Genomic DNA, 57,671 nt, shown 5'->3' with positions numbered 1-57,671 from the left:
TTGATGTTATTGGTGTTCTCGATAATCGCAATGATTTCCTCCTTGGAAATGACCTTCGGTAGCTTTGATTCTTTTCTAGGCCTTTCGATCTCATAAAAACGGTTGGGCATACCTAAAACTACCTCGTAATAGAATTTAATGGAGTTAATCGCCTGGTTCAGATAAGAATTGGATACCTTCTTCCGTATAAGACACTGTAAAAACGTCCTGATATCACTCTCGTCAATCGTATGTAGCTCTTTTTCCTTATAATAGTTGATGAATATTTCAAAGAAGGATACGTAGGTCTTTACCGTACTAAACGAATATCGTTTTAACTCCAATTTCAATAGATATTCCTCGGGACAAAATCGGTAATCGGGAATCGGTTTTCTATTCCTGAACCAGGCTACATCCACGGTGTCGTTTTTGGTATGTACGGGTCTATTGGTAAAAAACCGATTGTAGTTTATCCAGACGACACCTTTGAAGGTATTGAAAATGATTCCAAGATTGGCTTTGGTATTGGGTATGTAGGCCATGTTGTATTTATCGCTCCATTTAGGGTTTGGAAGACCTTTGATCAAGTTCTGAATAAGTCTATCGGGCAAAAAATTGATACCAATCATTTTACGATCGTCGATCATTAAATGGTACAGTGTTATGGATTTCATTTCGTTCATACAACAAGTTTATCGAAGTTTCGTAATTTGAGCGGTATATTATATCTATAATATGCGTTTGTAAATGACTGATTCAAAAAAATGTCCGGTTTGTGGTGTTTTGGTAAAAGGTAGGTCCGATAAGAAGTTCTGCTCCAAAAAATGTAAGTCCATAGACCAATATGAGCACAGGCAGAAAACGGAGACCTTTTACCTTAAGGTCGATAGACAATTGAAGATAAACAGGAGAATTTTAAAAAAGTACAACAAATCAGGATACACCATAATTAGGCAGGGCGAATTAATAGGGGAGGGATTCGACCCTAAGTATTTCACCCATTATTGGAAGAACAAAAAGGGCGACGTATATTTCTTTGTTTACGAATTTGGTTTTCTAAGGAAAAGCGAAAACGGAAAGGATAAATATGTCCTGGTCACATGGCAGGATTACATGGGAAGGAAATACGAACCCTAAATTTTTTCAGGAATCTTTTTCTGGACAGCAATACACCCAATTTTAGGCAGATCGTTCAAAGCGACATTACGTGGATTTCGACTATTCAATTACAGTTCCAAGAAATAGGATGTTTTGTGGCAAAAGTTTAGGCATTTTGGCAAGCTTCTTGTGGAAAATTCTATTGTTAAGCCGATGTTGTCATGCGATTATCCCGATATTTCAAATTTTTAAGACCCAACAACCCGCCCTTGGTGGAATTGGACGAACTTTATGCCAAGACCATGTTGGAACTGTCCGTTGCTACCCGATTGGATTATTGCCAAAGGTTGCTTAGCAGAAGCAAATTTGAACTCAAACAAATCCGTTGCAGGCAGAAAAGAAAACAGTTGGAAACCTTGATCAAGTCTACCCTCACGGAAATTTCTAAAATGGAAAGTACATCCAACCTACGGAGTACCACAATGGACTAGCAATTATTCCTTAATCAATTCCAATAAGGGCCGTTTTTAATAGGCCAACATGTAGGCAGTTTTAAATATTTAGATTAAGGTTTAAAATTACCCTTCTCAAGTTAATTTTTATTCTATCAATCCGCACCGTCCAACTTGGCGACATCAATAGTGAACTGCGCCACATTTCTACCTTGGTCCGTACCAACGGTGGCATCAAAAGTCCAATGGATGCCTCCATATACCCTGGAAATTGCGGCTTCCTCTGCCCATGCCCGTACAATCTGTGCTTTTTCTGGAAAGATGTATGCCAGTACTTCGGATGCCGCTGCAGAGAATACACTATGCCCAGAAGTATAACTAGGGAAGTTAGGGGTTCCTGCAATGGTCCTAAAACCGGGAATCGTTTGAATGGGTCTCGGATAGTGGTAGTAATATTTAGCATCCCAGCAACTTATACCGGCATCCATAATCGCCATGTTCATATAGGCCATGGTGCGTGCGCTGCGTAATGGGTTCATTTTGCTTTCCACTATAAATTCATTTGCGAAGCGGTTCCAATGTCCCGGTGGGGTATACGTGCCCAGTCCATCCTGCCAAAAATTGGCAATCGCCCGGCGCTCCTCCGTCATGTTATCTGCGTAATTTTTTAATATTTCAACGTCATCACGATACTCTTGGGAATCAAGTGATGGGGGAGGTATGGGACGCACGCTTTCTACATCATCGATACTCCACATTTTGACTTTTCCAAACAAAGGTGTCAATCCTACCGGCCTTACGGGAAGTTCAAGATTTTCCCATTGCCAACCGAATCTTTCAAAGGCGGCTGCTTTAATGGAATCAGAAACGGCCTTTGGTGCCTGGGCATTTTTCATACCGTCGTTTGCCGCTCTTTCCAAGGCTATTTCCGATACCGAATTTGCAATGAAAACTCCGGCATCAATATCGCTTTGTACGTTACCTCCAGATAATAATAGACTTTCCAAATGTTCTTTTTCCATCCTCTCCAGATATGCGACCTCCAATGGGAACATTGTCGAAAGTATATTTTTTGAAACACGTGCCAATACAGCGCCATCGGAAGGGTATGAGGGAATGTCGTTGGGTTCATAAGCGTAACTTATGGATGCGTCATTTTGATAAGGTGCCGGTCTGTTGTATTGATATTTGTAATGCCATGCGGATATCAGGCCATCGAACTGCGCTACTGAAAGATAGGCAAGTGCCCTACTGGCATAAGGTGGATGTGAAAACGGAAATCCGGGAGGACCATCCGGTGTATTTGGATTAGGTAGTGTATAGGTATCATCATCGTTAGGTCCTGGAATCAGGTTGTACTTTGCAATCAGTTCCAATGCAATTTCGTTCCATCGTACCACGGCATTGTTGGTCCAGTATTCAATGGATTTACGTTGATTGTCATTGATGTTATCCATTTTGGATTTTATATCGGCTATCTCGGTCAAATAAGCGGTCGATGTGGTTGTTTCGGGAGGTGCAATATCGACAGCGGTAGCCCCATCCAATAAAACAGGAACCCAATTCCCTCCACTTTCATCATTGTTAGCGTAGGCGTAACTTTTGAACTCTGTATAGCGGGGAATGTCCTTTTCACAGGAATTGGCTAGAATCAACACCATTATTGCCCCGAAGATTATATATTTAGTTTTCATCCTCTATTTCTTTTTTGTCCTTTAAGTAGTTGAATTGATAGGTAAGCCCAAATCCTGTGTTCGCCATTTTTCCTGTGTTTCGCCCATTGACCACCCGGCTATGGTAGGCTACAAGTCCCAGACCTTTAATTGAAGGAATGTAATACTGTAAAAAGGCCCCGATCCTCTCAAATTGCACTTTGTTTGTAGGTTGGGCGGCATTGTAATCCCTTACATCATCGCCACTAGTGGATTTGATGGCCGAATAGCTTAATTCTGCCCTCAACGAATAGTTTAGGAACCATTTGCCCAAAATTCCCTCATAGTTCCAGGCACTGGGAACATCCATGGTCGATGAATAATAACTACCATTATTGTAGTAATAGTCCCGTTCAGCCTCTGTATAACCCCGCCATAGATAACCGCCCATACCGCGTACGTAAAAACCGTTGTTCCAATCATATTGTGCGATACCTCGCAGGGAAAACTCCGGTGCCCCGAAACCTAAACTATAGGGCATATAATCGGAAAGATAGTTGGTGGCCGGGGTTGAGAATCCAACGGTTGACAATAGGCTCAATGTTCCTTTTCCCAATTGTTTTTCCAAAGCCCTATACTTTAGTGCCGCCATAAAATCCTGGAAACCATTGGCACCTTCAAACCTACCCCCATTGGGTTCGGAAGATTCGGTTTTTACATAAGGTAGGCCTATATATAGATTTAAGTCGCCAAGGATGCTGATAGCTGCCATGGGCAAGAAGGTGTTTCTATGTACCGTGGCAATGGTTTCATTACCTCTTAGATAATCCCCTTCCCAATATCGGTCGAACTGGCCCATGTCATAACTAAGTAATACACATGCATTTCTTGATGGCATCATCAATGCATCCGTAGGTGTTTGTGATAACAGATCGTAATGTGTAAAAAAGCTCAATGCCGTGAGCGTGAGTTGTAGAAAAAACCATTTTGGGTTAAAATCCATACAAGAGGATTTCTGCCAAAAACTGGTCCTAGAATTGTTTTCCATATTTTTTAGTTGGTCGTTACAAGTTTAGCGATAGTAGGATTTGAGGTATAGCCCGTTAGGAAGGGCCCACAAAATTACTTCACTATTGTTGGCGAAGATAGATAGGGAATCAATCCCAAAGGATTAATGAAAAATTAAAGAAGATTAAGTAGGCTTAATATAAAGTTAATGGGGCAAGCGGAAGATTAATTTCGCCCCATAAAAGGTCATTAAGAGCTCATGTATTTTTGGATGGGCATGTAGCCCCTACTATAATCTAAAATTTCGTTCATCGATATGGAGTATCGGACCGTGATAACTTAAGTACTCGCCGCGGCTCGGTCAAAACCTACGGTTTCCCTATAAATTTGAGGGGATACCTCCGCGTTTTTCTTAAAAAACCGACTAAAGTAATATTCGTCGTTATAACCTAGTTCAAAGGCAATTTCCTTCACCGATTTATTAGTAAGATAAAGTTCCCTTTTCGCCTCAATGATGATGCGTTCCGATATCAAATCGGTTAAGGTCTTTTTAAAATGTGATTTCGTAAGCTTTGAAAGGGCCTTTGGTGTAATCGCCAACATATCCGCATAATCGCTCGCGGAGTGTTTTGTTCTGTAATGTGACTCTATATAGTTCTTTAGGTTCTGTAGGATAAAAGGTTCTTCTTTGCTGAGAGTGGCTTCTTCCTTTGCAGACTGTTGCTCCCTTTTAAGCCTTGATGCCGTAATCAAAAGAATTTTTAAATAGGACACCAGTAGTTCGTATTGGGCCAATGCAGACTTCTTGATTTCCTCCTTGAGTTGTTCAATGATAATTTCAAAGTTTGTGGCGGTTTTCCCATCCACTAGGACAATGGGCGTGTCATAGATATTATTGAAAAGTACCCCGTGACAGGCAATTTCTTGATGATGCTTGTGTATACAGAAAAAATCGGGATGGAACTGGACAACGATGCCCGTAAGACCCTCAGTAGATTTGAAGGAAAATGGTTGGTAGGGCGAAAAGGACAGTAACATATTCTCATGAAATTCATATTCATGAAACTCAGAGGTAAGTATACCCCTACCTTTTTGAACCCAAATCAGGGAATAATGGTTTAGTCTTTGGGTATCCTCAAAAGGATTTTCCACTTCGAAAGGATGGATTTTAAGCGCTAAGTTCCCGGATTTAGGTTCAATAAGGGTATAGATGATCGTCGGTATCACAATTGGTTGAAGGTTTTATTATAGTTTTCTTTCGTATTCTTCGATTATTAGGTCATTGATACTAGCAAATCTTTTCCGCATAAAACCATTTTCATCAAATTCCCAAAGTTCATTTCCATATGCTCTGTACCATTGGTCGTATTTATCTTGAAATTCATACTCAAATCTAACGGCCATTCTATTTTCCTTAAAAGCCCAAAGCTCTTTTTTTAGCTTATAGTGCTTTTCGGATTTCCATTTTTGGGTCAGGAATTCAACAATCTCTTTTCTTCCATTGATGAATTGTGTTCTATTTCTCCACTCGGAATCAACTGTGTACGCTTTGGAAACTTTTACTGGGTCTTTAGTCTTCCAGGAATCCTCTGCCATTTGAACTTTAAGTTTTGCCGTTTCCTCGTTAAATGGTGGAAGTGGATATTTCTTCGTGATTACAATTTCAGTTGCCATTTTTCTTTAGTGTTTTGTTAAAAAAATATTATTTAATTGGCATGGCTTTGAAAGCATACATTGCATATTTCCTTTGTAATGTTGTATTTAGGATACATTCCTTTTAAATTTTGCTCTGCGTAGGATTTAACCCATCCTTTTCTTCGTTCCATAACTGTGGGATGGTCCGTTTTTTGGGCCATGAAAAATTCGCCCCCATATTCCTGTCTTCCCCAGCAATTTGGACATACAAATTCCGGAGTTATACTTTTGGGAAAGGCAGGATTTTTACTAAAAAATTCTCGTATACTTTTTAACGCTTTCATTTTAATGATTTTGGAAATGTAATGGGAAGTACACCAGGTGAATGCGTACTTCCCAAATGATTTATAATGTTTCGGCCAAGGGGAAATCTACGGGCACCTTGGTTAGATTGTGCAAATAGTTCATGGCCGTTTTATCGCTTATCTGTAAAATGATGTCTACAAGATTTTCCTTGGTGTATCCTTGGGCAAAAAAGTATTCAACGGTTTCGTTATTTGCCTTACCGCGGTTCAAGGTAATATCAGCGGCTAATTTCACTAGGGCATCCAATTTGGGATTGTCGCTTTTTCCCTTTCTGATGTCCAATAATTGAGCATCGTTAAAACCGTTCATCTTGCCCAACACGGTATGTGCACTTTGGCAGTAAACACATTCGTTGACCTGACTTACAACCAGGTTTACGGCTTCTTTTTCTTTGTTGCTCAAGGATGTTTTTGCGTTCTGGTAGTCCAAAAATCGTTTTAGACCATTTTCCGAATAGGCTATGGTAGCATATAGATTTGGCACAAAGCCCAGGGCTTTGTTTAGATTGTCAAAAATCTCTTGATTGATGGGAGCTACATCTTCCCGTGTTGGAACCTTAAATTCCGTTGCAGTTACATTTTCCATGTGATTATAATTAAAATTGTATGTCATTATTGACATTGCAAAGTTTGGGAAGATGGGTATTGTTTAAAATGGACGATTTTCGCCAATGAATGGATGATTTTCCCAGTTTCGTACAAAAGAAGAGTTAGTCGTTCTTTAGTTAAAATTTTAGCCCTCTATCGGTACAATAACTCCTATATTTCTAAAGCCAGTTAAAATCAAAACGACCTTGTGACACAAGGTCGTTTTTAATTTATGATTAATGGATAACTATGTTTCTATATAGAGGATACTTCCTTGGTTTTTTGATTCCAAACTCCGGTTCCTGCAGTTTTAAAAGCAAAGGTTTCAAAATCTATGGCAGGTCTACCGAGTACTTTCGCAACATCATCGGAAACTTCCTGGTTTTCCGGATTTCCTAAAACTTCTTTGAACAAATACCCAAAAAGCCAAACATAGGAATCGGGTAAACCGGCCTTTCGCATACCATCCTTAAATTCCTCGATAGATATGGGCACAAATTGAATCTGTTTTTTGGATGCCTCCGCCATGATGGCAACGACCTCCTTAAAGGTTCTTTTTTGGGGTCCGGTAACGGTTATGGTCCGCCCATTATAGGAATCATCTAACAACACTTTTGTAACCACATCTGCTATATCGTTGACATCTACAAATGGAATCCGCGCCTCTGGCATGGGCAAGGCAACGGTCCCGTTCAAAATAAAATCTAGAAAGGCTCCTTCACTGAAATTTTGGTTAAACCAGGATGCCCTCACAAGTGTATAGTTCAGCCCAGAGTTAGCAACGATTTCTTCACAAGCTTCCGCTTCGGACTCTCCTTTACCCGAGAGTAGGACCACTTTTTCCAATCCAGCTTCTAAAGCTTTTTCAGTAAGTGCTGTTATTGCATCTCTTGATCCTGGAACGGCAAGATCGGGATAGTAAACGATATACGCCCTGTCCATGTCCTTTAGGGCATCATCGTAGGTCTCAGGATTTTCCCAATCAAAGGCCGGGGTTGTTTTTCTTCCGACAATCCTGACATTATGCCCAACTTGCATTAAATTTTCCGCTACGCGACGACCCGTTTTTCCTGACCCCCCAATTACTAAAATGTTCTCTGTTTTCATCTGTGTTTGTTTTAAAAATTGATATTTATTGAGTTTTACTTAATTGAAATTTTCTGTAGTCTTTATTGATAATTTCCGATGGTTCTTTTGCTACGAACGTTGGTATGCCAGTAAACATAGGTGGTCGCTATAAACTCCAGGCCAATGAACCAAAAGCCGAAGTCGATAAAGAAATCAGCATAGGTACCGCCATAGGGCAATACGGTAAACGGCACTGTGATAAGCGCATCCAGAATTGCCGAAACACCAAAGAAAATGAGCCCTGCCCATAGACCCTGAATGGTGGCGTTCTTTTTGAAATATAGTTTGGAACAAAACCAAACCACGGGTATAATGATTATGGATAGCCAAATGTTGGCCTGTTTTTCTGTATCCTCCAGAATGGGGAGATAAAAGGATAGCGCATATAAATTCACTCCAATTATCCAAATCAATACTCCAAAGCCAATAGTTCTAATTAGTTTCATGATTGTTCGTTTTTTGATTGATGATTTTTTGATATGATATTTATTTATTGACTATAATTCCTGTAAGCAATAAGATGAAAGAGAGCGTAGAACAAACTGTCCTGACCGCATGCCACTTGTTCCAAGGCCCTTCGAAGGTTTTTCGTAAATCTGCCAACTCCAGTTGGGTTGCTTTTTCCAGGACGGTTGTATCCAAGAGTTCATTTAGTGGCACATTTTTGAAAACCGTGACAAGACCTATTCCAACGAAGAACAGCATGGCCGCTAAAATAAAAGACCAAAATGTTCCCGGATGAGCGTTACGGTGCAAGAACGCATTGAGGATCAAAAGAATCACCGGGCCAAAAAAGACGATTAGAAAACTACGGTTGATAATGGCTCGGTTCATGGCTTGGAACGATTGTAAGAAGCCGTAGTCATCCAATCTGCCAATACCCGGTGTTATGGCATTGGACCAGGTGAAACATAGACCCGCCGTTAATCCGGTAAATAAGATGCCCAGCATCCATACGATGATTTTAAAGTTTACTTCCATTTTGATTTGTTTTAGGAGATGATATCCAGGTTAATAAATCTTGATACTCGGTGGAGGTGAGTTTTATTTTCTTACCCTTGGGCATTCTTTTTTTTATATAAACTTGCGTATAAATGTCATTGGCCCAAGTATTCATGTTTTCGGGTGTGAACACACGTCTTTTGTTTCGTACGTTGTGGCACACATTACATTTGTTCTCCAATATTTGAAAAGCCGCTTTTTTTGGGTCTTTTGGAACAGCTACAACCATGGGATTTTCGTTTACACCGATGAGTGCGCCTTTATGGTTTGAACCGACCAGGAGCGTCAGAAAAGTTATGATTGCATGTTTTACGAGTGTTGTCATCAATGTATCAGGTAGTTAATTTGATGATACAAAGGTGCGTAGCGTTCAAAAGTTTTTTTTGACACTTCAAGACAACAATTTGACAGTTTACGCCAAAAGGGGAATGTTAGCTATTTTTGCGGAACTCTGTAGGAGTAAGGTCAGTCCATTTCTTAAATGCCCGATTAAATGCACTCTGCTCTGAGAAACCTGTTAAAAATGCAATTTCTCCAATGTTATAGGCATTATCGCGTAACATTTCCTTTGCGAGATGTTCCTGGGTTTTTTTCACCAAATCACGATAGGTAACACCTGCTTCGGATAGTCTTCTGGTAAGGGTCCTGTTGCTCATGGCCGTAAGATCACTGATGTGATGAATGCTTGGGATACCAGTTGGGAGTGCATCTTTAATAAGTGCTTCAACATCCCTTACAAACTTATTGCCCGAAATCTTGATACCTTTAGTCTCCTCATCAACTTGTTTTAACAGATATGCATTAATACTGGCGTCCGCCTTGGCGGTTCTTAGATTTAGATCAGCCGTTCTATAGCTAATTGAGTATTTGGGTTGGTTAAAGTGTATTTTACACTTAAATGCTTCATTGAAGCTACTCAAATCTTTGGGAGGGTCATGTTTAAAGCATACTTCTATGGGCGACAACACTTTTTCGGACATCGCCTGTGTCACGACTACTGTAGCCGCTAAACTAGCTTCGGAGGACAGTTGCATACCTCTTCTTGTTGCATCCCTATTGAGAATTATATGGGAAATCTCCACGCCATTCTGGACTTCCCAATTATAGGTATTGGAGAGTAACTTAAAATATCGCTCGCTTCGATCAAAAATCTCGCTCACCTTTGAACAGGTTCTCCATGATAATCCTAAGACACCATAATCATCCATTTTCATTTGCGCCCCAACCCTTATGGCAAAACCTGGCCTTAGTTTTTTATCAAGTATCTCATGAGCCCTTAAATGTTCATCAGCGGATACAAATTTTAAATCATCGACATCCTCAATGGAAATGGGTAAATCTTCCATATCGGCCTCTGTCAAACCTTCTCCAATGGCGCAGTTAAGTATTTTTTTATAAAGGTTGACGGAGAAGTATTTCATCAGTATCGTTCAGTAACTCCTATAGAATGTCATTATTTATTTTATTTACCGATGTTATCGGCATGAATAACTACTATTTTGAAAGGCCGATGCGAGGTACTTCCGTAAATTGCCTTTTCGTCAATCTTCGGTAAACAAGTCCACATTGGGCCATGTTGTTCTGGTATCGATTTCATTATTGATGACGGATTGAACTGCGTTCAATATCGTTTCATAATTGGAGCTCCGTTTGTTCATTATTACGCTGTAGTTAAAAGTATCGTTATGTCTGCTCAGAACAGAGGAAGTTCCAGGAAGTGATCCTGTATGGACCCAATTGAAGTAATTAAAATAAGGCCGATTTAATCTGTTAGTTGGTAGAATATCCGGAACATTGGATCTACGGTCAATGTGGACAATAAACCTTGCCAAATCCTTGGCCGATGCAATCCAACCCCCATGGGCATCCATTCGGGTCACGTTCATATCATAGGGACTAAAGGAACCCTCCGTACTTGGATAATACACCACTTCATTTTCAATTCTTTCCTCCAACGTGTTGCCGCCAATTTTCATTTCCGTAATGCCCATGGGGGCAAGAATGTTCTCCTGAACATAGGCTTCATAGGTTTCATTGCTCATTTTTTCAATAACCCTACCCAAAACACAGTATCCAAAATTTAGGTAGTAGTAGTTTGGTGTCTCGTCGATCCTTCGGTTATCGATCATTTCAGAAAAAAGTTCCTGGTGGGATAGGCTGGGGTCGTCGAACATAATGTCGTACGGGTCGTTGGTCCAACCGGACCTATGCTCAATGAGGTCGTTTACTGAAATATCCAGTATGCCCGGGGAGTAGGGGAGTGTCCCGTATTCCGTACCCAATACGCCATCTTCCCCAAATACCTTGCTGCCCAAGGATACTTGCCCATCCTCACTGAGTTTTAGCATGCTGATAAAGGTGATGGGTTTTGAAATACTCGCAATCCTGAACAGGGAATTGTCTGTAACGGGAATTTGATTCTCCACATCCGCATACCCAAAGGACTTTACGTACACCAGTTGTTCGTCCTTGGTGATGGCGACCTGGAGCCCTGGCACTTGATAGGTTTCCATGAAGGAAGTGATTTGGGCTTCAAAATTTTCAAAACTGATGGGTTCTTCCCCTTCCGTTTCTTCTTCAGTTACTGGTTCTCCCTCAGGTTCCTCGGTAACGGTATCCGTGGTGGTATCGGGGTTTTCTATTTGGGTAGTAGGGGTGTCCTTGGTTTCTGAAGTTTTACTACAGCTTACTAATAAAATTAAACACCCTACTAAGACAAGATTCTTCATATCCTCTTTTTAATTGATTAGGTCTTCGTAGTTCCAGTGTAAACAAGCTGGATTGGAATAATAATAATAATGGGGGAAGCATAAAAATAGGGAAAAAATATTTTTTGGGTCATCATTGTTCAATTGGTTGGTATTTGGGTTATCTGTAACCTAGGGATAAAGCTGTATTTGCATTTTTGGAAGAAAAATAAGCATACCATCTTTTAACCAATGCCTTCCGTTATGCACTTTTGGACAAACAGAACCACTTGAAAAAACAGTTCTGCAGGATAGATTTTGACTCAGAAAAAGAGACTTACGTGAAAAACGTTTGCCTTTTCGTATTCCTTTTGTAAAAGTAGGGAAATCATGGACATAAAAAAACGGTTTGTGAGCACACAAACCGTTGATTTATAAAGGTTTTCACCTTGTAGCGAGAGAGGGACTTGAACCCTCGGCCTCCGTATTATGAACTTTAACCCTTTATTTTTATTTTTCAACCTATTGAAAAACAAGTAGTTAGTAAATCAATTCTTTAAACTTCTAAGATAAACCGTATACGGTAGCGTATGCGGTTTACTTTTTAAAGTTACTGAAAGTAATCGGTCTATTTTTTAATTATTTTTTCCACTTTTCGAAAAGTAAAGCTTTTTAGGTAGCTTCTATGCTGCAAACGTTTTCAATAATTTCATTATGAAATAGTATGGAGATTTTTGTCTAGCTATAATCGTTGATTTTAAAATAGAACACTATCCTAATTTTTGTCGAACCTGGTAATGTTGTCCTTGTCCTGAGAATAAGGAACATGCCTTATCACATAACCTTTAAATTTCCTTAGAGTCGACACGTGAAAAGACGATACAGTGCCAGAAGATTCATTTAAACAAAGAGCAAGGTACGCTCAGATAAAGTTTTTTTAGAATTAATTATAGAATTTTTAATTCATAATATGCTCATTTTGTATATATTAATAAAAACCAAGATAAAATTGCTAGCTTATCTCCCATCTGAACCTTGTCCTAATTAAACACCTATACACGTTCAATAGTTTATTATGTTATTAGAACCTTAGTCTAGATGATACGCCCTCGGTAAACAGGTCAATTATGTCAAAAATCTAAACATAAGGGTATTGACGAAGTATCTTTAAAAATATTTGGCAAACCATTGGATGCCATCCAAACCTTCTTTAATATTTTTGACCGTGACCTTACTGGGTTTAAAAGAGGTTACCTTAGGGTCGGTCTCATAGATTTCTTCAATATGATAGGCAATAAAGTTCAGTCCGGCTTCCAACTCCAATTGGTAATCATAGGTGGACTTCACGACATCCCCTGAAAATTGATACGTGGTCGTACATTGCATGTTCAATGTAGTGGCCTGGGCCACATAAATGAGTTTGTAGAAAGTACCCTTTTCAGGATTGTTGTAGGCCTCGTCTTCCAGCCAAGGAATCATGGCCTCACTTGTCACCGGAAAAAGTACACCTGAGTACCTTCCTTTATACCACAATGTAATGGGTTCGATCTGTAAGGCCATTATTTCAGGATATAACGATTCCTCCTGTCCCAAGCAATTGAAGTAAAGGGCATACTTAAGCTCGTTGACGACCATTTGTTGTGCTTCATTGTCGGATAGGAAGCTTTCTATAGGGGGAAAAGTAAATTCCAGTGTCCCATCGGCTTTCAGTTTCCCAATGGTAATGGATCTGTCCAGTCCCAAGGGCAAAATTTCAATATCCATCTGCTTCATCCCCTTCAATGGATTGACAAGTTTTCCCGTTAAGGTCTGGGCACTGCCCAAAACACTTAGCAGTAGGGTAAGGAGTGTAAATAACTTTTTCATATCTATAGATGTTTTGGTTTTTCCGTTGCCCACGGCCATCGGCCAAGCAAACACTTTGTTCATGGGCTTTATCCAGTAGGCTTTTCAGAGTATCTTCAAAGTAAACATCGTTTTTATGGGTTCCGCTTCCCTTTGGGACGGTTGCATTTCCAAACATATTTCATAGGTTCCTGGCATCAGCTTTACTTTATTGCCATTGGCCGTTCTCTTAAGGAGCTGGCTAAATCAAAAGCTTCCACGGGAACATACAAGTCCCCCGGTAGCCAGGGCCGATCGTAACGTTGGCCGCTACCTACGGTTCTTCCATTATGGGCAAGGGTCGTTTTCATCTGGAACAGTACAATGTCCTTGTCCCCCGAGCTTTTCTTGAACCGGAACAGGACTTTGTGTTTGCCATTCCCAAAGTTTTTGAAAAGGGATATCGGCTCCTATACCTTCCAATCGGTGACCCTGTTCCATCTTTCCACTTTCAATTTTCCCTAAAGGGATTGGCCCAAAACGTTAGGAACAAAAAGACTGCGCATAGGTAAAAATATAACTAAAAGATTTTATGTGGAATTCTATTTTTAGGATTATTGAAAGCTTCTTCCCATATAACAGACCATTTCATGTCGAGATTAACCAAAAAAACATCTGCAAAACCAAAAACAAAGGGTCTATAACTTAGTTTTCAAATATGCAGATGCTTTCGTTCCATTTTACTCAACTGGGGTCACGGTGAAGGTATATGGCGTGGACCAAGTGTCAGGCAAAGGTTCCCCAAGATTAAGGTCCGCTGTTTTGCCATCGTTCATAAAAGTACGTGCCCGTACATAGTATGTGCCCACATCAAGTGTGGCATTGGTGGTCTTAATGTACAATGACCCATCTTCTTTGTCGCCAGGCATACCTGAAATGGGTGTCAACGTGGTCACTATTTCCCCTCTGTTTTCCCTGTATAAGTTAAGGTCGACAAAATCATCGGAAGGGCTTTGTAACAATTGTACCTGCAACCTGGCCGGTTGGAACAGGACCACTTTGTAATAATCATCCTGGTCTTCCTGAATCCCATATCCCTCATTGTTCTTGTTCGCATAGGCCTCAATGACTTCATCCTTTGGGATGAACTTGGCCTCATCAAAATTGTCATTGGGTTCATAGCAGTCCATGATGCCCATATATTCCCATGATATTTTATACGGTTCCGGATAAACATCCGATGATGGTGATGCATTGAAAAAAGGTCTTGCCATGACGTCATAGGCAATGCCAGGATGCGCCGAAAAGGCCACTTTTCTGGTAAGGGGGGTATCGGTTCCAGCAGACGTTCCGTTGATGACGGGAACCTCATCGCCAGAAACCGAAATATCTATCCACGGTTGGGATGGGAGGGGTCCTGTTGATTCCAAGGTAACGATATAATACCCCCCTGCGGGATCCGTTGATGCCGGTAGTAATCCGGGAAACTCATCCTCTTCACCGGCCTCCACCCATATGTCATCCTTTGCCATTGAAAAAGCATCTGGTTCATAAGGTTCACATTCGTGCAGTTCAGCAATGGGAGCGATAAATGTCCTGACCCATTTTTGAACATTGCCCGCACCGGGGCTATTGATGCTGATCCTCAAGGTATCGTCCGTGCCCATTTCCATGAACCCGTTGTAATAATTCTGGTCAGAGCCCAACTCACCGTGTTCATAATTGGTTTCCCCGGTGGCCTCAATGTCCTTCCATTTGATGTTGTCCACCTGTAGGCTGGTATTTGCCGGGTCGGTCAGCACCCCTTGGTTGTTAGTGACAGTGACTTCCATACCATTGGCATCTGGGTTGTTGCCACCTACCCTGTACCATTTTCCCTGCAGCGCATCGAGGTTATATTGTGGGTCGTTATCCCCATCGGAGGAACAACTGCCCAGTATCAGGGCCAAGGTGAACAAATACATGATTTTTGTTGTCGTTTTCATAGATATAATTATTAGTGATGTTTTCGTTGTATTAAAAATTGGGTATAAAATAGTGTGGTTTTCATGTTGAGGTTTTTTGAAATATCCAATGAAAACAAACCTAGTCGATCACACTTCCCCATAAAACCATGATTTAGAATTTGACCTGTCCAACTTAGAATTCGGGATTGGTGTAATTACGTACCAAATTCTAGTTCACAATGGCCAAACCCTAATTTGTGGTGCGGGGGACGAATTCATTTTATATATTGGGGGAGTATTGAAGAGCCCAGCAATCGGGTCTTTTGTACCGATGCGATTTCAAACATGGAAAAATGAAAAAAATAGCCCCTGTCATTGTTTTTCTCCTAGTGGGGCTGTGTTCCCTTTCTGCACAGATCAAGGCCGATTCCCTTCCTTCCCGAGTGGACCTTGTGGGCCATCCGGAAGTAAAGGCTTTGCGGAGCACCCGGGAGGAATCCCTTGAGAAAATCTTGAAAACCGACGGTTGGAAAGCGTATGATTCCTCTTTTGCCACCACCCCGGAAACGGCGATCTGGATCAAGTTCCCGCTTGAAAACACCACACCGGACACGCTTACCACCTACCTCTTTCAAAGCGGTTTCCACATGGATTTGTACCTGCAAAATGATGGGGAATTCGAGCATTTCAAAAATGGTTACTTAATCCCCTTGGGGGAACGTTCCGAGCCCAAATGGTATTTTTTTACAACATTGGAACTATTGCCCTTGCAACAGTACCAATGTTATATCCGTATTACCAATGATTACAAAACAGCCCGTTCCAACATGCCAATCTTGTATTCCAGGCCCGACTATTTGGATTTTATGGACAAGGTCAGGACAAAGGAAGCCCCTTCCATTGCCTTTATCTATACCTATATCATTTCGCTCTGTTGTATCCTTGTATTTGCTTTGGCCTTTTGGTTTCGCCTGCGCAAACGGGTCTATTTCTATTATCTCGGCTATCTGTTCTTTCAAATCTTATATGCCTTTGCGATATTGCAGGCTACTCTGGCAACAATAGGAAACCTCGGCATGTATGTTCCACAACTTTCCATCACCGCCATAGAAACGGCCCAGTTTATCTTTATAGGCTTTTACATTTTCTTTATCCTGCATTTATTGGAAATCAAAACCTTTGGCCAAAATCTATCAAAGGCTTTGGTAGGTTTGGGCATACTCTGTTTTATATATGCCCTGCTCAATATATTTCTCATCCATTATCAAGGTTTGTTCAGTGAAACTAGATCAATGGTATCCTTAATTGTCCGCCTCATTGTCCTTCCGCTTAATGTTGCCTTGTTCATTTGGATTATACTAAAAGTGAGGCATCCCCTCATGAAATACTTTGTGATGGGTCAAAGCCTGTTTTTTATCGGGGCTTTTGTTTCCTCTTTTGTTTACTACAACAAATTGCATTTGGTGCCGGATGGTATGTTCAATTTTCCGCACTCACAGCACATCATCTTCCAAGCAGGGCTTCTGGGCGAAGTGTTCTGCTTCTCCATAGCGCTTGGGGAAAAGGTGTTCCTCATCCAAAAGGAAAAGGACAGGGCCAGCCAAAAATTGATCGAGCAACTGCAACAGAACCAGATCATGGAGGAAAAGATGCGCAAGGAACTGGACCAGCAGGTACAGCAAAAAACCGAAGAGTTGATCCAGCTCTATTCGGAAATGGAAAAGCAAAAGGAAGAACAGATCAAGAAATCCTTTGCCGAACGTATCCGCGACATGAAAATGCTGGCCCTCCGTTCGCAGATGAACCCCCATTTCATTTTCAACAGCCTCAATGCCCTCAAAAATCTAGTGATGTTGTCACGGGAGGAGGATGCCATCCAATACCTGGACAATTTTTCGGTGCTGCTCCGTACCATATTGCAGAACAGCAGCAAAAACACCATCACGGTGGAAGAGGAACTGGAGATGCTGGAACTCTACCTCTCGTTGGAGAAAAGTCGTTTGGGCGAGGATTTCTCCTATACCATCCGTTGTGACTCGCGTGAAGCGCTCTCACAATTTACCATTCCGCCACTATTGTTGCAGCCCTTCGTGGAAAATGCTATATGGCACGGGCTGCATCCCAGTGGCAAACCAGAAAAAAAACTTTCGGTCACTTTCGACACCTCACAGCAACTTCAGATCACCATCGAGGACAATGGCGTTGGGCGAAAGGAAAGTGGCAAAACCAAAAAAACACATCCGTCTGCGGGGACGCGGATCACCCAGGAGCGATTGTCCCTTTACAACCATATCAGCGAAGCCAAAATGCACCTGAACATTTTGGACCTTGAAAACGACCAGGGCATGCCAGAGGGCACCCGCATAACCATAACCTATAACGGATAACCATGGCCAAAATCATTATCATCGATGACGAAATGCACTGCGTGAACGTACTGAAAAACCTGATCACCAAGGTGCACCCCGACTACAAGATCGCGGGGACGTTCTGCAACTCCACCCAAGGTTTGGAGTATCTTCATGCCCATTCGCCCGATCTTTTGTTCCTAGACATTGAGATGCCCAACTTGAATGGTTTTGCATTATTGGACAAAATACTACCTATCGACTTTGATATTATTTTTACAACGGCTTATAACCAATATGCCATTCGGGCTTTCCAGTATAGTGCCATCAATTATCTATTGAAGCCCATTACCGAAAAAAGTATAGTGCAAGCATTGTCCAATTGGGAGAAACGTCGTAAAAAAACCTATCCTGAACAGTGGGAACTATTGCAGCATAATTTGAAGGGCACAGTGAAGGACCTGTCCAAGATTGCACTGCCCACGGGTGCCGGATACCATATTGTCGAGATCAAGGACATTGTGCGCTGCGAATCGGACAACAATTACACGAACTTTTTCTTTGATGACGGAAGCAAGCTGCTCATTTGCCGAACACTGAAGGAAATTGAAGAAATGTTGCAGGACTATGGTTTCCTGCGTGTGCACCAGTCCCATTTGATCAACCCCCAATTTGTCAAGGGTATCCTGAAAAGGGACGGGGGCACCGTGATTATGAAAGACGACAGGGAAATTCCCGTCTCAAGGCAAAAAAGGAATGAAATAAACGGCATCCTGGAGTCTATGTTGCGGTTTAAATAAATCGAATAGGATAAGTTACTCATGATTCTTATAAAATTAATTCGTTCTATAAGCTTTGACCTCTTCACATTTTTAGGTGCCCGTCATAACAAGAGAATTCGAGCTATTTTCATTCATTTTGATTTCATGAACTCCTTAGGGATGGTTTCTCTCATGAACTACAAGGTATAGTCTTAATTAACAAATGTTTATCCCGTATTACCGTTAATTCAAAATTAGGGTAGTCATGGTAAATTTATATTTAACATAAATATTACAAACCCGACGGTTTTAGATTTGTAAAGTACAGAATAACAGTATTTTATTTATTTAGTAACCGCATCAACTACAGTATACGGTAATCACCAAAAAAAGAAACCGTTGAAAATGAATGGAAGTAATTCATTGTCAACGGTCTATTATGTAGCGAGAGAGGGACTTGAACCCTCGGCCTCCGGGTTATGAATTTGGATTTTATCCCTATTTACGGGGCTTTCCAGAGGTTTATGTTCAATTTTTCGCCAAAATCGTATGCGGCAGCGTGTGCTCTGATTTTATAATTAAACCCCAAGTTAAAATTTTTAAAATTATTTTTTGAATCTTTTATAAAATTTAATTCTTTTTGGGTATCCCATATTTAATCCAAGATTTCATTTTAGCAACGTTGTCTTAAAGTTTATAATTATATCTAAACCAAAAAACTATCAATATTATATTATTTGAATATTGTCAATTTTTAATTTTCCAATTCCATTTATACAATAATAGTAACAACAAGTAAAAATTTCATGGTAAGACTATATCATTCAAAGTACTTTAATTGAAGATTTAAAAATTTTTAATTTAAATACTTATATCGTGTCCAAAGAACCAAAACCCATTGTTACAGATTTATTTCGTTTTATTACGCTAAGAACTCCACAGCTAATTGACCCTCAAAAAAAGGAATTAGGTTTTGTTTACCATCCTAATCCATCTAAAAGCAAATTTTTGTCTTCTGACACAAATGATTCTCTTAAAAAATCTAGAGAACAAATGAAGAAGGTATCCGAATCCTATATACCAAAATCAAGATATTCTGAAATTCGTAATCTAAGTACAGAGATATATGATTTTGGGCTTTGGTTGAATAAAAGAAAATCCAATCTCGGGGCTGAGGAATTAGTTAATAGGGCAAATCAATTAAATACGTTGCCAGCACAAATCGAATATGTTCTGTGGGATGAATTCTATAATCAATGTATCAAAAACAACAATCCCACTCTTAGGCAGGCAAGCTCTATTATGATTATTGCGAATAATTTTATTAAACAAGTAAAAAGGGGAAACTTAAGGCAACTTGCCAATGATATTTATGGCGATTACAAAAAACTAAAGACGGATCAGGATAGGCTGGAAATCTTAATTAAAAGAATAGCTAATGCCAAGTTGATAATTCCTAAGGCATTTACGAATTCTAAAGCAGTTAAAAGTAACAGTCTAAGGAATAGGGTTAAACCAGAAAATAGGAAAATAGACACTTCCCGACTTTTAAGAAATCAAAATATAGCTATTTCGAAAGTACGTAGAAGTGAATTAAACGAAACAAAGGATTATTTAAGAAAAGCTTTCAGTAGTAATCCAAGTCTAAGACGCATGACGACCAAGGAATCTATCAAATTACTAGAAGGAATAAATGAATTATCTCCAAATGTCAAAAAAACTATTTCAAGTCCTGCCTATTCAAATCAACCTTTGAATAAGGTGTATCGATTTGTTAATAACGAAGTTTCAGAGGAAAATAGAACTTACAGGGATGCTGTGGCCGAAGAGAAACGTCTTAGATCGCCTGATTTGGCAAATAGAATAGACGATTATTGTTTTGTTATACGATTTGATAGTGTAGGGAAATCGGTAGATTTTGTATTGACCTTGAAAGTACCTAATAAGCATATAGACTTTGATAAAACCCAGTTATCCCTAAAGCAAAACAATAAGAATATTGCTTCATCCCAAGACTTAGGAGAAATAGCAATGAATTCCCAGTTTAAGACAGTAAGACTATTTCCGGAATCTAGCACAGTAATTGACCAAACTTCTTTGTTCCAAATAGAAGGTTCTCTTTGGTTGACGAATGGTAAAGAGGTAGAAATTAATGTAAGTGCACGAATCGAAGATGGAAAAGTAATTAGCTGTGAAAATACCGCGGTTTCAGACTCAGAGACTGACGGAGGAGGTCTTGATGATTTGGTAATCGGGGAAGAAGGTGCTCCATTATATGGTGTAAACAGAGTAGGTGTTGGTATATTCAGACGAGTGGAACAAGAGGTTTGCTGCTACGTTCCGGGAGAGGTGTCGAGAATTGAGAATATAATGGCTCGCGAGTATAAAGAACGACATACCAGGAGCTTGACATCAACCGAAACAGGCACTGAGGATACCACCGAATTTGAAATTGAGAATAAAGAAGATACGGCAACTACGGTTAGGAACGAGATGCAAACAGAAGTTTCTAAGGTCCTCGATAAAACGAATAATTTAGGAATTGGTGCTTCTGTAGGAGCTAGTGGAAAATACTACGGTGTAGAGTTAAGTGCAGATGCCTATGCAGATTATGCTACTTCATCTGCTGCCTCTGACTCGGATTCAGAAGCTAAGACCTTTGCGGAGGAAATAACAAGGACTGCTTCGGAAAGGATTTTACAAAAAACAAGTCAAAAAAGAACCAGTAAAATCCTCCAAGAATTTGAGGAAAACAATAGACATGGTTATGACAATAGGGAGGGGGACCAACACGTTACGGGTGTATATAGGTGGGTGGATATTATATATACTAATCGTTTGGTAAATTATGGGGCTCGCTTAATGGTTGAGTTCTTAATTCCTGAACCTGCAAAGTTCTATAGAGAGAAGGTTTTGGGTATTATTCCAAAGGAGGAAAATCCAAATGATACAAATACGCCTCCAATCGATCCAAATGCTCCAAAACACCCTAGGGATTTTGGTGTAAATGCTCCTTCGGACATAGAAGGGTATTTGCCAGAGGATATTGGAAAAGACCTAAACGATGATTACGAAGATGACTTCAATGAAAATGCTTTTTATGAAACTCTAGCGAGTAATTATGGAATTTCTGTTGCTGGTCCACCAGCCAAAACCACAAGTATTACAAAGAGTTTCGCAAATCAAGGTGAATTGGATAAAACCACATCCTTCGATGATGGTGGAACCATGGCAATACCTTCAGATTATGTCTGTAAAAAGGCTAAAATCACTGGTAGCTTTAGGCATGATGCAAGAAACAGTGAAGGTACTCACTGGAAGGTGGATGTAGGGGGTGAATCATGGTCCAAAAATATTCAGACAAATGGCAACAATGATAGGGTCTATAATATAACAAATGGTGATTTGGAATATGACCCTGAGTTAAGCCAAACAATTGATGTTAAGATAACTGGTAACCGCACCTTATCCTTTAATGTAAGCGTCGTGTTGACCGCTGAAATATCTGAAGAAACTTATCTCGACTGGCAAACTGGGGTTTACAATGAGCTTTTGGATGCTTATGAAGCTGAACTTTCAGAATATAATGCTGTAAAAGAAGAAGAAGCTGCCAAGGAACAAGAATCCCTTGAGTCGGCGGGTTCTAGAAATCCAAAGGAGAACCGTGCCATTGAGCAAAGAGAACTTAAGAGAGTCGCTTTGGAAATGCTAACAGAACCTTTTATAAATAATCCCGATTCTTTTGAAATGGGTCAAGGGTTTTATACTGATGATTCTTGCGCTCCAAGTGTAAATCAAACCACGACATGGGAAAAATATTCCTCCCATGTAAAATTCTTTGAACAAGCTTTTGATTGGAAATTAATGGCTTATTTATTTTACCCATATTACTGGGCTGACAAATGTGATTGGTCGGATTTATTAAAGATTCAAGATGCAAACGATTCTATTTTCCAAGGTTTTTTACAAAGTGGTATGGCTAGAATGGTGGTTCCAGTAAGAGAAGGATTTCACAATGCAGTGAATCTATATTTTGAAACTGGAAAAATATGGAACGGAGGTGATATGGTTCTTGATACAGATGATGACCTTTATTTATCAATTGACCAAGAGATTGCAGAACCAGAAAGCGAGGTAGAAGAACAATGGGAGACAAGAATCCCTACAACTTTAACAATTATTCAAGGTGATTCCGTATTCCTGGAAGATGAAGGATTGCCCTGTTGCAACAAACTAGAAGGAGAGGTCGATACTTTGCTGAGAGGGTCCAAAAATTTATTGGGAGTTCCAAAAGATAATATAGAAGCATAGATTATGGCAAAATACATGGGACCACCAAGATTTGAAAGTGGTTTTAAGGATGCCCCGTTTGTTAGGAATGGAACAGACCTACAAAATATTTTTTTTCAGGGTGTAGAGCCAATAAGGGCAGGTAGTTTTGATATGTATCCAGATGCGAACAATAGGGGCTATGCCTTTGTACAGCAGCTTATCGAATGGGACGATACCAATAAAAATGGAATTCTGGACGAAGGTGAAATAATAAAAGAAAACTTCAAAATGAGCATTTTCGTTTCTCATGATGTATCCTATTTAAAGGAAGTTGTTGAGAACTATGAGGCGGACCAATATGAGCTTACTTTGTTCATTGAGGATAATGCTACTGATGGTTTTAGCCCACGTTTTTCTTCTTCTAAGGTAGGAGGGGTTATGGAAGAAGACGAAGAGGGTGATTTGATTATCCAGGTTTTTGCCGGTGCTAAAGTAAAGGGTGTTTTGAAAAATTGGTTCAAAAAGGAATATAAAAACCTCCTCAATGAGGTCCAGCGGACAGGTTTGAATATTGATCTAACAAAAAAAGAACTAAAAGAATTGATGGATAAAGGTAGAGTTGAAATCAAGAATTTTGGTTTTGTAAGAACATTGGTTGGTATTTTCAGTAAAGCATATGGGCTGGGTGCGTGGATTTATGACGAAATAGGGGATGCAATATTAATGGCAACCGGAGTGGTCCGCTACATTAGAATAGACGAATACCGCTGGAACCCTGAAAAGCAACAAACCGATGATGGCAAAGATATTGACAATTCCAACTTTAAACCTTTTTTGTTACCATATACCCACGAAATAATTGAGTATTCAGGAGCCCAAATGCAATCTGGAGTAGAGGAGTTAACAGCGTTGCTAGAAAAGTCATTGAAGAAAGAAAAACAAAGGGCTAGGGGCAAACTCAAGAAACTTCATAAATTGAAAGGCCTGGGTTACATTTCAACAAAGGATCTTACCAATGTGCTTAAGAAATTTGAAATGATTATCGATATGGGATTCACTAAGTTGATTGATTCTTGTAGTCAAGTAGTACCGCAATTGATTGCATTAGGAGAAAAAGCCTTGAACTTAATAAATGCATTTTATTGCGGTTTATGGAACGCATTGATTGAGGCGGTATTAGGTCTTGTCGATTTGGTTGGCTATTTATTTAAAGGTCTGGCCTTGGGTTATAAGAGTGCTGTGGGTATGGTTGAGAATATCTCTGATATTTTAGAATTTATTGATGAGACATATCAAGCTATTTTTGAAATAGAATTTGATGCTCTCATTTCAGGAGCAATTTCGTCCATTTACAATGGGATCTTAACGTTTGATTTTACAGCAATGGCTTCGGGCTTTAAGATTTCACTGGAGCAGGTAGCATATTTTTTAGGTTCGTTTGCGGGTTTTGTTGTAGAGCTTGCCGTGGGTATTATCGGTTTTCCTGCAACAGGGGGTACTTCTTCTGCTGTACCAGTCATGTCTTTTCTATCTAAGTTCAAAACACTGGGTACACTTCTTAAAACTATGGTACAACAAGGTATTGCTAAATTGGCTATAACAGGGAAGTCAATTATTGAATCTATTCTCAAGTTATTCAATTACATTTTAAGAGTATTGAATCAAGGTGTCACACAATTTAAAAAATTGATAGATGACTTTTTTGAAGCGTTGTCAAAAGGTATTAAGGAAACGGAAGCTTTTATAAAGGCAATTCTAAAGAAACTTAAATTGCCCGATGCCCTCTATGAAATTTTTGAGGATTTAGGTCTTGCTATTACGAGATATGGAGATGATGCTTGTCATGTATGCTCTAAAATTTAATCTATGGGATGTTTTGATATTGCTATAGAGCGATCAACGAATCACCTTAAATATAGGGGCCTTAGGTTATGGACTAACCGAATGGATGAAACGGTGATGAGTTTCTTTGAGCGTTTTACTAAAAAGAAGTTGGATGATTTCTTTAGAATTACAGATTCATTTTATGATGCAATTCCTGTAGAAACTTATGACTATCTATTTCTGAACAAATATGGTATTAGCTTTCATGATGTAAGAGGTCTTATTATGAGTAAAAATGCAGACCTTATTCATCCTTTGGGATATGCATTAGCTAGATTGACACCTGAAGAAATGCCAATTTTTATGCGTAGTTATAGGGCCATAGCAGAAATGTCAGAGGAAGTATTGGAATTAACAAGGCGTCAATTGATTGATGCAATTGAGGCACCAACTGTTAATGCATTTGATGCTGCAATGGTTTTAGAAAAATATGGTATTGATTTGCCCGTAGGTATAAATAAATTTGCACCTGACCTTTCAGATTGGGTTCATAGGATTGACGGAAATCCAATGCAAATCAAAATAAAAATGACTGGTTGTAGGGCAAATGATGACCGGTTGGCCATTCGCATGTTGGAAGAACTATACAATATAAAGATTGATCCCAACACTTTTAAAAACACCCATGTATGGCATCATTTAGACGATTTTGATCTTAAGACCGGGGAATGTACTTTGCAGTTAATTAGTAAAAATCTTCACAATGATATCATAGGCAAGCATATTGGAAGTGTTAGAATTTGGGAGGAGTTTTTTAAAATAAAATATAAATAAAGTAATGTTAACTATTGGCTAAATCCAGCGGATTGATACAACACTTGCTCTAAAGATTCATTGTAAAATTTTTTTATTTCTAATTCAAAATCCCTTGTCGCCTCTCAACTCTTTTAATTTTTGTGTAGGGAGGTTATATTTTGTTGTTGTATGAGCTATTTTGCTTTAACCACCCCAAAATCTCCCCTCCAATATCTTTTTTAAGCTTTTCACCTTCAAGAATATTTATACAGCCGATACCACATTCTTGATTTACTGAATCTTCAAAAGGAATGAAGGTGGGAGGTACTGTTTTTAATCCAGGATATAGCAACAAGGCTTTTCCAGAAGACCAATACTTATTATATACGTACATCTGTCTCAGATCATTGGTAGATGGTTTATTACCACCTATGTTTTTCCATTTGGTGTCAATTGTGAAAGTTTCACCCTTATATTCCAATACGATATCAGGACGTATGGAAATAGTATCCCAAAATCGCTTAGACGACTGGCCATAAACTTTTAAACCCTCTATGTTTTGAGACTTTAATTGGGCTAAAACATATTCTTCCCAGAGACTGTTCATATCAAACAGTAGCGCCAACATATTTTCTTGACCAGCCGCAATGTTTGGGGCAAAATTTAAAATAATGAACCTGGCTATTTCTAGGGCCGGTTTGTATGCTTGGTTCTTTCTAGAGTAGACCAATTTGGAAAATAGCTTGGAATTAGGTTTTACCAAATCAACATCCGGAAAATCCAGTTGAACGGTTTTGCACTTGGCATATAGGTAAGATCCTTTAGAAAAATGTTCTATGATATCAAGTGCAATATTAAGAATTTGATGCTCTAAGTGATTGGTGCCGTATACCTGATGGGTCGTAAAGAAACGCTCTTTGTGAACTAAGTTCTTTTGAAGGTGACCTTCGAACTCCAATTTTCCTTTAAAGGCTTTTACATTCATGGTCTGTTTGTAGTATTTCTTAATGAACCCTTGCCTCTGTAACAATTTTACTTCATTGAGAAACCACTCAAAATAAATATCAAGTAAATGGATTTGTTGTTTATTGACATTGGCATGTCCAACTTTATTTACTTTTAGCTTTTTGGTGCATCTAAGCATTTCAATCAACACGTCCCTCCAAAGTGACGTTTTATCCTTTCCATTATCTATTTTAGGAAGAATTTGAATGGTTAGGCTATCCACTTGAATGACACCCACATAATTACTGAATTTGATTCCTTTGTGGATAACAGTAAAATATTGATTATTGTAAAGCTCATTAAGTTTCACTAAAGCATTAAAATGCGCCTCTTTGAACCTTACGGTGTCATATTCTTTGCCGTAGTGCAGCTTCTGATACTCATAGACCGATATGATACTTCTAGGCTGGGGCATCAAATTTTAAAAGAAGTTGTTGTACTGCAATCTCGATATCAATTTCCTTTTTTAGTTGAAAAGTGGGAGTGACCTCTGGATTATCAATAGATTTAAAAGAGGGAAAGCTAATGTCCTTTGAACTGATCTCTTCGACAAATCCGGGTCCAAGCACTAAGGCAATTTTTTGATAGTCATTATAGAAGTATTCTTGGAGTAGGGGAATGATGTTGTTTTCAAAGACTTGTTTTAGTTTTTCAAAATCTCCACTATTTAATTTTATAAAATAGGAATGACCTATGGTATGATCTCGATCTAAAAGCACTTCTATACGACTATTAATGATGGCAAGTACCTCTTGGAGATTGAAGTTTTCAAACGTGATATCTGAAAGTAGGGTAGGGTCTGGCATCACTTCCTCAAAGACAAAGCGTCTTCTAAGGGCAGTGTCCAAAGCTTCTACACTTCTATCGGCGGTATTCATAGTTCCTATGATATAAAGGTTGGGTGGTACACCAAATAGTTCACCTTTTGAATAGGGAAGTTCTAATTTAATCTCCTCCGGTTTCCCCAATCTTTTATCGGGCTCTAACAGTGTAATCAATTCTCCAAAAATAGACGAAACATTCCCCCTGTTTATTTCATCGATTATGAGTACAAAATTCTTCGGTTTTTTCTGTATAGTATTGGCCTCTGGTTGATAGCTTTTTAATTTTTTAAGAATACCTGGATAATATATTCCTACCCCGGTTTCTCTTATTTCCCTTGTATTATAATAGCCCTCTCTTAACGTTGAGATACTTAATGTATGACCCGTTCCGCCACTTGATTTTCTAAATTGAATGGATTTATCAGTGAATCCAGTAATGGTAAAGTCATAGCCATCTGTTTTCAATGGAAATTTCATATCAGCATCTTCTTCCCATTCCTCTTTTAATTTTTGGAAAGCTTCATCAAATGCCAATTGCATGGATGACCCTTTGTTGGTATCCATAAAACTATCCTCGGCCTTTTCGGAGATAATTTTGAAAATGCCAGATTTTACGGGATACGAAATATTCTGATCATCTGTGACCGGTTTAATTCCCTCCATAAAGTCTTCATAGGACATACTTTGATGAAATGTGGTAAACACTATTTGACCTTCACTTACTTTCCTAGTGAACTCAGATTGAATTTCCTTTCGAGTAAGACCTGTAGTCTCAACACCTGTAAGTTGGAGGGCAATGCTCTTTGTTTTAAACGTTTTACCTGTTCCTGGAGGTCCGTACAGGATTTGATTTAAGTTTTTGTCCGACATTTTTGCTTTTAGATTGCTTTCTGTGTAATTAGGATTATTCCTGTACGTATTGATATTGGCTAATATTTCTTCGAATTTTTTATCATCAATAAGTACGGAGCTCTTATCTCTAATAAGAAATTCATTGATGATTTCTGAATAGTGTTTGTTTAAAAATTCAAATAAGTTGGAGAAGTCATCACGTTTTACATTACCGATATGCAATTTGTAATTTGAATTGCCCTTGTATTCCAATCCGGAAATATTTTTTACCAGTGCCTGATAAGCTTCAATTAGAACTTCATCTTTTTCCTCACTAAAGGCAACCTCCAGATCACAAGAAAATTCATCTTCAGTAGGGCTAATGGCTATGCCAACACTTTTGGTTTTTTTACTTCCGCCATTGGCATTTACCAAACCTACAAAAGCATATTGATTATTTCCTGGAAACCAATACCCATTTTCCAATCTATTGGACTTTCCCGTTCGCTGCCTTGCGATAAAATTAAAAATTGGATTTTGCTCTCTGTATTCCAGTAGCTTGCCCAATATTAGTTCGTGAAAGGTCATTTTTGAAAATTCGTTTTATAAGATTATTTCCAATTCTTGATTATTTATTAACTCCTATATAATCTCAAGAATCTTATCTATAACAAATGGAATAATTCCCAAAACTAATCCTATGGTTAATGGAATCCACCACCTTCTATCCTGCTTTTGTTGTAAGGCTCTGGCATGTAAATTTATAGCCGACTCTATAAGCATACATATATCACTATTGCTTAATGGTCTCCTTGAAATTCTGGCTTTATCATCATCCGAAAGCGCCAGGAAATCTTTCTTTGTAATTTCATTTCTAGTATCCACATTATAATCTTTGGGGAGATTCCGTCTCCAAACTAGGGAAGCTTTCTTTTTGGTTTGGTCTATCCTAAAAAATTCGGGATGCTCAATAAATACGTTTTGCCATCTTTTGGCTTCATTTTCATCACCCGATATTCGATCGGCCCATTTGCTGAAATCAAGTTTGTAAAATCGATATTTTCCCATGACCTGGATAGCGGCAATGACTTCTGCCAAACGGTTTTCATGCTTTAAATAGGGTGATGCATTCATTTCTCTAATTTGAATTTTCAAAAACCTCCCTCAAACAACTTTGCATCAATTGCTCTATATGGGTTTGGCTGTTTTCTATATGTTCTTCTAAACTATCGCATAAGGCCATTAAACTATTGACCTTCTTTACAATGGCTTTTTGTTCTTCGAGTGGTGGAATTGCAAAGACTAATTGAGATATTTCTGTGCTATTAATATTTTTCACTCCACTTGTTGTTCTTATTGGACCTTCTATTGATTTCCTTATAGATGGACTTTCTAATATTAAATGAAGAAATCTAGATGATATATAATCCTTAAAAACCCTCACTCGAACTAAATATCCTGCAAATGAATATCCATCGTCAATATTTTCAACTACTGCACTTCTTCCAACCAATGCAACACTCCCATTAGAACGAATTAACAGTAAATCATTATTTAATAGCGATAAATCTCTTAACTCTTTATCACTCAAATTTGTAGATTTAATATCCTCAAAATCAATTCTACCATTCGAGATGTTGGGTATTCTCAATACTGGATTGTTTCCTAAATTATAATCACATTTTTTAGAAGTGCCATATCTTAAATCCTTCATTAAATCTTGAAACCTACACCAAACCCAACCCTTCGGTAAATCATAGGGTTTTTCGTGGTCTTCTATGGGCGGCAAGGGTTTTTCTTTTTTGACTTTCTTTTGGGCTATAAGGGCTTTTTTTTCGGTTTGAATGCGTTTTAGGAGTTCGCTGGCGGGTTCAATACCCCCTCCGCCTTCGGCACCTCCCCCAAGGGAGGAATAATTGGTTGCACGCCAATTAGACGTCAACTTCCCTTGAACGGCCAATTGCAATAGGGTTTCCCGCAGTTGTTTTATGGTTGATTTTTCGGTAAAGAACTCGGTAAAATGGGTTTGTAAAAACTGCCATTCTTCGTAGATGTTGTCTGCTTCAGTTAAGCGTTGTAATGCCGAGGTGACAAAATCTTCTTTGAGTTGGATGCTGTTTTTGGTTTGCTCTTCTAATTGCTCAACTTCTTTAAACAGTTCATCGACAATTGCTACAATGGCTTTTTGTTCTTCGAGTGGTGGGATACCAACAATGACGTCACGAATGGCTTTTGTGGCTAAACTTGGTTGAGCCGTTGTTGTTACTGATTTAAATATTTCCTTTTGCCCAATTGGTGATAGTAGATAATAAAGAACATAAACAATGTTCAAATTTTCATTATGCTCATTAAAAAGTTCAACCTTTGCTGTATTTGGGGCTAAATGCCATCTTTCTTCTTTGTCAAAAATTGCCACATCACCTATACCAGCACCAATAGAAGTAATCAATAATGAGGGTTTCGTTAATGCTGAACGTTCAAGTAAAAGCGATGTCTTGAGGTCAATGTACTTAACCTTTTCTTCCTTTATTTTATTCTTTCTAATGTTTCGGGCCATTATCACAGGCACTTCACCCTCATCTTTTAATCTTACATATTTTGAATTTTCAAAACCAGCCAATTTTGTGGAAAAACCAAGGTCAACAAGTTTTGCTTGTTCCCAGTTCAACGGAAAGATTTCGAATTTCTCGCTTACATCTATTTCTCCTGATTCCCTCGCTTTTTTAATTATCTTATCTTCAATCAGTTTTTGTTTTTCCGCCTTTATCCTTTTCAAGAGGTTTGAGGCTGATTCTACGTTTGGGTTTTCTTGTCGCCAGTTTTCAGTCAGCTTTCCTTGAATCGCCAATTGAAGAATTAAGCCTTTTAGCTCTTCGGCATTTTGTGGATGCTTGGTTAGGGTTTTAAAATGTTGTAAGAGGTGTTTCATATTTAGAGATTCTGAAACAAGTTCAGAATGACAAGTTGGTTTTTAGTTTAAGGCGTCGTTAATGACATTCATGATTTTTTGTTGGATGCTTTCAATCTGTATTTCAGAAGTATTGTATTGTTCTAATAGTCCTTCTGGTGAGGCTAAATCGTCTACTTCCTGATGTGGGTTTTTAATGTCCAGATTGTAGTTTCGGGCAATAATGTCTTCCACAGAAACCTTCCAAGCATATTTGTTTTCTTGACGATTGTTCCACCAGTTCTTTTCTAAATCAAACTCCTTAATGTGAATCGGCTTGGTTTTGTTATAGCTTTTTACGCCTTCAGGATAAGGATGTTCAAAATACCAGACTTCTTTGGTTGGTGTGCCTTTTTCAAAAAACAACAGATTGGTCTTAATGCCTGTGTATGGGTTAAACACACCATTGGGTAAACGCACTATGGTATGTAGGTTGCAACGCTCCAGCAATTCTTGTTTGAGTCTGGTTTTTACGCCTTCGCCAAACAAGGTGCCATCTGGTAAGACCACAGCAGAGCGTCCGTTAGACTTTAATAGTTTAATAATCAATGCCAGGAACAAGTCGGCCGTTTCCTTGGTTCTAAATTTGCTTGGGAAATTGGTTTCGGTACCATCTTCTTAAACGCCACCAAATGGTGGATTGGTGAGAATCACATCTACCTTGTCTTTGCTGCCCCAATCGGCATAGGGTTTGTTTAGATAGTTACCACGATTTACAGCCGGTAAATCAAAACCATGCAACATGAGGTTGGTGGTGCACAATAAATGTGGTAAAGGTTTTTTCTCAATACCTCTTATGGCACGTTGCAAGACATCGCGGTCTTGTGGTGTTTTTACCTGATTCCGCATATGGTCTATGGTACAAGTTAGAAAGCCACCTGTACCACAAGCTGGGTCGAGTACGGTTTCACCCAATTGCGGATTGATGATATCTACCATAAATTGGGTAACGGCTCTTGGTGTGTAATATTCACCAGAGCTACCAGCAGATTGCAGTTCTTTTAAAATGGTTTCGTAAATGTCGTTAAAGAGATGTCGGTCTTCAGAACTGTTGAAATCGATTTTGTCAATCTCGTTAATTACCTGACGGAACAGGGTTCCGTTTTTCATGTAGTTGTAGGTATCCTCAAATACCGAACGGATGATTTTGGCTTGTGGACTTATGGTAATATCGAGTTCCTTTAAGGCTGGAAATAGCTCGTTATTGATAAAGTCCATTAAGGCATCGCCTGTAAGGCCTTCATCATCTTCTGCCCAGTTTTGCCATTTGAGGTTTTCTGGAATTGGGCTTTCGTAATCGTCTATGGTGATTTCCCATTCTTCTTCTTTATCGGCAAATATTTTCATGAAGAGCATCCAAACCATTTGTGAGATACGCTGTGCATCTCCGTCTACTCCGGTGTCCTTCCTCATGATATCGCGAATGCCTTTTATGTTGGTTGTAATGTTGCTCATTTATTATTTAATTGTTTTATGCTCCTTCTTTATAAATTTCGTTCTCCAATTCTTGAATGGCTTTTTCAAAGTCCTTCTTCTTTCCAAAAGCTCTAACCAATTCTACGGGAGAACCCATTTGGCTTAATGGTTGCACTTTTAATACAGAACCTTTTTCTATGGAAAGAATGCCTTCTTGTTCATATTTATCCAAAAGGGTAAGTAAAATTCTTTGAGCCGTATTTCCGTATTTTGTAAAGTAATTTCGTTTACGCACATTATTCGCACGTTCTTGTTTGGTTAACGGGGGTTGGTCATAAGCTACATGACAAATCAAATCAAAGGGGTCAAGGTCCAGTCCAATTTCTTCCTTAAGCGCTTCGACAAGTATACCATGCTCCGATAGCTCTGTCAACAACTCTTCCTTATTATCCGTTGTATTCCATTTTTGAATGAACTCGTCCAAAGACCTGTACTCATTTTTAATATTGGATTTGGTATAGTCTTTAAGTGACTCCGTGATGAGCTTCCCATTCTTGCCGTAGTACTGGACCCGTTCGTTGGCTACCATTACCTTAATATTATTGACATAATATTTTTTAACCTCATCCTCTTCTTCGTCGATATCAATATTTGGTACGGCCCTAGGAACGAAACCTCCTAAATCCCCATCTATTTCCGTATCTGATTCTATCTCTTCAATGTCAGGGGGTACTACGGTATCTTCCTCGGTTGGCTCATAGATTTGGACTGGGTCACCATCAAAATCTGGTCTCGCAAAGTTATTGGTGGCCTTTCTAAAATCCATAATCGTAAAAAAGACCTTACCCTCAGCTTCCCGTATTCGCGTCCCTCGTCCAATTATTTGTTTGAACTCAGTTACGGAGTTGATATTTGATTCTAAAACAATAAACTTTACCATCTTAGTATCAATCCCCGTAGTCAACATTTTGGAAGTTGTTGCGATAACAGGAAAGCGTTCTTCCACATCTGTAAAATTGTCCAGTTCCTGTTTTCCAACTTCATCATCACCTGTAATCTTGACACAGTAATTCCAATGTTTTGCTACTAAATCGGCATTTTCATTAATTAAAGCTTGCCTCATTCGGTTAGCATGATCTATATCGGTGCAGAATACAATGGTTTTGGCAAATCGGTCTGTTGCCTTAAGGTATTCTGTAATTTTCTTGGCAACTTCAATAGTACGTTCGTCAATAACTAAATTTCTATCATAGTCCTTTAAATTATAAATCCGGTCTTGTACTTCGTTGCCATATTTATCAATTAGACCAGCTGTTGGTCGCCAGCCTTCATCGACATTCATACTAATGCGAACTACCTTATATGGAGCTAAAAATCCGTCATCAATACCTTGCTTTAAAGAATAGGTGTAAACAGGTTCTCCAAAGTATTCCATATTGGAAACATCCTTGGTTTCCTTGGGCGTGGCTGTTAACCCAATTTGGGTAGCACTTTCAAAATAATCCAAAACTTCTCGCCACGCAGAGGCTTCAGAAGCTGAGCCACGATGACACTCATCGATAACTACTAAATCGAAGAAATCTCTACTGAACTCTTTGTAGGCGTTTTTTGACTCATCAGTACTAGTCAAACCTTGATATAAAGCAAAATAAATTTGATAGGATTTATCAATTTTTCGGTTTTTGATGATGTGCATGATATCATTACCAAAGGGTGAAAAATCTCCATTCTTCGTTTGCGTTAAAAGTGCATTTCTGTCCGCTAAAAAAAGGATGCGCTTTTTGATGCCGTTTTTCCAAAGTCGCCAAATAATATTAAAAGCCGTATACGTTTTTCCTGTGCCCGTGGCCATGACCAATAGGATTCGGTTTTGTCCTTTTGCTATGGCTTCAACAGTACGGTTGATAGCATTTTGCTGATAATACCTTGGAGACATTCCGCTATCATCGGCATAATAATCTTGTGTTACTACCTCCTGAACCTCCGGGTTATCCAATCCTATAAAATCACTATATTTTTTCCAAAGGATTTCCGGTGAAGGAAAATCGTCTAAACTTATTTCCTCTTCGACATTACCCGACAATTTTGTTTTATCATGGAATACGAACGAATCTCCATTAGAAGTAAAGACAAAAGGTATTTGTAAAATCTCCGAATATTCCAAAGCTTGCTGCATACCATCACCAACATTATGATTGTTATCCTTGGCCTCTATAATGGCAATTGGAATATTTGGTTTGTAGTACAAAATATAGTCGGCTCGTTTCCTTTTGCCACGCGTATATAATTTACCTTGGACTATGATGCGACCATCAGTGAAAGAAATCTCTTCCCGAACTTGAGTACGCATATTCCAGCCGGCTTTTTGAATTGCAGGGGCAATAAATTTTGAGCAGACGTCTCTTTCGGAAAGTCTTGATTTATTCATTGATTATACTCCTTCAATAGATGTTTTTATTACATCGGGATAAACATTTAGCACCATAGAATTAATTTGCTGTAATGAGGGAAAATTCAACAAATAACCTTTCGGTTAAATATACGATTACTTATAAGTGATTTCAAAATAGTAGTTCGAACTAAATTATCAATCTTGAAAGTTTTATATATCCATGGGTCGCCTTGCAAAACGTTTTTACTTAGATTAATCCTCAAGATTGGATGTTTGAATTTAATGCCTAGAGGTTGAAACCCAAAAAGACCATTCATAGCCATTATTTGATTCAAATGTTTGATAACCTGATGCCGGAATAACTCCAGGTGCGGATGCTATATAATATTTTCTTCCAGGATTTATATTTAACATTTTGGTTGTGTTTGGACTTAAAATAAATGTCTCAGAATCGACAATTAATTTTATTGTGTAAGAGGATTTATTTTCAACATTAACTTCAGAATTATAATTTGAAGAATACCCAGTACTTTGAAACATGCCAGTTTCATTAACTTCAATAGCTTCAGCATAAATAACATATTTATTATGGACCCAACCAATTTCATTGGACATGATATCTATCGCTTTATAATAACCATCGATAGTTTCATTTGAATATACATATAAAGTACTTCCTGGGGCTAAAGTTGTTATCTTAGAATAAGAAGAAGATGGACCAGTACGGAAGTTAACGGCAGTAGAAGTTTGACCTAAAAATGGATTAAACTTTAATTCTTGGTCAGCTAATGGTGTATTTTTTGAGAATGAATCATTGTCACTGGTTTTGTTTAAAGTTAATCGATTTTTAAACGAATAACCTGTCAATCCATTCCAACAGATTTTCCAGAATCCTGTTGTGCTACCAAAAAATGAACTCAAAACCTTAACAGCTTCACCTTTTGGAACTACTTTAAGTACCGCAGATTCCGAATCCATATTTTGAAAAATCTTAATAGCATCTTCTGTGTAGTAAATAGGATAACTACCAACACAATTTTGCGTATAGCATAAATTGATTTGAAAAATGGTTGCCAAAATAATTAGGTTCTTCAAGTGCATTTTTCTGGAGTATTTTTAAGTTAAGGATTCAGAAAGTTCTTAATTACCTTATCCACGTTTGAGGCTAAATCCGCATTCTGAATTTTATACGTTTCTACACCCATTTCCGTAAACCAATTTTCCCAATAGGCCCTAATAATGTCCATGGCATATGGGTTATTTGGATTGGCATCATGTATACCAATTACCAGTACTTCCAAATCTTCCAACCCATCCGTTGCTTTAATAAAGCCGAACTCTTTTTCATCTATAGTTTTTACAAAAGCTGAATTATTTAATGGTAGTCTGGCCAAAGAATTAGGGGTCAGGAATGATGTCTTATTATCTTCCGTCATCTGCGTATTCTTATGATACATATATCCGTCGGTCAATATGACTAGTAAATTACGGTGGCAATCACTTATGGTATAGTCTTTTACATTATCTTTAAAAAAACGCCATATGTCTGATCCTGGATAGTCCTTAGCTTCTTTAAAATCTGCCTGTGCCAGCTCGTAAAGTTTCAACGGCTCTTGTGCATACAGATTTTGGGTTTCTTCAATTTTAGCTTTAGATGAGTTCTTATCGAATTCAATATGTAATTTTTCTGCAATATTGTTTATTACATTATTTGTTGGTTCTGGATTGAAATAGAGTTGGATTTTATCTTGTAAAAGAATAAGCTTTTTTGTTTTTACATGGTCTGTAAAAGCTTCGGAAATACTTTGAAGATACTCAATGTCTTTTTGAATGATTTTTGGCTCGGTAATCCTATCCGATAAATCCAGAAAAACGCTTATGTTTAAATTGTTCTTCTTGTTTTCTAAAATATACCTTGGGCAAGGACCAGTGGCCTCTGTTCTGGGGTTTTCGTCTTTCTTTTGAGTGCTGTTTTCTTCCGATTTGCATGAAACACAAAAAATGGTAAATAGGATCGAAGAGAATAGATAAATTATTTTTTTCATTTTATAGTGTTTTGGAATAAACTTTATTCTGGTAGGTGTCCGTGTCCAAATCCAATTCTTTTATATGGGTATCATAGACAGCCCTGCATTCATTTAAATAAGCCTTGGTTTCATCATGTCCCAAAGCAATTTGTGAAGAAATACATTCTTGCCAACCTTGAAGGTATTCGGAGGAAAGGGCCTTGTAATTTCGAATTGGAAGAATAAACCCTTCAATTATGTTTTCCAATTCCGTACATCTAACCTTTATATCGCTAATTACGTTCTCTACCGTTTCTATAATTTGCTTGTATTTTTGTATACTTTGCAGATGATTATTTATTTCCTGCTCTAGGGAGACAACAAAATTTTGAATTTTATCCCTGTCCGAATGCTCTTTCATGACGAAGTCAAAAACAAGCCCCCAAATAACGTAGGATACAAAGCCTGCGAAAATGATGACCCAAAAACTAGGACTACTTAATGCAAGGGATATGGAAAAGTCTGGATCTTCGAATGTTTTGTTTAGGTTGTATAGCTTTTCATCAATAAGGTAGGCCAGGAGGGCATCAAAAATGAAAGTGGTTACGAAAAGCATTACTACTTTAATAATATTACCAACGGTTGGTTTATGCCAGAACATATGGATTAAATACCCTAATCCGAAGAAAACAAAAGGTATAAAGAGGATAAAACCTAGTTCCAAGTAACCAGCATCATAGGCTTCTTGAAGAGCCTGGGGGTAGAACATTCCACCAAAAAGTTCCACAGAAGGATCAAAAGTCCTGAAGAAGGCGGAGAAAGAAGTAGAAATATAAAAGATAAAGGTATAGACAGTCAAAAAGGCTAATAGCACCAAACCTATCCAAAACTTAGATGATGATCGTCTATCCACGGGAATACCATAATCATGGGGATTTCTCCGCACATTCACTATGTCGCTCTTAAGTTTTTCTATTTTTTCCTCTACATCTTCCAATCTTTTTTTCTCCCTTGACAATTCTTCACCTTTGTTCAGTAAAATGGTTTTTTTTCCTTTTAATTCTGTTTCATAGGGTTGTTTTAATTTGGTTTGTTCTATTTCCGCTTCACGACACTTATTCTCAAACTTGTGATAAATGGCCTCCAAACCCGATTGGAGATTTTCTGGTCTTCCCTGACAAGATTTGGAAGTGGAAAATCCATCTTGATGGTAGGTTACTTTTTCCTCTTCAAAATTTAGGTTAGGTTTTGACTCCTCTGTCTTTTTGCTCGGTCTAATTTGAGCTATGCTTTTTAGTAGTCCCATGAAACATTAATTATTTAATTCTAGTAATATGGCTTCTTTACTTTTGCCTTCTTTGGCGGAAGCAATGAGATAATCCGCTAATTGTACAATGTTCTCTTCAAGAAACTCAAACTTTCTACAGTATTTTTTTAATGCAACATATTCATCTTCGGTTACTTCCTCATCTGCCCATATCATAAGGGCAAAGTCATATAGATATTCTATTTTTTTCTCTATACTTTCTGGAATGGTCACCGTTCCAGGATTGGCAATTAGGATTTCGTCTAATTGTTCTTTTGAAATATTTCTTTCCTCTGCGAAATGATATAATAATTTCATTTCCAAAGGGCTGAAGTCGTCATCTATTAAGGCTATCTGATAGAGTCTTAAAAAATGACTTTTTACTTCTTCTGAAATCGGATAGTTTTCCATATATACTATTGACTGGTTAATAAATTTTATCTCTGCCGTATGATTTATTCTGAGTTTTTCTGTTTTTGTACGGTATGAAGGTTTTCTTCCTTTTTAATTCAAATGAGCTTACCAAGAATAGTAGTGCGGATATTATATCCACCGGTATCCATATTGACTTTTGATATAGGTAAACTGGTACTATCGGATTAAATAGGTAACCAACTAGTAAAAATGCAAGAAGCATGAAAAGTACTTTATGGTTTTTAAAAGCGAGAATTATGGCGGATATGACTATAAAGATTCTTAAGAATTGATAGTAATAGGAAGGCATTTGTACTATGGCAAGCAATAACAGGAAACAACTTGCCAGGCTTAAGTAACTAATAATTTCATTTTTAAAAATGTACTTCATACCTAAAGTTTTCGCTTCTACTCATTTCAAACCTAGGTTTTTTAACCTGCTTTTGTTTACGGATTCCCGTAACGGAGCAAATGATTATTGGTTATTTTCGATTGAAAATTTAAAGTCCATGAAGCAGTTTTTCTCTTTGATTTTCTTATTGCTAGTCAATTTTGGAATTCATTCCCAAGAATCCATAAGCCTCGTTTCCTGGAATATCAGGGACTTTGGTAAGTCAAAGAATAGTGCGGAATTGGAATTGATAGCAGAAACTGTTATACAATGGCTTTTTGTTACCATATAAAATCAATTTCCAAACCTAACACTTAAAAAAAAAAAGGAGTAGTCTGTTATTTTCTAATTATAAATTGGGTCACCATATTTGTATTCGATATAGTGAATTTCACTGTCATCAGATTCATTGGAGAATATGATTCCTCTAAAATAATCAATTCGATAGTCCGCTTTTGCTGTAAAAATGAGTGTTTCAATATTTTTGGACTCAAATTCTTCTGATAGAGCAATCAGATTAGAATCACTTGTTAGGTTAATTGGTATTTCTGTCCCATCAGCATCTAATCCAATAAAACTTACGTCACGCGCACCATTTTTAATAAGAAAACGTAACTGTATGAGCATTCTATAGTCTACAAATAAATACATTGGAATAGTTTGGGTTTCATCAGCAGAGAAAACATCATCCTCAGTATAATAAATAGACCTTTCATCCTTGTCAATTATACCTTTAGGGTTGTTGCCATCAGAGGCAAATTGGGCAGCAGATGAAAAAGCAAAACCTTCAACATATCTATCTCCAAAAGTATAACGCTCCGTTTTATACTTTTTGTCTTGCGTAATAAAAAGGGTTCCTCCTCCTTTTTTATAAAAATAATAATCGGTTTGGGTCATTACAGCGTCCAATACATTATATCTTCCATCGCTTCGGTAAATTACATTGGCGAAAGATTCTTTGTTTTTGTCAATCGTTTTTTTTCGAGCAATAACCATTCTGAATTCTAGTTCGGAATCCGCATCACTTGCTCCAAATTCTCCCAAGATACGGGAATTACTACCCGCAGACCCCAAAGTTAGGTTTACATTGGGATAGTTTTCCTCAATCCATGTATCGTTTATCACTTTGTTTAGAGTGAATCCATTACAGGCGTTGTGTGGGGACATTGAACGAACACTTTCAAGCTCAACTAATTTTGCAGATTCTTCTTGACTGGCAAGGTTCTCATCGGTAGTACACATTGCCAAAGGCAATGTTGTGAAAACCATAAATAAAAGTTTACAACTAAACTTGACGGATTTCATTCTGTTCGCTTTTAATAATTAAAGTATTACTTCTCCAATTTTTTTATCCCACCCATCAGGATAAAAATATTCTACTTTTTTTACCTTCACTTCAAGCATACTCAATCTATCATCATAATCTGGTCTTTCGAATGAGTATGTTATTATAGTATTTAAATTCTTTGTTGAAAAGGGCCCAGGATTGCTGTCATTTTCTTCAAAATATTTAAACAACTTTTCCGCTTCCTCTATTGACAAACTAAAACCTTGGATTATAGGATGTTTACCACCTTTATATCTAAAGTCTATTGTTCCATGCCAATCCCCCTGAGTACCTGCAAAACTGACCAAAACATAATGCCCAACGCCAAACTTAATTTGTTCCGATTTCATATCGTAAGTACTAATGGTTGCACCTCTGTAATCTTTGAACTTTAATTCGGTAGGATCAACTTTTTTTGCTTCATCATTAGTCATTGTCACTCTTGGTTCCCAATTTTTTCTCACCTCTCTTAATTTGAAGGGATTATTCTGATTATCAAAAATACTTCGGTCACCCTCCATTGCATAAATATAATACTCTGATAAATTGATATATGGACTTGGAACGGAGGCAGAACAACAATTTCCCCCATTCTTATATTCTTCGTTGGAACGAGGGTTATCTAGAAATTGACCGAAATCAGTATCGGAACAGAAATAAATTGCCCCCAAAAAGAACATTTTCAAATTTTCTTTCTGAAGTTTTAGTTTGATTGCTTTAATTTCTTTCAGACTTTGGGCCGAGGAGTAATTAATGGATAAAACACCTAAAAATAAGGTAAAGCTTAATTGCTTGATTATTTTTTTTGCTCTCATGTTTATAATTTTGAATTAAACAATAGTTACTTATAGTTTTAATTATCAGGTTTAGGCTATCAGTTTGAGCTTTGGTTTTTTTATGGACCTCTCCAAGGTAAATTGTCCGAGAGAAATTGAGCCGTGATATTTGTTAATAAAAATAAATTTAGAAATAAATTAGTTATCAATTATAGCTAGGAAGGTAAAGGCTTTTATTTTTTTACGTAAACTGCTAAATACGTTATTGAAGGCGAACCTATTCCTAAACATCCAGGTTTTTGAACCTGAAAAACGGAATGAAATTCATATCCTTTTTCCGAATATTTATTAAATCTACCCTCAAGTCCGGTAATTGCCTTGTTAGAAAATTCAGCTCCAATTTGTTCTATTTTGTATTGCATAAATTATGGTATAGTTGATTAATACAGTGTATCGATTCCGCCATTTTTGGGTTGGCATCTTTTAAGTCTATTTAATGTTAATTTAAGTCCTTTAAAAAATCCTTTTTCTCTAAAAGCTAATTCCGAATATCTTGAACAACTTGGGTCAAAAACACATCTATTGCCTAATCTTTCCGAGAAATTTTGTTGATAATAGCGTAGAAATCGCACTACGAGGTTCAACCAATTTGGTTTCTTGGGTACTGGTAATTTCTGAATCTCCAAATCCATAGCCGTAAGCTTTGCAAAATGTCTTTGAATGATTATAGCATCTTTTTCACTCGTACTTATCTCAAACGAGTTATTTCCGATTTTCATTTTTTCTGTTTTTTCCAATATTGGTTCAACAGTTTTACAACAATTTCGTACATGCATAGTTGCTTATTTTAGCAGTGTTCATTCAATTACACATAATTATATTGTGTAAATTTTTTTGTTTGGTTAAATTATTTCTTCTTCTACTTTAACTAACTCCGCTAATTTCAACGCCACTTTTTTCATAGGTTCTTCATTAGTGTCAAGTCCGCTTCTTGAACCTAGTAAAGGGCTCACTTCGCGTAGCTTTTCAAATGTTGTGTAATGAACTATAGGAACTAGTAAATCACGGGCTAAAAGTGCAGAAAGTTCCTTATCGGCAATTCCTTCATTTCTTACTCGGTTAATAAAATTTGGTGTTACTAAAACAATTCCGACTCTTGAATTCGCAAGTCCTTTATCAATTTCTCGTAGTAAAGATGAACCTAACAATACATCCTTTTCACTGAACCATACAGATACACCATTTTCTTCAAGTAAGTCGTGTAATTCTTTTGCGGAGTCTTTTCGGTCATCCCAAGCGTGACAAAGAAAAACATCTCGAAGGTCAGGAATAACAGCACGTTTTTCAACATTTTCACGAACTGGTGTTAAAGTTCGAATTTCTGCCGAAGTATAGTAGACACTTGATGTAGGACTTGACCAACTTGCTTTTTTATTTCTTATGCTTCCACTACTTAAGCTTCCACTTCCATAATTACTTCTGTAAGATGAGTAAGGTGATGAATATGAACTATATCCTCCTCGTCCTCCGCAGGCAGGACAATTCGCCCTTCCGCTAGCTGTTCTATGTCCCCGGTGTGGTGCTGTACATCTTGCCATCGTGCTTTTATTTTTTATTGATTTACGAAGGGGATTTATCTGATTCTTCAATACTCATCTTTCCGCTTCTATTATTCAGGTTATAATTAATTTTACTTACCGAAGCAATTTAAACAGAAGTCATGTCCTTAGATTACGGGTACCCGTAAAGAGCCAACTGAATTTTGGTTATTTTCGATTATATAAATCTAATCCATGAAGCAACTTTTTCTACTGATTTTAGTAGTACTCGTCCATTTTGGAATCCATTCCCAAGAATCCATAAGCCTGGTTTCTTGGAATATCCGAGATTTTGGAAAATCAAAGAATAGCGCGGAATTGGAACAGATGGCTGAAATTGTCCGTGATGCGGATATCCTAGCGATTCAAGAGGTGGTAGCAGGGTATGGGGGTGCACAGGCCGTGGCTAAATTGTCGGATATATTAAATAGAAAAGGTGCGCAATGGGACTACGTAATCAGTGATCCCACCAACAGCTCCAAATACGTGACCGAGCGCTATGCCTTTATTTGGAAAACCAAGCATATAAAAATCAAGAATAGGGGAGCGCTGATCAAGGATTTGGCGAAACTGGTGGATAGGGAGCCCTTTTGTTTGGACTTCTATATGGATGGAGAAAAAGTGACCGTCCTCAATTTTCATTCCCGCCCGCACGACAAAAACCCGGAAGCTGAAATAGCCGCTATTTCAGCGTATTTGGCGAAGAATGATTCCCATCACCCCATTATTTTGGCCGGGGATTTTAATGTGGATGAAAATGAAGCCGTCTTTAATGAAATTAAAGGCATTGGTTTTAAGTCGGCCATTTCCAATCAGCCCACTACCTTAAAGCATGCCTGCGACGGGCACAACTATTTGAACTACCCCATAGACAATATTTTTTATAGAGGGGTACGAAAAGAAAAGGGTAGCGTCATCGATTTTGTAAAAGTGTGTGAGAATCTGGAGGACTCTAGGAAATTATCGGATCATTTGCCTGTTCATCTGGAATTTCAAATTGATAAATAGTTAGCCTATGGTCTTAGCTAGGAATTTAGCTATTGCTCTAATATTTAGGTTTTTATGAGATTTCATCTCAAACATTCCTACTCCTGAAACCCATATTTTGAAATCTGTATCTAAATCAAATGTACCGGCACTTTCTATAGAAAATGAGGAGATTTTAGAATATGGGAAAAATCGCCATTCTTTTTTTGAACCAGTTAGCCCTTGAACATCATAACAGATCAATTGTCTGTTGGTGAAAACAATATTGTCCCTGGTGTGGGTATAGGCATTCAATATTTGTTCATCACTTCTTAAAAAATCACCAAACATTTTCTGGGCTTCTTCTGTTGGCCACAGTTTGGTTACACTAAATGAAACAATCAAATCCATAACTTAAAATATCTATCCATTAATTCAACATATTAATTTTCATCAAAGAAAAATTCATGGATTTCAATGATACTATTACGTTTGATCTGTACAAGGTCCGTCGTCTTTTTAAGATAGATTCCTAAACTTCTTTCATTGTATATGAATTTCATATCGTCTGAATAGTCGGTAACCAAATACATGTCCCCGTCTATTTTATAAAAATCCACATCTTGACCTTTTTTGCCCTTAATTCCTCTATTCAATACTTTGCCGTTGGTCAGCGCGTCACGAATAATGGATTCGTTCTCTACTCCCGAGGCAACTTTTGAATAGGCAGTCATCATATTCATCCATTCATCGTTGTTAATAAGAAACCACTGGACTTTATTGAAATCAATGCCATACTCGTTGATCCATCCATAACTGGTAAAACCAAACAACACCGATTTTTCACCGAGCAGCGGTTCATTATTATAGATATCGAACTCTTGTATTTTAAAGGTAATTACGGAAGTGGTGGACATGTCCTTTAACTTCTTTCCATCAAAGTCCAAAGTTTTGAGCGAGAATTGATTGTATTCCGGATGATTGGTCAAAAACCATTCCGTTGCCGACAGTTCGGCTTGTTCTTTCATTTGTTCCACTGCGGCAATTCCGGCTCCTATGGCCGCAATTCCAGCTACGGCCCCGGCAATGGCCGCACCATTGTCCTGAGCCCTTATGTGTAGGTTGGAAAGTAGTAAAACTGAAAGTAGCAAAAGGGTCAATCTTTTCATTTTGGGTATGGTTTTAAATAAGGCCTAACCTACCAAATCAGCGTTTCCCCCGAATACTTCATCGGCAAGCAGGCCATGGGTTAGTGTAAAATGTATTGGACGTAAACCTAGATAGATAAATAAAAACAGCCTTACGGAATCCCGTAATGGATCAAAGATTTAAAGTTTTGAAACTAAATAAGTCCCAAATCCTTTACAATGGCAATAAGTTGAATGGCATTGTTGGCGTTGAAGTCGACCCTAAGTTTGTTCAATCGTTTTTCAATGGAACTTAGGCTTGCTGGGGAAATATTATTCTTTTTGTAATAATCGCTTATTTCTTCTTGCGACATGCCCTTGGACAGATGGCTCAGAAGGGCAATGTCATAATCATTGATATCCAGATCGGAATGTGTTGAAAGCGCATTATCAACCTCTGGTGAGACATATTTTTTTCCTTTCATGATATCCGTTATGGCACTAGAGAGGTTTTTCAATCCCCTACGGGTCTTGCAAACATATCCGTTGATTTTGTAGCTGTTGAAAAGTTTCTTTACAACCTGTATTTTATCCTCGATGCTGTACACAATAATTTTCATGTCGCGGTCATCTTGTCGTATCCTTTCAATGAGATCAGGACCGTTGGGATATTTTTGGGTACGATAGTCTTCCTTGAACGAAAGATCGGTAATCAAAAGGTCAAAAGGTTTTTTGTCCAAGCGGGCCTTTTGAATGCGCATGTATGCATCGTCGCAATATTGCACTTGTTGTACTTCTTGGATTCCAAGTTCGTTGAGCATGGCAAAGACACCTTTATTGATGTCCTCCATATCTTCCGCTATCAAAACTTTTTTGAACATACCTCCGCTAAACTAAAATGGTAGCCTTAAAGCCATTACCTGGGCTGGTTTCAAAACTAATCTTTCCGTCCAATGAATGAATACGGTTTTCCGCATTTTGAAGTCCGCTGGTCTTTTTAAGCGTACATCCAATGCCATTATCGCTATATTTTATTTGAAGTTTCTTCTTTTTACCTTCAAAGGAAATTGCAACCGAGGTCGCCTTGCTATGTTTCCTCATGTTGGTCATGAGTTCCTGTAGCACTCTATATATTCCTACCTTTTTTAGGCTGGAATACTTTTCCCAGTGAATCTTGTTCAGATTAACTGTCACCACACTTACCTTTTTATTTTTATATCCAAGGAGCATATCATTTAGGACCATACCAAAGTTGGAATCAACATCGATGTCGCCCGTTTCCTTCGAAATATTCCTGGTTTTTAGATAGATTTTTTCAAGTTTGTCCAGAGTAGTTTCTTTATTTTCCCCATCCAGTTCTAAATTGGTAATAACCTTGTACATATCATTGGCCACTTCGTCATGGACTTTTTTGGAAATTCTGGATTCAGTTTTGTAGACTTCCTCCACCTTCATTTTTTTATACCGATACCGGTAAACGAAGAAGGAAGCAAACAGTAACACTGTGGCGATTGATACCAAAGCCTGATACTGTATTCGTTTTCTCCTTTCAATTTCCCTTAAAAGGTTGGAGGCCTCTGTCTTTTTTTGTTCTTCGGCCAAATTGTACTTGGCATATGCACTTTTGTTTTCGGTGATGGTTTTAGCGATTTCCATACTATCCTTCAACGCTTTGTACGCGGCTATTTTTGGATCCTTACTTTGTTGTAGGTAGAGGGAAAGGGCATCTATTCTATAGGTGCTGCTGTTAATATTTTTGGCAACTGCGTAGGCACTGTCGGCATAGCTTTTGGAAGTGGCATCATCCCCTAGATCCATAAAGTGATAGAATAGGTTTTTGAAACTGGAATACAGGCCGGTCAAATAGTTTTTGTTTTGGCGGATTTCCTTTGCCTTGATCAGGTTATCCAAGGCTCCGTCATCTTTTAGCTTTGATTGAACCGCTCCAAGATTGTCAAGGGCCAAGGCCCATTGAAGACTATCGTTCAAAATGCGGCTTTTTTCCACCAAAAAGGCATAGATTTTGGCAGCATCATCATATTTTTCAAGGTCTTTGAAAATATTGGCTTTGTTATTGAGGGGTACAATACTATCCCTAATCGTGGGTGCAACTCCAAGGGCCTCATTGAAGGCTTTCATGGCTTCGTCAAAATTTAATTGGGAACGGTATACTCTGCCCAATTGATTATACAATCCAATTTTTGCGTTTACCAATGTATCAGCAAAGGAGTTGGCCTTTACATGTTTTAAGGCCTCAACAATGTACGTTTCACTGTCATAGATATTGCCAATCTTAAATTCGCCAATGGCGAGCAATCTTAAATCACTAATGGTATGGATAGTGTCCTTTTGCTTTTTGTGCAGTTCCAGTTGCTTCTTATAATATTGAATCCCCAAGGGAAGATGTTCGGAAGTCTGTGGCGCTAAAATTGCCTTGTAATAATAAGAGGAACTGTCAATCTCTTTTTGGGCGATGATACTATTCACCGCCACCATTATAAAGAAGAGGAATGAAATCTTTTTAAATTCCATTCCTCTAATGTATAAATTAATTACTTATCTGGTGGTGGTGGAGGAGGTGGAACATCTTCACCATCGCCGCAACAGGCCTCAACTTGTATTTCCGATTGGACCAATTCCTCAGGGTCGCAAGAAAATAACATCCCATTGAGGATAACCGTAAAAATTGTTATATAAATCCGTTTCATTTTGTATTGTTTTTTGGACATGCCAAAGGCTGTCCGAGTTATTACCCAGTTAAATCCGCGGTCGTATACCGCCTTGAAAATGAAGGGACGTCTCCCGGTTTTTGAGAAGTAGAAATCTAAATGCGGCAGTGTTGAACCTACTTCTCAATCGGGTCTAGACCGACCGCATATTAGATTTCCGGGCGATTGATTCTCGAGGTTGCCATGGTAGCTAACTATGGCAGTAATCAATCTGGGCCAAAGAAATGAAGGATAGGGGGTAAAAGCTTAGACAGACCTTGGACAAGTTTTTGACTTGTTTTGGACACCAATGAAAACAGGCGTTTACAGAGGAATTTGAAATTATGGAAAGACCAATTATTAATGTAATTTTAGGGATATGAAGGATTCCAAGGTTAAAGAAATTGTCGAAAAGGTCTTTGAAAAGGCCAAAGGGACTTCCGTCAATGACTCAAAGAACTCCTTATGCAATCATGTAGCTGATTCCTGTAACCTTAGTTATAAAACATTGGAACGATTGTATGGGAAGTACATTGAAAAAAATGGGGAGAACTCTAAACAGTCCGAAAATACCGTAGACGAATTATGTAGATATTTGGGCTATCTATCCTATTCCGATTATTTGGGGAAAAGGAAAATGGGAGAGGGACTTAAATGGGAAGGAACGACATGGAAAATGCTCCTTGGAGCCAGTCTTCTACTTATTGGGGTGGTACTGGTTTATTTTCAGCTTTTTGATAAAGGATGTATGACTTGGACTGGAAACGAATATGTGAAGGTTAACTGCACTTCTCATCAAACCAATGGTGTAAGTGTTTTAAACGAATTTAAACTAGAAAGAATGAAAAAAGTGGACGTAGATGCAGCAACTAACTTTTTTAATGAGGAAACAAAAGACCCATTGATTTGGTATTACAAGGTTGATGAAAAGACCCTTGAGTACTTTACGGATGCTGGAAAACATCCGGTTAATGGAGAAACGTTAAAAGCGATAACACCATATATAATAGAGAAATACGTTCCTAAGCATATATATAAGTCAGGTACTTTTATCAAATAGGTATAATACGTTTGACTATTTTGGAATTTCAGTTATAGCTAATTTCTAGCTCCTTATATTTCACTTTTTCAGTGATATTAGGCCTTTGCCCTACTTCTCCTCTATAGAGGTCTTTACTCATCGGCCAGGTTTCTAACTCCTCGTCTACCAAATCATTATTAACCACCTCTTTGATTTGTTCTTCGGATAGGGTAGGTACCAACCAGACTTCGATATATAGTTCCTGTATTATTACGGGTCTGCGATTTTTCTTATTTTGGATTTTAGCAAACAAGGGAGTAGCGGCTTTGGTTTCGGGCTTAGATGGGAATTACTAATATTGGATAAGGGTATGTGGTTTGTAGGCTTCGGGGATGGGAGATTTACTGTTATGGGTATAGGCTTGTATAGGAATTGTAAATGTTGTTGATTGGATATGTACGGCTCAGGTTTGGTGTGGGGGTACTTTTGATAGGGTGCCAACCCCTAAAACAGAGTCCCTTTACGTACCCTAATTGGAAATTTAACACCAAAGCCCATTAACTCAAGGTACCCACTGTACCATTTGAAGCTAAATAGTTTCTAAAATAGGGTATTCATTCTTGTTCAATACAAGGGTAATGGGTAACCCTTGAGTCAAGTATTGTAAATTGGATTTCATAAGAATACAAACCAACTAAGCACAAGGCGTTAAGCTTGCATATTGTCCAAGTAATGGTTAAAGTAGGGTGTATGGTGGTGTTACAAAGGTGTTATGTGGTTTATAGTCAAAATCGAATGGGGTTTAAGGGGTTTTTTAGGGTGGTGTTTAGGGGGGGCTGTTAGGGTGCTATGCGATTGTTTTTAGGGTTTGACGGTTAAAAATATGCAGATTTTAGGGAGTTGATTGGTGGGTTAATAAGGGGTGGGTAGGGTTTGAAACTTTTGCTTTGACTGTTTTCAATGTTTTAAACTAAAATGACCTGTCAAAGTTTTCCCATCTATAAAATGAACTTTAAACCAATAATCCGAAGCGGGTAGCAGCTGACCATTATAAATTCCGTCCCAAGAAGGATTTACATTGGAAAGTTGTTTAAGAAGTTTTCCGTATCGGTCATAAATGAACAAAGAATATTCTTCATTGGTCAATCCTATCAAATGCCATTCATCATTTATAGTATCGCCATTAGGTGTAAAGAATCTTGGAAAATCAATTACAGAAAACTCAGCTTCCAAAATCCCACATCCATTTATTTCCCTCGCATAAATTGTGTGGAAACCTCCTAAAAGACCATTAAAGGTGTTATTGGATTGATAGTTTTCTCCGTCCAAGGAATATTCGTAGGTCCTTTCAGATTCAATTTCTAAGCTCATATGATTGTCACCATTCCAATCCGTTGTTTTCAGTTCATAATTTGTGATTGGGTAAACATCTAATATCGAAACTTCCAGGTTGGAGTAATCATCGCCACATAGAGAATTTGTAACAGTATAAGTGTAAACACCCGAAGGGTCAATTGATGGGTCAAAGATACCGGTTCCACTTGCAGGGTTTGGTGTCCATGTACCATTGGTGTCAGGATTGCCTGGAATAAAATCGAATAAATCTACCAACCCTTCATTTATACAGATTTCGACCGAAGAATCATCTCCAGCATTTGACATTTCCAATATATCAACCTGAACTGTTGCATCTTTGGTTTCACACCCTAGATTATTTACCGTGTACGTGTAGATTCCTTTATGGTCCAAACTTGGGTCGAAAATTCCTGTACCACTGGATAGTGAGGGTGACCAATTACCTCCGTTTTCTGGATTGCCTCCAAGAATCGTGAACAAATCTATAGGTGGGTCATTAGCGCAAATTTCAATAGTACCATTACTACCGGGATTTGGTTCATCGAATACATTGACAATGATAGTTGCGGTACTGTCCGGACACGAGTCGCTGGTTATTGAGTAAGTATATTCTCCGGCCACATCCAGGAGAGGGTCAAAATAGTTGCCATTGCCGTTCAAAGACGGAGACCATGTTCCATCATTTTCAGGAGAACCTTCCAAACGTTCCAATAGATTGAAGGGACTTTCGGTCAAACAAACATTAATTTCAGTATCCATCCCGGCATTTGGTGGTGTGTTGACCAATACTTCAACGGTTGCGGTTGAATCCTCGCAGCTATCATTGGAAACGGAATAGGTGTAAATCCCTGCGGAATCGATTGCTGGATCAAATATGCCCGTTCCGCTCGACAGGGCCGGACTCCAATTGCCTCCAATATCTGGATTTCCTGACAAACCAATAATTAGGTCAAAGGGCACATCGTTGGCGCAAACTGAAATAGTAGAACCAGTACCTGCATAAGGTTCTTCATTTACCGTTATATTAACTGTAGCAGAACGCACGCCGCAAATTCCATTATCGACAGTATATGTATAAAGACCGGAGGTATCTAAAGTAGGGTTAAAAATGTTTGTTCCACTAACTAAAGATGGACTCCATACTCCCCCAGAATCTGGGTTGCCTCCAAGTATTGTCAGCAAATCAAGTAATGGGTCATTTGAACAAATACCTATTTCAGCATCTGTTCCAGGGCTTAACGTATTTGCTTCTTGGAAATCAAAAACGAGATTTGAATCAAAATCCAAAGGAGTTGTGTACCCGTCAATTGCTCCAACGATCAATCCATCTGAATCTACAAGATCTGGGGTATTCCCCAGTGTGCCGTTTCCATCGGGATCTGTAAACCCTGCCTCTATAACATCAAAACATAAGTCCCCATCACTATCTAAGTCCATGTGGTCAGGAAATCCATCATTGTCGGTATCTCTTTCAGGGTCTCCATCCTGTTCTACAGTATCCAAAATTCCGTCATTGTCATCATCCAAATCATCATCGTCCAAAATTCCATCATCGTCAAAATCGGGAATGCATTCTTCCCTCACCTCAGCCTCACTGCTACAATTAGAGGGATTACTTCTAAATATAATTTCACCGGTTATACTACCAAATTCAAAAAGGTTGCAAAGAGCGGAACAATCATTTAAGGAGTCATTGGATCCAATTCCAATTGCAGTGCCCCCATCGAGATTTACAGTCATTATATTTTGGAGACCTTCAAGACTTGGCAAAATTTCGTTCGCGGAAACAATTATGTACCCTACTTCAGTGAGTCCAAAAAAGCCATCCATTTCTAATAAAACTTGATTACTTACCACACTTAAACCTCCTTCTAACCTAGTAAGGTTTGCAAACCCATTAATACTTTCTAAATAGTTATTATCGCTTATATAAAGATTTCCCCCACTTGGATTTAGGTCGCCAATCACTTGAACGTTATTAAAACTATCCAAATTAGTGAGACCTAAATTGGTAATCTGCAAACTACTTCCTATAGATGTAAGATTCTCAAAATCTGGTATTTCAGTTAAAAACTCAGATCGGTTCAATTCAATTCCTAAAACTCTTTCCAAACGTTGAAAACCGTTTAAAAATCTCAGCTGGGTATTACTACTAATTAGAAGGTTCTCCGCAATCGATATAAGTGCAGTAAAACCATCAATTTCCAAAAGTTTACGGTTATCGACTATTCCCAATCCCCCAGTACCGGTGGAAAAACCTACAGTAGATAAAGCATTAAAATTAGGTATAGATATTAGTTCGTCATTATGACCAATAGAAAAAAAATGACCAACTGTTTCCAAGTTCTCAAATCCTGATATGGATTGTAAAGTAGGGCTATGTGAAATGGAAAAAGAACCGTTAACGTTTTGCAACATTCCAAAACCAGAAATTGATATCAATCCCATTTGATTAATGTAAACAGAGAAATTACCACCGACGATTTCCAAATTGTTCAACCCGTCTATATTGGCAAGTTCACGGTTATTCCTTAAAATTAGGTCACCACCGATGTAGATTAGGTCATCAAAATTTGAAATATCAGTGATTTTGGAGGATTCTATTTCTAAAGATCCTTCAACCCGAGTTATACTCGTTAGCGCGGAAATGTCCGTAACTTCTGAACCAATAAACAAGTTGCCGTTTATTATATCGCAAGTAGGGTAGTTGGTAACAAAATCAACAACATCCTGTTGATAAAATAAGTTTACATCACCTGTTGGACATTGTGAGGAAAGCACTTTGTAAAAGGCCAGAAGAAGAATAAGTAGGTATTTTTTCAAATGCTAAATGCCAAGATTGGTGTTTAATACTAGTATATAATTTCTTACAAAACAAAGAAACTAGATGATTGTTGTATTATAATCGAAAAAACATCAAAACTAGCATTTTCGAATGAACATAACCTATGAGCCATTCACCGCCTCAAAAGATTAATGGTAATCTTATATCTTACTATCAATAAAGTTTTAATAAAAAGGGGTTATAAGGCAATCTAAATAAAACGAAGAAAACCAATTTTTTAGATTTTTCACCTGGGGAGCTCAAACTATTGTAATTGGTGTTTGGTGGTGAACCAATGACAAACCATTTTAATCCCTTTTACGGAATAGGGTGTTTATAAGGTATTCCTTAGCCTCCTGATCGGTAGGCATGGTCGCCTTTTTTGATTTTTTACCTAGCATCCTATTTACGGAATCCAGAGGTTCTATTTCCTTAGCCATATTCACATTGAAATAAACGTCCTCCTCGAAAGAAAAGTCCTCATTTAGCGCTAATATGGATTGAAGCCCTCCCTCAAATTTGATGAGTTCGTTAATAATTGGTACGGTATCTATCAATTTTGAATTAAAATACTCTTTTTTGCTCATTAGAAAATGTTCCATACCTTCCCGATGTTCCTGGATGGCCCTCATTGCCAAGGTAGTTCTTTTGTCGTAACAGTCTTCCAATGGGGTGCTGTTTACAATTCTTTTGGTACCCTTGGCAGTAGGGTCGAACCGTACCCATTTGATACTTTTCTCTTTTATAGTTCCAGCGATATGGAGGTAGTACTGTCTGGCTACCCTTTTTACATCCATTTTTTCCATACCAAAGGTAATTTCGTTAAAGGGGTGGAGGTAAAGCATACATTCATCTTTAATAGAACGGATATAGTTGTCCTTAAGAAATCCATAATAGTCAAGAAAAAGATTCCTTTTGGGTTCCAAAACGACCTTAAAATTGTTGTTGGACTTGTTGGCCTTTATTTTCAAGGAAACGGAATAAACATGACGTTTTGCGAAAAGACGTCTTTTGGTGTATAGTTTTATTTTTTCCTCCTCATCCAGGGATATCAAGTCGATATGTTTCAACTTACCAAAAAACTTCATTTTTTACCTGGTGTTTCCTTATTGTAGAAGGTAGGGTCCAAATAGTTGGAATAGTCTTTTGGCAATTCCGCATCGATATCATGCAGATATTTTTCCAGTGCTGTTAGGGTTGTATGTCCGGTAATCAGCATCAATTTACTTTTGACCTCCATTGGGGTCATGGTTTTGGACATTTCAAGATATATCATGCCAATATTCGTATGCCTGTAGCTGTAGAGGCCATATTCATCTCCCAAATTAAAAATATCCTTGATTTTTTTGAATCTCCGTGAAAAGTAATTCCTTCTATCCACTTCTTTTAAATCCCAAGGTTCACCAAATCCATAAGGTGTGAATAGAAAATGGTCGGGTTGCATTACTGAGAGGTCAGGAAGCTTACTAAGCAAAATATCGGGGATAATCTTGATTTTTACGGGTTTGTTCTTCGCCCGAATGAATAATTTTTTATCCCGCATATCAATATCTTTAACGCGTAATCTGCAGACTTCGATCGGCCTTAACATATTATAGGAGATAAATTGAATAAAGAGAAGGAGTAGAGGGTCATTCTCCTTCATGTAAACTTCCAATTTTTCTAGATGTTCCGTTGTATAGGTCTTATTTCTTCTAGGCTTTGTTTTGAGAACATTTATTTTTTTAATGAAATTTTCTTCGATGATTTCATTATTTTCCAAAGTGGTAAAAAGAGAGCTAAGGTTGGTTCTGCTGTTATTACGGTTTCTGGATGAACTGGTACCGAGCATAGAATTGAGATACGTTACGACAGTCTTTTTATCGATTTCCCGAATACCCTTTAAATCTGGTCTCTCAGAGCGTAACCACTTTTGGAATCTTGTGATATGGTTCTTGTATTTCCCAAAACCACTGGCAGCAAGTGTATCCCTTTTTATCTTTAGTCCATATTCTAGAGCTTCATGAATTTCCATTCCTGCATCTGCAGTTTTTTGTTTGGTAGTTCGAGGGTTTTTGGGTGAGCTGGGTTTTACTTTAATGGCATCCACCTTATTTTTTTTGGCTTTGGATGGTTCCTTCTTTTGAGGATGGTCTCCTTCTAATTTTTGAATGAGTTCAGAATTGTCCTCATATGGGTTGAAACCCATTGCAAGCAGCTGGTGCAGGTTGTTTCGAAGAATGGCAAGAAATTGATAACGTTCCTTTTTGGTTCTAAACGTATTGGCACCTCCTTTGATCCGGCCTTGCCGGACCATCTTACCTGTTTTAGGGTTCCTGAACGAATAATATACATACCATCGCTTATCCAATGCCTCCTTTTGTTCCTTTCTGGATAGGGTAGACCACCGGGAAACATCCACTCCACCGGTATAGATTTTTGGTTCGGAAAAATTGATTTTCATGCGAAAAACGTATGCCTTTTCGTATTCCTTTTGTAAAAGTAGGGAAATCATGGACATAAAAAAACGGTTTGTGAGCACACAAACCGTTGATTTATAAAGGTTTTCACCTTGTAGCGAGAGAGGGACTTGAACCCTCGGCCTCCGGGTTATGAATCCGACGCTCTAACCAGCTGAGCTACCTCGCCATGGTAATTTTTGCGGCTGCAAATATAGAGTTTAATTTTTTGTTCATCAACATATGAAGTCTAAAAAATATTAAGCATCTTTTATTTTTTAATCATATAGAAATATATATATTGGGCGCATAAAGACGATCGAATGAGCGACAAAATTAAATTTGAAATAGAGTACGTTATACAATCCTCCCCCCAATTACTTTATCAATACTTGGTAACACCCTCCGGCCTTTCCGAATGGTTTGCCGATAATGTAAATTCAAGGGGTGAGAAATATATTTTTATTTGGGACGGTGCAGAGGAAGAAGCAAAATTACTGAAAAGAAAATCCGATGAATTTGTACGCTTTTCTTGGGTCGAAGGTGATGAAGGAACCTATTTTGAGATGAAGATTATTGTCGATGAGATTACCAAGGATGTATCGCTATTCATAACCGATTTTGCCGAAGAGGACGAAGTGGACGAGGCAAAGATGTTATGGGAAAACCAAGTATCTGATTTAAAACAGGTGCTAGGATCAAAATAGAATTTCTTTATGAAACCGTATCTTTGGGCCTTTAAAGTAAAGGCCTTTTTTTATGGTAAATTTTAATGGGGAATTAGTTGGAAACGAACAAGGTTTTTTTAATCACCAAAACCGCGGTTTCAAGTATGGGGATGCTCTTTTTGAGACCATAAGGGAAGTTAACGGCCATATTTATTTTTTGGAGGAGCATTACCTTAGACTTATGGCCTCTATGCGGATTTTACGCATGGAAATTCCGATGAATTTTACCATGGAATTTTTTGAGGAAGAAATTCACAAGACCATAAGTCCCAATGAAACCTCACCTGCCCATAGGATTCGCTTTGCCGTTTACAGGAATGATGGGGGTTTATATACACCACAGACTAATGATATTTCCTATGTGATTGAAGTAAGTAGTCTAGATGCACCTTTCTATGTTCTTAACGAAGCTGTTTATGAAGTAGAACTCTTTAAGGATTTTTATTTGAATCCCGACATGTTGTCAAACCTAAAGACGAACAATAAAATAATTCACGTAGTGGCGGGCATTTATGCAAAGGAAAACGATTATCAGAATTGTTTGTTGCTCAATAAAGATAAGTCCGTCGTGGAAGCCATAAACGGGAATATCTTCGTAGTAACTGGAAATTTAGTTAAGACGCCCCCCTTGAAGGATGGGTGCTTGGACGGAATCATTCGAAAAAAAATACTTACCATGTTGAAGGATGATGAAGTTTTGGAAATCGTAGAGGAGAGTATATCGCCCTTTGAACTTCAAAAGGTAGATGAGCTTTTTATCACCAATGTTATCCAAGGAATCGTTCCTGTTACCAACTATCGCAAAAAGGAGTATACATCGGCGATGGCCAAAAGGCTCGTTGGAAGATTGAATGCCCTTGCCCGATTGGCCGTTTAATCCGCATTATCCAAAAACAGGTACATCATAGCTTTTATTGAAATAACTGGTCATTTATAGTAAAATAGGTTAGCCTTTAAGTATTTCGTTATCAATACCATGTCAAATAAAAATGGCTGCCGATTTACTGATTCATTTGCCTGATGCCTTCATCGCACAAATTTCAAGGAAACCAAGGTATTGATAAACTTTACTGCTTCTGCACGGAAAATGTAATGGGAGTAAGCTTTTGCTCATTTGGTAACCGCAACATGTATATTAAATATGTTTAGAGTTATCAGGGGAATACCTTTTACAGAACATCATTTAATTACTTTGTACCTGTAATTCCATATTCAATTTTTGGTAGTTGATCTTCGCTAACTGCTAACTGCTAACTGCTAACTGCTAGCTGCTAATTGTAATTGGAGTCCCTCAATTAAGACTAGGGTTTTCCGGTGCATTGGACCATAATAGATAGTCTCCACCTAGTTCCAGCATTTTTTCCTTCCAAAAAGCTCCAGAGGGTTTTTGTATAATCTGACTCCGATATTCATTCTTGACAACTATCCAAGACTTGGATGATAGCTCCTTGTCCAGTTGGAGAGAAGACCAACCGGAGTAGCCCAGAAAGAACCTTATATCGTCTTCGGAAATAATGTGGTTATTGATAAGATCTACGGTCTTATCAAAATCACCGCCCCAATAGATACCGTCCGAAATTTCAACGCTATTATCGATTAGATGGGGTACTTTATGAATAAAGTATAGATTGTCCTGCTCAACGGGTCCGCCATTGTATACTTGAAAGGGTTTGGAGATTTCGGTAACAAGATCACTTATTTGATATTCCAAAGGTTTATTGAGTATAAATCCTACGGACCCCTCTTCATTGTGCTCCGCAATAAGAACTACAGATCTATTGAAGGAAACATCACCTGTTAGAGACGGCTCAGCAATTAACAACTTACCCTTGTTTGGCTTTAAATGCACCATATTTAAACACCTGAATAATCCTAAAGTAAGACATTTCACATTAATTTTCCAAAC

Annotated in this window: 52 protein-coding genes, 1 tRNA gene and 1 pseudogene (1 of these 54 only partly in view); 13 read left to right on the top strand and 41 right to left on the bottom strand. The window is 38.1% G+C overall.

Going from position 1 to position 57,671, the window contains the following annotated elements:
- A protein-coding gene (gene xerA, locus F0361_RS14740; RefSeq protein WP_246160906.1) for a site-specific tyrosine recombinase/integron integrase crosses the window boundary here: on the bottom strand, positions 1-662 show its 5' portion. It extends 466 nt beyond the left edge of the window; the window shows 662 of its 1,128 coding nt (coding positions 1-662); its start codon is at positions 660-662; its stop codon lies off the left edge, out of view.
- Positions 663-726: 64 nt separating this feature from the next.
- Here xerA and F0361_RS14735 point away from each other — a divergent pair, with 64 nt between their 5' ends.
- Together F0361_RS14735 and F0361_RS14730 are read left to right on the top strand one after the other, a co-directional pair.
- Positions 727-1,116 (top strand): hypothetical protein, encoded by a 390-nt coding sequence (locus F0361_RS14735; protein WP_154919682.1) that lies wholly within the window; start codon positions 727-729, stop codon positions 1,114-1,116.
- A 182-nt stretch (positions 1,117-1,298) separates the two neighbouring features.
- Entirely contained in the window at positions 1,299-1,568 is a 270-nt protein-coding gene (locus tag F0361_RS14730; RefSeq protein WP_154919680.1) for a hypothetical protein, read from the top strand.
- 116 nt (positions 1,569-1,684) lie between these two features.
- Here the strand turns inward: F0361_RS14730 and F0361_RS14725 are convergent, their stop codons facing one another.
- The 13 genes from F0361_RS14725 to F0361_RS14665 all read right to left on the bottom strand — a co-directional run bounded on the left by F0361_RS14725 (position 1,685) and on the right by F0361_RS14665 (position 13,460).
- Positions 1,685-3,223, bottom strand: coding sequence for a phosphatase PAP2 family protein (locus F0361_RS14725; protein ID WP_154919678.1), 1,539 nt, complete (start codon positions 3,221-3,223; stop codon positions 1,685-1,687).
- Complete coding sequence (locus F0361_RS14720; RefSeq protein ID WP_211361179.1) at positions 3,213-4,229, bottom strand: transporter; 1,017 nt, start codon at positions 4,227-4,229, stop codon at positions 3,213-3,215. The genes F0361_RS14725 and F0361_RS14720 overlap by 11 nt, the downstream gene beginning before the upstream one ends.
- Positions 4,230-4,528: 299 nt before the next feature.
- Entirely contained in the window at positions 4,529-5,416 is an 888-nt protein-coding gene (locus tag F0361_RS14715) for a helix-turn-helix domain-containing protein (protein WP_211361178.1), read from the bottom strand.
- 18 nt (positions 5,417-5,434) lie between these two features.
- Positions 5,435-5,863, bottom strand: coding sequence for a nuclear transport factor 2 family protein (locus F0361_RS14710; RefSeq protein WP_154919676.1), 429 nt, complete (start codon positions 5,861-5,863; stop codon positions 5,435-5,437).
- Between the two features lie 32 nt (positions 5,864-5,895).
- Positions 5,896-6,168: a hypothetical protein gene (locus F0361_RS14705; RefSeq protein ID WP_154919674.1), complete on the bottom strand. Its 273-nt coding sequence runs from the start codon at positions 6,166-6,168 to the stop codon at positions 5,896-5,898.
- Between the two features lie 61 nt (positions 6,169-6,229).
- Entirely contained in the window at positions 6,230-6,775 is a 546-nt protein-coding gene (locus tag F0361_RS14700; RefSeq protein WP_154919672.1) for a carboxymuconolactone decarboxylase family protein, read from the bottom strand.
- A gap of 257 nt (positions 6,776-7,032) precedes the next feature.
- Positions 7,033-7,884: an NmrA family NAD(P)-binding protein gene (locus F0361_RS14695; protein ID WP_154919670.1), complete on the bottom strand. Its 852-nt coding sequence runs from the start codon at positions 7,882-7,884 to the stop codon at positions 7,033-7,035.
- Between the two features lie 62 nt (positions 7,885-7,946).
- Positions 7,947-8,351: a DUF5367 family protein gene (locus tag F0361_RS14690; RefSeq protein WP_161598247.1), complete on the bottom strand. Its 405-nt coding sequence runs from the start codon at positions 8,349-8,351 to the stop codon at positions 7,947-7,949.
- 40 nt (positions 8,352-8,391) lie between these two features.
- Positions 8,392-8,886 carry an anthrone oxygenase family protein gene (locus tag F0361_RS14685; protein ID WP_154919668.1) on the bottom strand — a complete coding sequence of 165 codons (495 nt, stop codon included), beginning with the start codon at positions 8,884-8,886 and terminating at the stop codon, positions 8,392-8,394.
- Positions 8,870-9,232 carry a hypothetical protein gene (locus F0361_RS14680; protein WP_154919666.1) on the bottom strand — a complete coding sequence of 121 codons (363 nt, stop codon included), beginning with the start codon at positions 9,230-9,232 and terminating at the stop codon, positions 8,870-8,872. The genes F0361_RS14685 and F0361_RS14680 overlap by 17 nt, the downstream gene beginning before the upstream one ends.
- Before the next feature lie 106 nt (positions 9,233-9,338).
- The gene (locus F0361_RS14675) at positions 9,339-10,328 is read right to left on the bottom strand and encodes an AraC family transcriptional regulator (protein ID WP_154919664.1); all 990 of its coding nucleotides are present in this window, start codon (positions 10,326-10,328) and stop codon (positions 9,339-9,341) included.
- Positions 10,329-10,448: 120 nt separating this feature from the next.
- On the bottom strand, positions 10,449-11,636 hold the full coding sequence (locus F0361_RS14670; protein ID WP_154919662.1) for a serine hydrolase domain-containing protein: 1,188 nt from the start codon (positions 11,634-11,636) through the stop codon (positions 10,449-10,451).
- 1,125 nt (positions 11,637-12,761) lie between these two features.
- On the bottom strand, positions 12,762-13,460 hold the full coding sequence (locus F0361_RS14665; RefSeq protein WP_154919661.1) for a hypothetical protein: 699 nt from the start codon (positions 13,458-13,460) through the stop codon (positions 12,762-12,764).
- Positions 13,461-13,741: 281 nt separating this feature from the next.
- On the opposite strand from F0361_RS14665, the gene F0361_RS18745 reads away from it, so the two are divergent.
- A complete protein-coding gene (locus F0361_RS18745; RefSeq protein WP_161598246.1) occupies positions 13,742-13,990 on the top strand; it encodes a hypothetical protein in 249 nt (82 codons plus the stop codon).
- A gap of 168 nt (positions 13,991-14,158) precedes the next feature.
- On the opposite strand, the gene F0361_RS14655 is transcribed toward F0361_RS18745, so the two are convergent.
- A complete protein-coding gene (locus F0361_RS14655; protein ID WP_154919659.1) occupies positions 14,159-15,403 on the bottom strand; it encodes a hypothetical protein in 1,245 nt (414 codons plus the stop codon).
- Positions 15,404-15,717: 314 nt separating this feature from the next.
- Between F0361_RS14655 and F0361_RS14650 the strand changes: the two genes are divergently transcribed.
- The 5 genes from F0361_RS14650 (at position 15,718) to F0361_RS14630 (ending at position 25,403) form a co-directional block, all read left to right on the top strand.
- Positions 15,718-17,751 carry a histidine kinase gene (locus F0361_RS14650; RefSeq protein WP_154919657.1) on the top strand — a complete coding sequence of 678 codons (2,034 nt, stop codon included), beginning with the start codon at positions 15,718-15,720 and terminating at the stop codon, positions 17,749-17,751.
- A gap of 2 nt (positions 17,752-17,753) precedes the next feature.
- Positions 17,754-18,512: a LytR/AlgR family response regulator transcription factor gene (locus tag F0361_RS14645; protein WP_154919655.1), complete on the top strand. Its 759-nt coding sequence runs from the start codon at positions 17,754-17,756 to the stop codon at positions 18,510-18,512.
- A gap of 837 nt (positions 18,513-19,349) precedes the next feature.
- Positions 19,350-22,784 (top strand): hypothetical protein, encoded by a 3,435-nt coding sequence (locus tag F0361_RS14640; RefSeq protein WP_154919653.1) that lies wholly within the window; start codon positions 19,350-19,352, stop codon positions 22,782-22,784.
- Positions 22,785-22,787: 3 nt separating this feature from the next.
- The gene (locus F0361_RS14635; protein WP_154919651.1) at positions 22,788-24,608 is read left to right on the top strand and encodes a hypothetical protein; all 1,821 of its coding nucleotides are present in this window, start codon (positions 22,788-22,790) and stop codon (positions 24,606-24,608) included.
- 3 nt (positions 24,609-24,611) lie between these two features.
- Positions 24,612-25,403: an HNH endonuclease gene (locus tag F0361_RS14630; protein ID WP_154919649.1), complete on the top strand. Its 792-nt coding sequence runs from the start codon at positions 24,612-24,614 to the stop codon at positions 25,401-25,403.
- A gap of 133 nt (positions 25,404-25,536) precedes the next feature.
- On the opposite strand, the gene F0361_RS14625 is transcribed toward F0361_RS14630, so the two are convergent.
- The 11 genes and pseudogenes from F0361_RS14625 to F0361_RS18970 all read right to left on the bottom strand — a co-directional run bounded on the left by F0361_RS14625 (position 25,537) and on the right by F0361_RS18970 (position 38,896).
- Positions 25,537-26,784, bottom strand: a complete 1,248-nt coding sequence (locus tag F0361_RS14625; RefSeq protein WP_154919647.1) for an McrC family protein — start codon at positions 26,782-26,784, stop codon at positions 25,537-25,539.
- Complete coding sequence (locus F0361_RS14620) at positions 26,771-28,612, bottom strand: McrB family protein (RefSeq protein WP_154919645.1); 1,842 nt, start codon at positions 28,610-28,612, stop codon at positions 26,771-26,773. Before F0361_RS14620 ends, F0361_RS14625 begins: the two co-directional genes overlap by 14 nt.
- Before the next feature lie 54 nt (positions 28,613-28,666).
- Complete coding sequence (locus tag F0361_RS14615) at positions 28,667-29,158, bottom strand: N-carbamoyl-L-amino acid amidohydrolase (RefSeq protein ID WP_154919643.1); 492 nt, start codon at positions 29,156-29,158, stop codon at positions 28,667-28,669.
- A 4-nt stretch (positions 29,159-29,162) separates the two neighbouring features.
- Complete coding sequence (locus F0361_RS14610) at positions 29,163-30,953, bottom strand: restriction endonuclease subunit S (RefSeq protein ID WP_154919641.1); 1,791 nt, start codon at positions 30,951-30,953, stop codon at positions 29,163-29,165.
- A 42-nt stretch (positions 30,954-30,995) separates the two neighbouring features.
- A pseudogene (locus F0361_RS14605) lies at positions 30,996-32,426 on the bottom strand (N-6 DNA methylase).
- Between the two features lie 16 nt (positions 32,427-32,442).
- Positions 32,443-34,815: an EcoAI/FtnUII family type I restriction enzme subunit R gene (gene hsdR / locus F0361_RS14600; RefSeq protein ID WP_154919638.1), complete on the bottom strand. Its 2,373-nt coding sequence runs from the start codon at positions 34,813-34,815 to the stop codon at positions 32,443-32,445.
- 243 nt (positions 34,816-35,058) lie between these two features.
- Positions 35,059-35,874: an SH3 domain-containing protein gene (locus F0361_RS14595; protein ID WP_161598245.1), complete on the bottom strand. Its 816-nt coding sequence runs from the start codon at positions 35,872-35,874 to the stop codon at positions 35,059-35,061.
- Between the two features lie 26 nt (positions 35,875-35,900).
- Complete coding sequence (locus F0361_RS14590; RefSeq protein WP_154919634.1) at positions 35,901-36,824, bottom strand: hypothetical protein; 924 nt, start codon at positions 36,822-36,824, stop codon at positions 35,901-35,903.
- A gap of 1 nt (position 36,825) precedes the next feature.
- Positions 36,826-38,091: an APC family permease gene (locus tag F0361_RS14585; protein WP_154919632.1), complete on the bottom strand. Its 1,266-nt coding sequence runs from the start codon at positions 38,089-38,091 to the stop codon at positions 36,826-36,828.
- Between the two features lie 6 nt (positions 38,092-38,097).
- Positions 38,098-38,502: a hypothetical protein gene (locus F0361_RS14580; RefSeq protein WP_154919630.1), complete on the bottom strand. Its 405-nt coding sequence runs from the start codon at positions 38,500-38,502 to the stop codon at positions 38,098-38,100.
- 16 nt (positions 38,503-38,518) lie between these two features.
- The gene (locus tag F0361_RS18970) at positions 38,519-38,896 is read right to left on the bottom strand and encodes a DUF6804 family protein (protein ID WP_394349875.1); all 378 of its coding nucleotides are present in this window, start codon (positions 38,894-38,896) and stop codon (positions 38,519-38,521) included.
- Between the two features lie 118 nt (positions 38,897-39,014).
- On the opposite strand from F0361_RS18970, the gene F0361_RS18740 reads away from it, so the two are divergent.
- Positions 39,015-39,188 (top strand): hypothetical protein, encoded by a 174-nt coding sequence (locus F0361_RS18740; protein ID WP_161598244.1) that lies wholly within the window; start codon positions 39,015-39,017, stop codon positions 39,186-39,188.
- 53 nt (positions 39,189-39,241) lie between these two features.
- Here F0361_RS18740 and F0361_RS14575 read toward each other — a convergent pair whose 3' ends face one another.
- From F0361_RS14575 to F0361_RS14555, 5 genes are all read right to left on the bottom strand, one after another.
- Entirely contained in the window at positions 39,242-40,201 is a 960-nt protein-coding gene (locus F0361_RS14575; protein ID WP_154919628.1) for a hypothetical protein, read from the bottom strand.
- An 18-nt stretch (positions 40,202-40,219) separates the two neighbouring features.
- Positions 40,220-41,038 (bottom strand): hypothetical protein, encoded by an 819-nt coding sequence (locus F0361_RS14570; RefSeq protein ID WP_154919626.1) that lies wholly within the window; start codon positions 41,036-41,038, stop codon positions 40,220-40,222.
- A gap of 194 nt (positions 41,039-41,232) precedes the next feature.
- On the bottom strand, positions 41,233-41,421 hold the full coding sequence (locus F0361_RS14565) for a hypothetical protein (protein WP_154919624.1): 189 nt from the start codon (positions 41,419-41,421) through the stop codon (positions 41,233-41,235).
- 18 nt (positions 41,422-41,439) lie between these two features.
- Positions 41,440-41,778, bottom strand: a complete 339-nt coding sequence (yidD, locus tag F0361_RS14560; RefSeq protein ID WP_211361177.1) for a membrane protein insertion efficiency factor YidD — start codon at positions 41,776-41,778, stop codon at positions 41,440-41,442.
- Positions 41,779-41,901: 123 nt separating this feature from the next.
- The gene (locus tag F0361_RS14555; RefSeq protein WP_246160905.1) at positions 41,902-42,648 is read right to left on the bottom strand and encodes a toll/interleukin-1 receptor domain-containing protein; all 747 of its coding nucleotides are present in this window, start codon (positions 42,646-42,648) and stop codon (positions 41,902-41,904) included.
- 144 nt (positions 42,649-42,792) lie between these two features.
- Between F0361_RS14555 and F0361_RS14550 the strand changes: the two genes are divergently transcribed.
- Positions 42,793-43,605: an endonuclease/exonuclease/phosphatase family protein gene (locus F0361_RS14550; RefSeq protein WP_154919622.1), complete on the top strand. Its 813-nt coding sequence runs from the start codon at positions 42,793-42,795 to the stop codon at positions 43,603-43,605.
- On the opposite strand, the gene F0361_RS14545 is transcribed toward F0361_RS14550, so the two are convergent.
- The 5 genes from F0361_RS14545 to F0361_RS18790 all read right to left on the bottom strand — a co-directional run bounded on the left by F0361_RS14545 (position 43,606) and on the right by F0361_RS18790 (position 47,398).
- Complete coding sequence (locus tag F0361_RS14545) at positions 43,606-43,974, bottom strand: PH domain-containing protein (protein ID WP_154919620.1); 369 nt, start codon at positions 43,972-43,974, stop codon at positions 43,606-43,608. It abuts the gene before it with no gap.
- 32 nt (positions 43,975-44,006) lie between these two features.
- Positions 44,007-44,732, bottom strand: a complete 726-nt coding sequence (locus tag F0361_RS14540; protein WP_154919618.1) for a hypothetical protein — start codon at positions 44,730-44,732, stop codon at positions 44,007-44,009.
- A gap of 173 nt (positions 44,733-44,905) precedes the next feature.
- Positions 44,906-45,571: a DNA-binding response regulator gene (locus F0361_RS14535; protein ID WP_154919616.1), complete on the bottom strand. Its 666-nt coding sequence runs from the start codon at positions 45,569-45,571 to the stop codon at positions 44,906-44,908.
- A gap of 7 nt (positions 45,572-45,578) precedes the next feature.
- Positions 45,579-47,222, bottom strand: coding sequence for an ATP-binding protein (locus F0361_RS14530; RefSeq protein ID WP_154919614.1), 1,644 nt, complete (start codon positions 47,220-47,222; stop codon positions 45,579-45,581).
- Between the two features lie 20 nt (positions 47,223-47,242).
- Positions 47,243-47,398, bottom strand: a complete 156-nt coding sequence (locus F0361_RS18790; RefSeq protein WP_170258009.1) for a hypothetical protein — start codon at positions 47,396-47,398, stop codon at positions 47,243-47,245.
- A 379-nt stretch (positions 47,399-47,777) separates the two neighbouring features.
- Here F0361_RS18790 and F0361_RS14525 point away from each other — a divergent pair, with 379 nt between their 5' ends.
- Entirely contained in the window at positions 47,778-48,458 is a 681-nt protein-coding gene (locus F0361_RS14525) for a hypothetical protein (protein WP_154919611.1), read from the top strand.
- 918 nt (positions 48,459-49,376) lie between these two features.
- Here the strand turns inward: F0361_RS14525 and F0361_RS14520 are convergent.
- The 4 genes from F0361_RS14520 to F0361_RS14505 all read right to left on the bottom strand — a co-directional run bounded on the left by F0361_RS14520 (position 49,377) and on the right by F0361_RS14505 (position 55,227).
- Positions 49,377-52,598, bottom strand: coding sequence for a T9SS type B sorting domain-containing protein (locus F0361_RS14520; RefSeq protein WP_154919609.1), 3,222 nt, complete (start codon positions 52,596-52,598; stop codon positions 49,377-49,379).
- Between the two features lie 309 nt (positions 52,599-52,907).
- On the bottom strand, positions 52,908-53,687 hold the full coding sequence (locus F0361_RS14515; RefSeq protein WP_154919607.1) for a hypothetical protein: 780 nt from the start codon (positions 53,685-53,687) through the stop codon (positions 52,908-52,910).
- The gene (locus tag F0361_RS14510; RefSeq protein ID WP_246160904.1) at positions 53,684-55,093 is read right to left on the bottom strand and encodes a tyrosine-type recombinase/integrase; all 1,410 of its coding nucleotides are present in this window, start codon (positions 55,091-55,093) and stop codon (positions 53,684-53,686) included. Before F0361_RS14510 ends, F0361_RS14515 begins: the two co-directional genes overlap by 4 nt.
- Before the next feature lie 60 nt (positions 55,094-55,153).
- Positions 55,154-55,227 (bottom strand) — tRNA-Met (locus F0361_RS14505).
- A gap of 133 nt (positions 55,228-55,360) precedes the next feature.
- Between F0361_RS14505 and F0361_RS14500 the strand changes: the two genes are divergently transcribed.
- Both F0361_RS14500 and F0361_RS14495 read left to right on the top strand, forming a co-directional pair.
- Positions 55,361-55,744 carry an START-like domain-containing protein gene (locus tag F0361_RS14500; RefSeq protein WP_154919603.1) on the top strand — a complete coding sequence of 128 codons (384 nt, stop codon included), beginning with the start codon at positions 55,361-55,363 and terminating at the stop codon, positions 55,742-55,744.
- A gap of 52 nt (positions 55,745-55,796) precedes the next feature.
- Positions 55,797-56,642, top strand: a complete 846-nt coding sequence (locus F0361_RS14495) for an aminotransferase class IV (RefSeq protein ID WP_154919601.1) — start codon at positions 55,797-55,799, stop codon at positions 56,640-56,642.
- A gap of 414 nt (positions 56,643-57,056) precedes the next feature.
- On the opposite strand, the gene F0361_RS14490 is transcribed toward F0361_RS14495, so the two are convergent.
- The gene (locus tag F0361_RS14490; protein WP_138258052.1) at positions 57,057-57,617 is read right to left on the bottom strand and encodes a YqgE/AlgH family protein; all 561 of its coding nucleotides are present in this window, start codon (positions 57,615-57,617) and stop codon (positions 57,057-57,059) included.
- Positions 57,618-57,671: the final 54 nt, after the last annotated feature.

It is taken from the genome of Maribacter flavus (genome assembly GCF_008386635.1).
Lineage (GTDB): Bacteria > Bacteroidota > Bacteroidia > Flavobacteriales > Flavobacteriaceae > Maribacter > Maribacter flavus.
Note: the sequence above shows the minus strand (reverse complement) of the source record. Positions and strands in the feature narration are given on the sequence as shown.

What these genes read in the sequence shown, in the direction of transcription:
- F0361_RS14625 (WP_154919647.1), bottom strand. Translation starts at nt 26,784, where the DNA reads ATGCCCCAGCCTAGAAGTATCATATCGGTCTATGAGTATCAGAAGCTG.
- F0361_RS14550 (WP_154919622.1), top strand. Translation starts at nt 42,793, where the DNA reads ATGAAGCAACTTTTTCTACTGATTTTAGTAGTACTCGTCCATTTTGGA.
- F0361_RS14535 (WP_154919616.1), bottom strand. Translation starts at nt 45,571, where the DNA reads ATGTTCAAAAAAGTTTTGATAGCGGAAGATATGGAGGACATCAATAAA.
- F0361_RS14490 (WP_138258052.1), bottom strand. Translation starts at nt 57,617, where the DNA reads ATGGTGCATTTAAAGCCAAACAAGGGTAAGTTGTTAATTGCTGAGCCG.
- F0361_RS14645 (WP_154919655.1), top strand. Translation starts at nt 17,754, where the DNA reads ATGGCCAAAATCATTATCATCGATGACGAAATGCACTGCGTGAACGTA.
- F0361_RS14565 (WP_154919624.1), bottom strand. Translation starts at nt 41,421, where the DNA reads ATGCAATACAAAATAGAACAAATTGGAGCTGAATTTTCTAACAAGGCA.
- F0361_RS14525 (WP_154919611.1), top strand. Translation starts at nt 47,778, where the DNA reads ATGAAGGATTCCAAGGTTAAAGAAATTGTCGAAAAGGTCTTTGAAAAG.
- F0361_RS14655 (WP_154919659.1), bottom strand. Translation starts at nt 15,403, where the DNA reads ATGAAAACGACAACAAAAATCATGTATTTGTTCACCTTGGCCCTGATA.
- F0361_RS14710 (WP_154919676.1), bottom strand. Translation starts at nt 5,863, where the DNA reads ATGGCAACTGAAATTGTAATCACGAAGAAATATCCACTTCCACCATTT.
- F0361_RS14575 (WP_154919628.1), bottom strand. Translation starts at nt 40,201, where the DNA reads ATGAAATCCGTCAAGTTTAGTTGTAAACTTTTATTTATGGTTTTCACA.
- F0361_RS18790 (WP_170258009.1), bottom strand. Translation starts at nt 47,398, where the DNA reads ATGAAACGGATTTATATAACAATTTTTACGGTTATCCTCAATGGGATG.
- F0361_RS18970 (WP_394349875.1), bottom strand. Translation starts at nt 38,896, where the DNA reads ATGAAGTACATTTTTAAAAATGAAATTATTAGTTACTTAAGCCTGGCA.
- F0361_RS14635 (WP_154919651.1), top strand. Translation starts at nt 22,788, where the DNA reads ATGGCAAAATACATGGGACCACCAAGATTTGAAAGTGGTTTTAAGGAT.
- F0361_RS14580 (WP_154919630.1), bottom strand. Translation starts at nt 38,502, where the DNA reads ATGGAAAACTATCCGATTTCAGAAGAAGTAAAAAGTCATTTTTTAAGA.
- F0361_RS14630 (WP_154919649.1), top strand. Translation starts at nt 24,612, where the DNA reads ATGGGATGTTTTGATATTGCTATAGAGCGATCAACGAATCACCTTAAA.
- F0361_RS14495 (WP_154919601.1), top strand. Translation starts at nt 55,797, where the DNA reads ATGGTAAATTTTAATGGGGAATTAGTTGGAAACGAACAAGGTTTTTTT.
- F0361_RS14510 (WP_246160904.1), bottom strand. Translation starts at nt 55,093, where the DNA reads ATGATTTCCCTACTTTTACAAAAGGAATACGAAAAGGCATACGTTTTT.
- F0361_RS14705 (WP_154919674.1), bottom strand. Translation starts at nt 6,168, where the DNA reads ATGAAAGCGTTAAAAAGTATACGAGAATTTTTTAGTAAAAATCCTGCC.
- F0361_RS14720 (WP_211361179.1), bottom strand. Translation starts at nt 4,229, where the DNA reads ATGGAAAACAATTCTAGGACCAGTTTTTGGCAGAAATCCTCTTGTATG.
- F0361_RS14695 (WP_154919670.1), bottom strand. Translation starts at nt 7,884, where the DNA reads ATGAAAACAGAGAACATTTTAGTAATTGGGGGGTCAGGAAAAACGGGT.
- F0361_RS14730 (WP_154919680.1), top strand. Translation starts at nt 1,299, where the DNA reads ATGCGATTATCCCGATATTTCAAATTTTTAAGACCCAACAACCCGCCC.
- F0361_RS14680 (WP_154919666.1), bottom strand. Translation starts at nt 9,232, where the DNA reads ATGACAACACTCGTAAAACATGCAATCATAACTTTTCTGACGCTCCTG.
- F0361_RS14725 (WP_154919678.1), bottom strand. Translation starts at nt 3,223, where the DNA reads ATGAAAACTAAATATATAATCTTCGGGGCAATAATGGTGTTGATTCTA.
- F0361_RS14690 (WP_161598247.1), bottom strand. Translation starts at nt 8,351, where the DNA reads ATGAAACTAATTAGAACTATTGGCTTTGGAGTATTGATTTGGATAATT.
- F0361_RS14585 (WP_154919632.1), bottom strand. Translation starts at nt 38,091, where the DNA reads ATGGGACTACTAAAAAGCATAGCTCAAATTAGACCGAGCAAAAAGACA.
- F0361_RS14610 (WP_154919641.1), bottom strand. Translation starts at nt 30,953, where the DNA reads ATGAAACACCTCTTACAACATTTTAAAACCCTAACCAAGCATCCACAA.
- F0361_RS14500 (WP_154919603.1), top strand. Translation starts at nt 55,361, where the DNA reads ATGAGCGACAAAATTAAATTTGAAATAGAGTACGTTATACAATCCTCC.
- F0361_RS14735 (WP_154919682.1), top strand. Translation starts at nt 727, where the DNA reads ATGACTGATTCAAAAAAATGTCCGGTTTGTGGTGTTTTGGTAAAAGGT.
- F0361_RS14545 (WP_154919620.1), bottom strand. Translation starts at nt 43,974, where the DNA reads ATGGATTTGATTGTTTCATTTAGTGTAACCAAACTGTGGCCAACAGAA.
- F0361_RS14700 (WP_154919672.1), bottom strand. Translation starts at nt 6,775, where the DNA reads ATGGAAAATGTAACTGCAACGGAATTTAAGGTTCCAACACGGGAAGAT.
- F0361_RS14685 (WP_154919668.1), bottom strand. Translation starts at nt 8,886, where the DNA reads ATGGAAGTAAACTTTAAAATCATCGTATGGATGCTGGGCATCTTATTT.
- F0361_RS14675 (WP_154919664.1), bottom strand. Translation starts at nt 10,328, where the DNA reads ATGAAATACTTCTCCGTCAACCTTTATAAAAAAATACTTAACTGCGCC.
- F0361_RS14515 (WP_154919607.1), bottom strand. Translation starts at nt 53,687, where the DNA reads ATGAAGTTTTTTGGTAAGTTGAAACATATCGACTTGATATCCCTGGAT.
- F0361_RS14590 (WP_154919634.1), bottom strand. Translation starts at nt 36,824, where the DNA reads ATGAAAAAAATAATTTATCTATTCTCTTCGATCCTATTTACCATTTTT.
- F0361_RS14615 (WP_154919643.1), bottom strand. Translation starts at nt 29,158, where the DNA reads ATGAATGCATCACCCTATTTAAAGCATGAAAACCGTTTGGCAGAAGTC.
- F0361_RS14665 (WP_154919661.1), bottom strand. Translation starts at nt 13,460, where the DNA reads ATGAAAAAGTTATTTACACTCCTTACCCTACTGCTAAGTGTTTTGGGC.
- hsdR (WP_154919638.1), bottom strand. Translation starts at nt 34,815, where the DNA reads ATGAATAAATCAAGACTTTCCGAAAGAGACGTCTGCTCAAAATTTATT.
- F0361_RS18740 (WP_161598244.1), top strand. Translation starts at nt 39,015, where the DNA reads ATGAAGCAGTTTTTCTCTTTGATTTTCTTATTGCTAGTCAATTTTGGA.
- F0361_RS14570 (WP_154919626.1), bottom strand. Translation starts at nt 41,038, where the DNA reads ATGAGAGCAAAAAAAATAATCAAGCAATTAAGCTTTACCTTATTTTTA.
- F0361_RS14540 (WP_154919618.1), bottom strand. Translation starts at nt 44,732, where the DNA reads ATGAAAAGATTGACCCTTTTGCTACTTTCAGTTTTACTACTTTCCAAC.
- F0361_RS14670 (WP_154919662.1), bottom strand. Translation starts at nt 11,636, where the DNA reads ATGAAGAATCTTGTCTTAGTAGGGTGTTTAATTTTATTAGTAAGCTGT.
- F0361_RS14620 (WP_154919645.1), bottom strand. Translation starts at nt 28,612, where the DNA reads ATGACCTTTCACGAACTAATATTGGGCAAGCTACTGGAATACAGAGAG.
- F0361_RS14650 (WP_154919657.1), top strand. Translation starts at nt 15,718, where the DNA reads ATGAAAAAAATAGCCCCTGTCATTGTTTTTCTCCTAGTGGGGCTGTGT.
- yidD (WP_211361177.1), bottom strand. Translation starts at nt 41,778, where the DNA reads ATGAAAATCGGAAATAACTCGTTTGAGATAAGTACGAGTGAAAAAGAT.
- F0361_RS14530 (WP_154919614.1), bottom strand. Translation starts at nt 47,222, where the DNA reads ATGGAATTTAAAAAGATTTCATTCCTCTTCTTTATAATGGTGGCGGTG.